The organism is Roseimicrobium gellanilyticum, assembly GCF_003315205.1.
Classification (GTDB): domain Bacteria; phylum Verrucomicrobiota; class Verrucomicrobiia; order Verrucomicrobiales; family Verrucomicrobiaceae; genus Roseimicrobium; species Roseimicrobium gellanilyticum.
This window is the reverse complement of record NZ_QNRR01000003.1, coordinates 57,672-115,342: the sequence shown is the minus strand read 5'-3', so window position 1 is coordinate 115,342 and position 57,671 is coordinate 57,672. Positions and strand designations below refer to the sequence as shown.

The window sequence follows — 57,671 nt, the reverse complement described above, 5'->3', positions numbered from 1 at the left end:
GTGGCGTTGCTGGCTGCTGCCATATCTATCTTGCTTGCGATGGTGATGGGCCTACCGGGAGCGGTATCTCCCCTGCACGCCGAACCGCCCGCCCGTATCACGGGCAAGAACGGCCACGTCTTCATCGTCGTGCCTGAGGGCTCCTATGAAGTGGGAGCCAAAGGCCATGAGCGCAATCCACTGCGCACCGTCACGCTGAAGAGCTATGCCATCGCTGAAGCAGAGACGACGAATGCGCAATTTGCCGCCTTCGTGGAAGCCACCGGTTATGTGACCGATGCGGAGAAGCGCGGCTCTGGCAAGGTGGCTGTGGAAGGCATGCCCGACTGGGCCTGGGAACAAATCCCCGGCGCGCACTGGCGCAAGCCCTTTGGCGACAACGGCAAGTCGTGGGACGAACTGAAGGATCATCCCGTGACGCAAATCAGCGGTGCTGATGCCGCCGCCTATTGTGCATGGTTGGGTGGTCGTCTTCCAACATTACCTGAGTGGGAAGTCGCCGCCCGTGCCGGGAAGGCGACACGCTATCCCTGGGGGAACAAGTATGATGTGAAGCTGGCGAACACCTGGAATGGCGAGAGCCATATGAAGGACACCAAGGAGGACGGCTACCTCTACACCGCCCCGGTGAAGTCCTTCCCGCCGAATGCCTGGGGTCTGTATGATGTGATAGGAAATGTGTTTGAATATTGCACCGGCCTCCCCGCCGGCGCACGACCCGGTGAGGAGAAGCGCCTGGTGGCCGGACGCGGCGGCTCGTGGTGGTGCTCGGCGAATACCTGCAGCTTCTTCAACCTCGTGGACATCGGCCAGATGGATCGGCATGGGTCGCTGGCGAATCAGGGGATGCGGGTGGTGGTGGAGGTTCCGTAGTATTGGTGGAAGTCAGAACAACTGTTATGAAGCGAATTGAGGAGGGATACATCATTGGATGTCCCAACGGTAGGGCGCTGCTGCGTCGGCGCCCTGATCTCTGTGGGCTGAGGCGGAGTGGAACCGTGTGCTAGCCACTCGCGATATTCTATCACCCCTTTGCTCCGCACCTCCCGAGCCCCACCTAGTTTGGGCGCCGACGCAGCAGCGCCCTACCGATGCATGGGTATGCGATGTGATAGGCCGGAGGTGCGCTGGGATCCTGCGATCGCTTATGAGAGGTTATGTTATCATATCCCTCTAGCCTTCAGCTTCTCCAACATCGGTGCGCTCACGTGGTTTGGTGTGCCGAGAAAAGATTGGCGACTTCGTCGCGGTGGAGCGTGCAGCAGGCTGCACTTGAGGAAAGCGGCAGCAGGGCTGCGCGCAGTCCAGGGCCTTCGGCACAAGTGACCTCAATAGTGAAGGCGCTACCGGAGTGAGCAAGCTTCGCCGCCGAAGCTCGGCGGACTACTTTCCTTTTCCGCCCCCACTCTCCTCAAACAACCTCCGCCAGTGGTCGAGCCGCTCCTTCACTTTTAGCTCCATGCCGTTGTTAGACGGTTCATAGTACCTTCGTCCCTCGGGGAGATAAGCTTGGGGGATGTAGCCGGTTTCGCTGTCGTGGGAGTATTTGTAGTCCATCTCCTCGGCGGTGGCACCGGAGGCGGCGGCGAGTTTCTTCCGGGTCTTGGTACGCAGGTGCTTGGGCACGGCGAGGGTGCGGCCTTCCTGGATGTCCTTCAGCGCGGCATCGAGGGCGACGTAGGCGCGATTGCTCTTGGGCGCGGTGGCGAGGTAGACGGTGGCGTGGGCGAGGGGGATGCGGGCCTCGGGCATGCCGATGAACTCCACGGCTTGCTGCGCGGCCACAGCGACGCGGATGCCATTGCTGTCCGCCATGCCGATGTCCTCGCTCGCGGAGATGACGATGCGTCGTGCGATGAAGCGGATGTCCTCGCCGGCGTGCAGCATCTTCGCGAGCCAGTAGAGCGCGGCATCCGGGTCGCTGCCACGGATGCTCTTGATGAAGGCGCTGATGGTATCGTAGTGCGCATCGCCGTCACCGTCGTACACGATGGTCTTTTGCTGCACGCTCTCCTCCGCCACGGCGAGGTCGATGGTGATGCGCCCCTCCGCATCGGGTGGCGTGGTGAGTGCGGCGAGCTCCAGCGCGCTGAGGGCCTTGCGCGCATCGCCATCGGCAAAGGTGGCGAGGTGTTTGGAGGCCTCAGGCGTGAGCGTGATGGGCATGTCACCCAGGCCGCGGGCTTCATCCTGCAGTGCCTGTTGCAGGAGCCACTCCAGGTCCTCGATGGTCAGCGGCTCCAAGGTGAAGACCTGGGAGCGCGAGACGAGCGGGCTGTTGATGTAGAAGAAAGGATTGTGCGTGGTCGCGCCGATGAAGCGCAGCGTGCCGCGCTCCAGGTGCGGCAGGAGCACGTCCTGCTGTGCTTTGTTGAAGCGGTGGATCTCATCCACGAAGAGCACCGTGGTCTGGTTGTGCAGGCGCTGCAGCTTCTCCGCCGTCTCCGCCACGGCGCGGATGTCCCCCACATTGCTCTCCACGCCGCTCAGTGTGACGAAGCGCGACTGAGTCTCCTGGGAGATGATGGTGGCCAGTGTGGTCTTCCCAATGCCGGGTGGTCCGTAAAAGATGAGGGAGGAAAAGCGGTCTGCCTTGATGGCGCGGCGCAGCAGCTTCCCCTCGCCGAGGATGTGCTTTTGCCCCGCATACTCCTCCAGCGTGCGTGGCCGCATGCGCGCCGCGAGCGGGATGGCCCGGCTCACCTTCCGCGTGCCGCCCGCATCCGTGTCAGCGCCTACACCCCCATTCGCACCCGGGAAACGGGGCGGGGGAGCGGAGGTCGAGCTGTCGCTGGTGAAGAAGTCGTCGTCCATGAGGCGGGCACGTGCGCGTTCTGGGGATACACGCGGGAAGAGCAAGCTACCGCGCCCGGCTGGTATTGGCAAAGGGTGTGTGGATGGAGGGTGGATGACGATGACGATGACGGAATGGGAATGAGACACGAAGCGGGGCGTGAGCCCGCAGGGAGCGGGACTAGCCTAGTCCCCGGGGTCGGGAGCCTGGGTGCGGAGCGTCTTGAGGAAGTCACTCGTGACGTCGCCATGGGAAGAAGCGGAAGGGACGCCTTCGCCCTCTGTCAGCTGCTACGTGCTGCCGGGACTAGGCTAGTCCCGCTCCCTGCGGGCTGCCGCCTTCTGTCACCCGCTATGCGTGTATCGACCACCTCCCTTGGCCACCGCTCAACCACCCCAAACCCCTCTTCCCCCTTGCCCCGTGCCGTTCCCCGTACTAACCAACTGACAATGAAAATCTCCAAGAAGGCGGAATACGCACTGCGCGCGCTGGTGGCCATGAGCCGCAGCAGCGTGGGCACCGTCTTCTCCATCCAGACGCTGGCCACGGAGGAGAGCATCCCGCTGAAGTTCCTGGAGCAAATCCTCCTGGTCCTGCGCAAGGGCGGGCTGCTCACCAGCCGACGCGGCGCGGGTGGGGGCTACCAACTGGCGCGGGCGGCCTCCCGCATCTCCGTGGGCGAAGTCTTGGAACTCATCGATGGCCCCCTGCAACTCCTCCCCGGTGGCGATGGTGCTGGCAATGCCATCTCCCCCGGCCTCGTCTCCGCCTTCCGTGAGCTGAACGAAGACATCCAGCAAAAACTCAGTGCGCTGACCCTGGCGGATGTGCTGCAGCGCGAGCAGGCGCGTGGCGCGGTGAGTTTTGAGATTTGAGGCGCAGGCTGTGCGTGAGTTTGCGGTGCCAGGTGTGGCTCTGGACGCTTGAGAGCAGTTGACGCACTTATATCTCAAAGCGTTGGCTATGGAGTGGAGCATCATCTGCTTCACTCCATGGGTGTTGGTGGCATTCAAAGTCTGCCAACCGCCCTTCTATTATGAAAGGCGTGCGTCTCTGTGGCTGCAGCTTATTTGCTACCTGCTCAAGAGGCTGCTCACTCGCTTCACCAGGCCAGCTCTCAACTGAACGTTGGACTGCCAGGCGGGGACTGCCGTCGTCGTGGTGACTTGAGCGGCTTGCCAGTTCGTGGTCGTGCTCTGTGTTGGCGTATTCTGTCTTGTCTGATTGGCTGCGGGGAGACGGAGCCTTCCCGTCGTCCTACGCAGTAGGTCTTGTTCTTTCATCTGACGGCAAGGTAGCATGAAGGCGGCCAAGCTCCAAATGGTTGGAATTCATTCTTCTCGAAATGATCCGTCACATGAAATTGCTGGCGTCCAACCTCATCCGTGCTACGTTCCCTCTCAGTGACTTTCACATCGGGGGCGTCCTGGTTTCGACGGATGGTCTGAGGTGGAGGCTGCATGCCGCGGACGATGCGTCACCGCGTAACAATCGTGTCAAACCATAACTGCGAACTCTAACGAGCTTGCTCTCGCGGCCTAAGCGCCACGACGTGCCCCCGGTGAAGTCTGTGAACCGGGCGCGCGACTACTTACAGGCTGGCCTGACGGGCGGGCGACCGGCCCCAAGGCGAGACTAACAGGACGCTGGGAGTGGAGGATGCTGTGAGCCGCAGCCGCCACTTCGAGACCAAATGACTCACTACGCATGGAGACGCTTTCATTGATGGCGATTCGGACAGGGGTTCAACTCCCCTCGCCTCCACCATTTTAATTTTCAAGGTTTTACACCGTGGGAAAGTTGTTCTAAGAACAGGTGTGACTACGTACAGCGGCGAGTGAAGAAGTGTGGGCGCCGTTGGTTACCAGACTCGAAGAGGATCGAAAAAAGCTCAGCAATCCGGCGTCTCACGTCTCACATCACCAGGATGGCCAATGCGGATGTCCCTCTCGATGTCAGGAAGGTGCTGTCTGGGCATATCACGGATTCTGCAAATGGCTCGCTACGTCAGCCTTAGAGCTTGATACCCAGAAGCGAGCCGTTGCAAAGCTGCCTTTGTCGGAGGTGTCCAATCTTGTGCCTTCTGGAGCAATTTCTACTGACCTCCCTTGATCTGCAGGCTCCACATGAAGGTTCAGCCTGTCCGGATTTAAAGGAGCCAGAAAATCATCGGCCGTGCTATCAAGCTACTTGCACCGCTCGCAAGTAGCCCAATAACTCTCGTCCTATCAGATCACCGATCTCCGTCGTCTGGTGGCGAGCAAGACAAGGGCACCTACCAGGAGAACTGCCCGTGAAGGCTCTGGCACAGCGGCGATGGAGATGGTGCCATCCGTGTACAGTTTGCTGTAGTCCCAGCGATAATCAGTGCCATCCAAGATGGTGTCCAGTTCCAAGGTGGCAAAGCTCCCTGTAAGGCTCGTAAGACCTGTCCAGTCGAAGAGCTTCCACGTGTCTCCCAGTGCCCAAGCCACCATGTCGTTCACATCCACATCCAGCATGACATTGCTGCCGATGTTCACGGTTCCGGTCACAACCAGCAGGTCTGAAGCGCCTCCGCCAGTCCCTGCTCCATCGATCAGATCCATTTCCAGTGTGCTGTTGTTCGCGAATGCCAGTACGCCACCGGTAGTGGTGATGCTCAGGGTGGTTGCCGTGGGGAGCGCCGCAGAAGAATCGCCCACGGAGAGGATCCCTTGTACATTCACACCGGATGCACCCGTGCTTGTCAATCTGCCTGCTGCATCCAGTCTGGCACCGGATGCCACCGTGATCGATTGGGCGGTGGTGTTGCTGGCTGAGTAGGTCGTACCTCCCGAAAGCGTAAGAGCGCCTGTGAAGGTCTGGGTCCCGGTCATCGCCAGACGTCCTTGTCCAGTCTTCGTCATGCCCTGTCCTGCGGTCGTGCCGCTCAACGTCAAGGATGCCCCTGAGGCCGTATTCACTTCCGCGTTGTCGTCGGCAAGGGTGAGATTCGTGTTCAGGGTCACGGGCCCGGTTCCATTGACTGTAATGGCATTTTCATGGTTCAGAGTGAGTTCGTGTTCTGCATCATTCAGCAGAACTGCGGTACCCATGTTGAACTCAAGCGATCCCACGCTCATGTCTGCACCGAGCGTCATGTCTTCACTGTTGGTGGACGTCGTCGCGGAGAAAATGACCCTGGCATTGGCTCCTGGCACAAGCGGTGTATCCGCACCTGCAAGGTTGGTTGCCCAGTTGCTGGCAGAGGTTCCGTTGGAGATGGCCCACACATTCGCGCCCCCTGCGAATCCACCCTTCCAGTAGGCTTCTGTGAGCGCCGTAGCGGCGGTTACATTGAGCCAGACCGCATTCGCATCAAATTGAATGCCGCTGACGGTGTAGTTTGTCTGGTTGTAGAAATTGCCGAGCTGGTAGCTGGCACCTGCACCATTGAGGCCACCCGTGGCGGTGATCACATCGTAGCGCTGGGTATTGTAGGTGGCCCCGGTGATACCATAGACATCCACGGTGACATTGGCTCCAGTGGTGACAGCCGCAGCTTGTGTCACAATGATGTTCCCAAGTTCCACACCCACGCGTGAGTTGTTCTCCAGAGTGAGTGCCGCGCCACTCTTCAGGGTGAGATTGCTGCCCAGGGTTCCGCTGTTGTAGTTAAAGGTGGCGCCGCTCTTCACGGTGAGTCCGGATGTGCCTTGCAATGCGGTTGAGCTCGCGGCGGTCAGCGTGCCTTCGCTTACGATGGTGGCTCCAGTATAGGCATTGGTACCCGCAAGTACCAGCGTCTTGCCAGCGCCGGTCTTCGTCAGGTCTACAGCCGCACCGCTGGCATTGAGTTGTGCTAGATTGGAAAGGCGACCACTGATGGCATTGAATGTATCCACATTGATCGTGCCATTCGTCATATCGAGAGCAGCACCGTCCAGCGTCACCGTGCTCTTGTTCAGAGCGCCGTTGGCTCCGGCACCTTCGGTGATATTTCCCCCGACAGTCACGCTGCCCCCGGTGAGGTTCACCTCGCCGATGGACTCGCCAGTGCTGGAGGAAGTGTGCGTGGCTACCGTGATGTTGTTCGTCACGTTAGTCACCCCTCCCGAGATATTGAGCTGACCACGGATAAACGAGTTCACCCCACTGCTGGCATCCCTGTTCTCTGCGATGGAGATGTTGCCTGCGGTGAAGTTTCCCCCAGCCACATTCAGGGTGCCGTGGATCTCGTCACCCGGGTTCACGTCAGTGCCTGCGGTGCCGATATCAAAAGCCAGGCCCAGGTAGACGATGGTAGCGTCCACGGTACCTCCGTCAAAGGAGAGGACGCCGATACCGTGGCCAAGTGCATTTGATGCCACGGAGGCCGAAGCGCCGAGCACAACCTCATCCAGCAAGAAGTCCAGGGTGCCCCCTCTGAAATCAACTATGGCGGTGGGGTTGGACGAGCCACCGATGGCGCCTCCCAACTGAGGGGAGTTGTTGCCAAGGATCAGGTCGGCACGCCCCGTGCCGTTTGTAGCACGAATCTTCAATGTGGGAGAATCGACCAGCCCTTCGCGGAATCCCACATCGACAATGCTCCGCCTGGTGGCGAAAGTGATGGAGTTGGAATTCAGCACTGTATCCTGGCCGAAGTGGAAGAAGCTGCCAGAGGGGTGAGGCGAGGCATCTGCCCCACCAATGATCATGCGGTTGGCCGTAATGCGCGTGGAATCCGCCAGGGTGATTTCAAACTTTGGCAGTGAACCGGACGACTGGTTGATGATGTCAAAATTCCTCACCGTGGCTTCGAAGCGGGCCAATCCCGTCATATCAAGACGCATGACTGGATTGCCACCGGAGGTGTGCGTCATGACGAAGTCATTGTTGTTGGCGGCAGCATTGTTGATAATGAAGGAGCCCTCGCCTGTGATGCGCACATTTGTCTGGGCTCCTGAGCCACTCCCTGCGATGGCAAATGCCTGCGTGCCCGAGGGCGTGCCACTGATCGTGAGCGACTCTCCCTCTCCAATGATGACCTCGCTGTAGTCGGCGCTGTTGCTGGTGAATCTGAGGCTGCTCACCTGCTGGCTGTGGTCATTGAGTTCCAGGCGTCCCACCGTAGTGCCCACGCCAATGGTGAGATCTCCATTTGTGGAAAGGGCATTGTCCTGTCCCACGATGATGGTGCCCTGATTGATCGCCGTGCCACCGGTGTAGGTATTGGCGCCGGTGAGTGTTTGCGTGCCGGCACCGGTCTTCACCAGACGGATTTCTGCGCCCGCAGCACCATCCTGGATGATTCCTGAGAAGGTCGCGGATGACTGTCCATTTGCGCCAATGGTGAAGATGGAGGTCGTTCCGACAGCCGTGTTTGTGACCAGGCCCGTGCCCGTGAGGCCATCAATGGCTTCATTCGAGCCATTGAGATTGAGCACGCCACCGCTATTGATGAGCACATCGGACGTGTTGGCAATCTGATCGTGATTCATCAGCCGGACAGTGGCACTGGAGCCTCCGGAGTTTCCGATCTCGAGATCTCCAGTCACGGCCAGAGTGTTGGCGGATTTGGCCAGGTCCACGGTGCCTTCATGCACACGGAGTGTGCCGCTGTAGTCGTTGTCGATATTTCCTGCGAGGGTGACAGTGCCTCCTCCGGCCTTCGTGAAAGCATTCCCCCGGAGCTTGCCTGCGATGACCAGCTCTTCTGACGCTGCCACCTGGATGACGGGCGCGCCATTCGCGAGCATGAGATAGGTATTGAGATTGATGAGCCCCGCACCCGTGTTTACCGTGATAGCAGCGGCCCCGTTAAGCGTAAGCGTGTGCGAGAGGTCCTGAAGGAGCACTTCCGACGCAGTATTGAAGGTGAGCGTGCCGATGCTCATGTTTGCACCGAGCGTCATGGGATTCTCATTCGTGGCACCAGTCGACGAGAAGATCACATTGGTGTTTGCACCCGGTACGAGGGGGGTGTTCGTCCCCGCCTGGTCGCTGGCCCAGTTGCTTTGAGTGGTGCCGTTGGTCACGGCCCACACATTCTCCGCAGTAGCGAATCCGCCCTTCCAGTATGCGGTGGTGAGTTCGGCGGCGGATTGCATATTCAGCCACACGCGTGTCGCATTCCAGTCTACACCGGAGACGGTGGCATTGGTGAGGTTGTAGAATTTGCCGAGGGTATATGCGGTGGCGCCATCGAGACCGCTGGCCGCGGTGATGACGTTGTACTCCTGGCCATTGACGTAGGAGAAGCCCGAGATGCCGAAGACATCCAGTGTGATGGAACCACTCGTGGTCGCCGCACCCGTGACAGCGATCGTGTTTCCGACTTCCACGCCGATTGTGCTTCCGCCATTCAGGGTGATGGCAGCAACATTGAGATTGTTTCCGGCTGCACCACTTTGATATTCAAAGCTGGCTCCGGCGGCAACGGTGAGGCGGGAGGTGTTGCCCAGTGCCTCCTTGTTCGTCGCCCTGAGTTTTCCAGCATTGACGTTTGTGGTTCCGGAATAGGTGCTCGCCCCACTGAGCGTCCATGTACCAGTTCCCAGTTTGAAGAGGTTCACCGTGGCACCTCCAGTGCCGTCAATGTAAGCGCCGGAGATAAGACCGTCGCCCGCACCCATGAGTTGAAGATTGCGGCCTCCTCCGGTGGTGCCGCCACCTGACACCTGGCCGCTGATGGTCAGGAATCCAGTGTTCGACTCGATGTTGTAGTTGCTGCCGCCGGTGGTGAACGTCACGTTTCCAGCCCAGACATTGTTTCCGTCGAAGTTGCTGAGGGCTACGGCATTTGCTGTGGCCCCCTGGCGAGCGCCGATGGTGAGGGCATCACGGATGACGATGTTATTGGAAAGTTCGAGCCGGGCGCCGTTGGCAGAGTCTCCCGAGATGGAGGTGCCGCCGGCAGCGGAGCCAAGGCCGCCATCGGTGGTGACACGCAGAATGCCGCTGGCGCCCCCGACAGTGGTGGTGCCGGTGTATGTGTTGTTTCCATTGAGGATCACGAGGCCCGTGCTGGACTTTGTCAGTCCGACGCTGCCCGCGAGGTTCACATCCACAATGCCGTCCTGCATCTGAAAGGTTGCGGTGCTGGTGAGTGTAGAGCCTTCACCGATGATGCGACCGCCTCCCGCCACGGTGACTGTGCCCACTGAGTCATTGAACCCATGCATGTCCCACACTGCTGTAGAGCCGTTCACGGTGACGCCGCCGCTGGCGATGACGTTATTGGCACCATACTGCAGAGTGCCACCCAAGATGGAGGTCAAGCCTGTATACGTGTTTGCACCACTGAGAATCTGAGTGCCCTCGCCTGTCTTGGTCAGGGCCACGAGCATGGTCGGTGGCGAGGTTGTGTTTCCATTGGAAATGATGCCTGAGAAGGCTCCATCAGATCCACCGGCACCAATCGTCAAGGTGGCAGTGCCCACGACATTGCTGGAGATCGATCCTGAGCCATTGAGGCCATTGATGGTCTCATCGTTGCCGGCGAGTTGCAGCGTATTTCCCGTGTAGATGGTGACATCCATCTCATCCCCAATCTGTTCATCTGCCTGGAGGGTTACAGTGGCGCGGGCTGGGGAGGAGGGGGTTGCTTCGCCGATGAAAAGAGCGTCTCCTGTAAGGGCGACGGCTCCTCCCGTCTTGCCTAGTATCAGATTCCCTTGCTCCACACGGGTGGTGCCCGCCAGTTCATTGGACGCTGTGCCCGAGAGAGTCATGGTGCCTGCGCCGCGTTTCGTGAATCCATTTCCGGAAAGCTTGCCGGAAATGCCAAGTGTACCCTGTCCGAGCGAGGTTCCATCCATCATGCCGACCGTGATCAAGGGATTGTCCGCCTCGAGTTTCACGTTGGTGTTCAAGGCAAGCCCGCCAGTCAGATGACTCACAAAAATGGAGGCAGTGCCAGCTGTGGAGTCCCCGCCCACGATGGTGAGGGTGTAGTCATTGTCATTCACCGCAACGGCGCTCGAGCCAGCAGTGCCGCTGGCATTGCCGTCGACCGAGAGGCTGCGTATGCGCATATCATAGCCCAGCGCGGTATTCTGCATATAAGTTGTGTTCGCATTGTTGGTGGCGAAGATCACGTCCGTGGTCTCGCCGGGCACAATGCTCACCACGAAGTCACCGGCCCGGTCCACCGTCCAGTTGCTCTGCGCATTGGGAGGAGGCAAACCATTGGAGACGGCCCAGATATTTTCGAAGCCTGCATACCCGCCCTTCCAGTACAGGGTGTCGGGAACATCACCGGGGTCGAGCGCCACGAGATTTACAGAGATATTGTTCGCGGTGGTGTTGGAGCCGCCCACCAATGCGTTGGTCAGGCCGTAAAACTGGAACTGATAGTTCGCTCCATTGAGCCCACCATTGGTGGAGGTGACCAGATTGTAGGTGCCACCCGCATTGATATTCGGATTCCCCAGCACCTTCAGAATTACATCGCCGGCAGTAACTGCGGAGAAAGTGGCAATCGTATCCCCCACGCCAATGGCAAGGATGCTTTCATCTTGCAACGTGAGATTGAATGCCGTGCTCAGCGTTTGTGGTGTCGCGGAATTGGTGGCGAAAGTGAACTGCGCACCGGACTCCACCGTGATCTCCGGGAAGGTTCCGAGTGCGAGGCTGTTTCCGGCACGCAGAATGCCATCACTCACGACCACGACAGCGGCGTCCAGTCCACTATTCGCCGACATGATGGACGTGCGACCAGTGCCCGTCTGCCGGATGCCTCCTCCAGAGCCGGTGATGGATTCAGTCACCTGGAATTCATCACTCCGATGAAACGCGATGGCTCCACCCTGGAGCTGAATGCCCCCGGTGCCAATCGTGCCAGTGGTGCCGCCGGAGCCGATCTGAAGGACGCCTCCAGTCACACGCGTGCCACCTGTGTAGGTATTGATGCCATCAAGGACCAGCGTGCCTGCACCGCTCTTTGTCATCTGGCTGAGCCCGCCATTCACTTCACCCACATTCATCAGGGTACCTGATTGGAAATTGAGTGTGTCGATGGCATTCGTGGCGTCGCCAATGGCGTTTCCGCGCATATCCAGCACGCCGGTCCCAATGAGCTCAATGGTGGATGTGGCGGCTCCACCGCCATCGATGATATCTACGTTCGAGACAAACGTGCCGCCCTTGATCTCAAGTTTGCCAGAAGCTGTGCCGGTACCCGATTGCGAGGCGAGGCTGAAGCTGCCACCTGCATTGACCGTGAAAGTGCCGCCGCCAATCGAGAGCAGAGCCGTGGCTTGGCCTGTGCCACTACCCGTCTTGGCTGCCATGCTGATGGTGTTGGCCGTAAAGGTGCCTGCGTCGAAGTAGACATTACCACTCGCTCCACCAGCGCCGGAGCCGTCGCGCTTGCCCAAGGTAAGCACATTTGCTGTGACGGTGGCCACGTGGCCGCGGAGGTCCAGAGTGCCTGTGGGTGTGGCCGAGGTGCCACCGGTGCCATTGGTAGAGCCCGCAGTGATATTCGCAGCGCTGCCTGCCGTCTTTCCACCGATGGTGACGGTGCCCGCACTCCCCGGGGTTTGCGAGGCAAACGACAAGGTGCCAAAGGCCTTGGACAGACCGATATTCAGATTGGTAACGCGCAGGATGTTTTCCCCTGCACCCAGGGTCATGGTGCTGACGCTGGAGGCATTGGCACCATTGCTGTGGCCCAGTTGAATGTTATTGGCTGTGATCGTATTGGACGTGTCGGAGAGCAGCAAGTTTCCCGTGACCAGGGAACCGTAACCGATGCGTAGATCGGCTATGTTGGTGGTGAAGGCGCCGAGAGTGGAGAGATTCAGGGTGGCAGTGTGAGCGCTTCCAGAATTGATGGTGGTGAAGGGAAGGGCGATATCGACTACCGCAGTCGTACCGGTAAGGGCAAGGGTGCCACCACCGGTGAAGGCAACGTTGGTGGTCATGGCTGCGTTGGTGGCCGTGGATCCGAGGTCAATCCCGCCCGCGCCATCAATGGTGAGGGTAGCTCCACTATTGATCTGAACGGTATGGAATTGATTGGCTGCGGTATGATTGAACTGCAATGAACCTACCGAGGTGTTGACATCCACAATGCTGGTGACCGTGCCAGCCGTGGTGCTACTGCCCGTGGCACCGAAGGTAACGGTGGAACCCGCAGCAGGGATGCCGTCTGGGTCCCAGTTTGCGGCATTTCCCCAATTCAGGTTTGTCGCCGCTCCACCTGCATCCCACTGCTGGGCCGGTGCGGTAGTCGCCACCATCATCAACAAGCATGCCTGGAATGCAGCTTTAAGGGACAGATAGGAGGGAGGTTGCATGAGAAGTAGAGTCGGTTTGAGGGATGTCGAAAGTTTGTTCTTAAGCAGCTCCTAGCGCATGAAGCGGCGAACGTTGCGGATGCGCCAGGTGTAGAGGGTATCCAGAGACTTCGCGACACTGAGCGTGCCATTGCGGGCCCTGCCGATGTAGTCGTAGTCGTCGGTTTTCAGCGCAGGGTCGTTCGGGTCGATCGCACGCTCGACGAGAGCGTCTCCCTGGCTTTCTCCGGTGATGCTGTCTCTGTCCTTATCGAAGGTCTGTGGATCGGTGGAGCGGGCCTTGGTGATGGTCTGCACCAGGAAATGCACACGGAACGTGTTCGAGCGAGTGGTGAGACGCGGATAGATATTGGCGTAGGGACGCTCCAGTGTGTTGTCTCCCGTGAGGCGGTGGTCATCCCAATATGTCTTCATCCGGGCCACGATGGCGCTGGCAGATGTCCCTGAGATGCCTTCGTCCTTCGGTACGAGGAATTGCTCACACACCTCTCCCGCATTCATGAAGAACTCTCCGAGGTTGAACTTGGCCTCCCACTGCAGGAGCGTCTTCTCTGCATCGATGTAGTGGCGCCAGTTTTGATTCGAGGAAAGTTTGGTGTAGTCCTTGTAAGTCGTGCCTGCACTCGAGGGTATGGCGAGCATCTCCTCAGACTTCAGCACGGCATGCAGCCCCGTGGCTCTTGTGATGTTCGTGAACGGCACAATGCGGTAGTTCATGTTGATCTTGCCCGCTGTGGAAAACGGTTCGCTGATGGGGTAGGGCTGCACCACGGGCATCCAGAACCAGTCAAGCCACGCATGGTCGGGCGGAGCTCCAGACATGACACCTTTCGTGCTGTGGCCTTTTGTTCCCAGATGCCCGCCTGGGGTGATGTCTGGACGGAACAGGAAGGTAGTCCACTGGAGGCCTGTGGAAGGAGCCGATGAGAGCGACCCAAACATCACTGGTGATGGAATCATCTGATTCGGTGCCGTGGTCTGGTTGACCGGTCTCTTGTTGATATTCACGCCGTCCCAAGGCTTGGCGGAAAAGTAGGGAGGTATGGATCCGACGTAAATCGTGGCGCCATCATCTGGCTTGTTCCAATAGGATCCGTCAGGCGCAATTCCAGTTCCGTTGTCCCAGTCACGTGTCTCCGATGGATTCACGGAATAGGGATAGTTTGAGGGGACATTCGCCCGGAAGGTTGGTGATACGGGATTGACCACAAAATCCGGCCGATAGTCACTGGTGGCACCCTGGTTGTTGTAGTTCACCCCCGCCACTAAGGTCACATCTTCCGAACCATTTCCAAAAGTAGGAGGATACTCGACTCCCGGAATCCACATGCTGCCCGGCTTGCCGGTCTTGTGGGGTTTGCCACCCGCCTTGGTGAAGGCGTGGATCTGGGGCTTCAACTGGGCCGTGACAAGCCCTGTCCCTCCCAGCGTGGTGGGATCCCATGCGGGATGCGGCACAAAGAGCCGCTTATTCGCGTCCACGCCAGCGGCGCCTGCTCCTTCGCGCAACCTTTGATAGGCGAGGCGATAGTCCCCATGCCGCACCACCCAAGTGCGTACCACGTCATTTCCATCAATGATCTCGGGCTTGGCGAATCGATTGCCGGAGAACGTGCGTGCGTTCTTGTAGCGTTTGCTGAAGGTATTGGCCAACTCCAGCGGCTTGCCGGGAATGGGCACGATCATATTGGGAGGCACTTCGGCCAGCAACCTGCGGCTGGAGTAGTCCCCATTTCGCTGGTTGCCCACACGGATTTCAAGGCAGCGGTCTACAAGACTGCCCGCGCGGACGCTGGAGATTGTCATCTGTGTCGCATTCGCTGGAACGAGAAAATAACCACGGCTGTATTGTGCCGGGGAGCTGAGGCTATCCGCGGCAACATCCAGATCCGGAACTGCTGCAGTATCCGCTCCGCCGTTGGCATTGCTGTCTGCGTACATCCAGTATCCACCTGAGCCGCCCCATCCCGTCCACCAGTTGCCGGTGGTGTTTCTGCCGGCCAGCGGAGATTCTTGTGGCTTGATTTCGCAGAGGTACTGCAAGTGGGACACATTATGCAGCAGGGTGCCCCAGCGTACTTCGGGGGCCTGCTCCAACGGCGGTGTCACGATGGCACCGCCCGTATTGCGCGTGCCAAATCCATCCGTCGTAATGCGCAGATGCTCCAGACCTGTCACGTTGAACGAGGTGCTGGGTGCGATCATGGTGTAGCCCTGTGCAGGGGCAAATCCCTCTGCCACCACCCCCACCTGGATGGCACGCTGCCCACGTTGCAGCTTGAGAAGATCCACAAGTGCCGGATTCACCTTGGCCGCGGTCGGATCGGAGGGGTACTCTGCAGCGAGGATGAATACCAGGCCGAACTCAGAAACCGTGAACTCCCGTCCGATGCCGGTGGTCCACACGCGATCATGACCATCATTGTCTTGATTGCGCTTGAGAATCTTGTTGTCGGTGTTGAGCGGTGGACTGTAGTAGCTCATGTCCACGGCCGCCACCTGACCGAGCGTATCTGTGCCAATCCAATTTGCCGATGCCTGTGAGTAGGCATCCACGGGCACTCTGGGGGTGACGTTTTTGGTCGAGTGCGTGCTGTCGTTGGCATTCGTCTGCCGTATGTACTCCAACATGGCCACCACTGCAGAGCCACTGTTATACGGGGTCGAAGCAAAGGATGTGAAACGGCCATCGTATTTCTCCGCGATGGACTTGCCATATCCCTGACGGGGCAGTTTGATGCCTTCGATGAGGTACTGCGCGAGATAGTTATTGTGAATCATCCCCCAGCCAAATTCGTCTGTGCCTTCCGCATTGTAGTAGTTTGAGAAGTCATCCATGTTGGAGGCGGCACCACTGCGCCGAAAGTGGAAGGGGTGCTTGCCGAGAGTGCTCGCGAATGCGGACACGTTGTCGAAGGAGGTGCGTTTGTTGTTGGGCGCCTCTGGCCTGTAGTGCACTGGCCACACAGAGACCCGGGGCATGCCACTGGCCGTCGTTTCGGGAGCGCGGCTTTCCGCCGTGAGGAAGAATCGAAGCCTCTTCAGGCGAGCTTCGTCACCTGCAAACATCTGCTGTACGGCTCTTTTGCTGAAGCTCGTTGCTTCACCGGACTCGTCGCTGGGATCTTCAAGGAGGAATTCATCCACGGAAGCATAGAGGCGATCAGTGTCGAAGGTGACCGGAGCATTGTTGCCCTTCATTAGTCCTGCATCCGCGTTCACACGCGGAGTAACGGCATAGATATTCTCAAGCTTCTTCAGCATTTCTCCAGGCTGGGGGAGTAGCCGCTCACCTGGATAAAAGATGGTGCTCAGGCATGTGGTTGCAGGGTGTCCGCCAAAGCGCTGGACCTCGTTGCGCACGGGAGGCTTTTCAGCGAATTGGACCTCCCTCCCGGTAACGCACCGCGGGGTATCCCAAAAGAGTCCTTCGGAAGCCGTGTTGATATTGACCTTGGCAGACTCATCATCCGTCCAGAATGCCAGGCGCCCTACGATCGGGTTCTCCGCGCTTGCTTGTTTATGCCCCACAAAAGGTGTGAACTTCGGCGACGCACTATCTTCCATCACCCCCATGCTCCCGTCGCGCAGCACGTAAACCCAGCGTACCGGCATGGGCAACCGTTGTGAAGAAGGGTCCACCCCGGCGGGCCTCACCCCTTGGACGCTCTTGGAACTGGCCGCAAGAGTGGTGGAATATCGAAATCCCTCCGGCGTTCTGCTTCCCGGATAGGTCGGATTGGCCATGTCCATCGCGCGCGGGTCAAGAATCGGAAAGACCAGGTCACCCGATGCGTCGAGGGCCGGTTCATTGAGATCCGCGTAAACTGACGGCTTGCTGTTCCAATCCGTGGGTAGATCGTTTTCGAGATTCAGTGCGCTGGCTCCTGTAAGGCTGGCGGCGCTCACCACCATCTCGCCTGCGCTGTATAGCTTATAGATGCGTGATGCGATGCCGTTCGCGAGACCATAGGTGCGAAGTGCTCCCGGCTGCGATATCCACAGGGAGTTCTCTTCCGTCGAGCCTGCGCGCAACTGGCCAATGGCTGAATTCAAAGCCATGTCCTGAAGCGTGCCGACATCATGCGTGGCTACTTCACCTGAAGACGAGCGCATCTGCACCGTTGCCATGCCATAGAAGAGAACAACGATGATCGTGAGCATGCCTGCGATCAGCAGGGTCGGAAGCAGGGCTGTGCCTTTGCCTGCCCGTAGACGTGCAAGGGCATGAGTATGAGCTGGAACGATGGAGGGGGTCATGGTCAGCTTTTTTTATGGGCGATAGATGCGCACGCGTGCCGTTGCGGGATCGAGCTGCATGGTTGCGTAGTTGGGCGGGAGCGATCCTGTCTTCAGGTCGGAGGCCTTCAACAGCGTGAGGGTCCACTTTCTGGACGTAGGAAGATTGCAGCTGCCATCCGGGCTGAATCTAAAGCTGATGTATTCACGCTGAACACCATCGGGTCCTTGTTCAAGGCCCTTCTCAAGCTCCGTCTGCGAGCTGTCCAGTAGTAGGGAATAATTGGGTGAAGGATGGAACGCCAGACCTCCGGGAAGATTTTCCACCGCGCGCACACGCTCGAACTTGGGCTTGTATCCCGGAGCAGAGGGGTTCTCGTATCCCGGCGCATCTGGATCTGTCACGAGCTTCATGACACCAAGCTCGAGGCCTCGCCAGAACTCTTCACCGAATTCATTCCTTGTCTTGTAGATGCGCACAATGACCTCTCGATTTGAGATGATGGCAGCCTGTCTCGCCTGCTCCATGGTGTCGCGCATGGTTGCCATGCCTTCCTTCATTCGGAGGGTGTCGAGCATGCCGCTGGCACCAGTACCTGCGATGGTAAGCAGGAGTAACATGACGGTGATCACGATCAGGATCTCCACGAGGGTGAACCCCGGCGCCCGAAGGCGGCCACAGAGCCCTCGCTGAAGAGCCTTGATGGATCTGGAGAAATGAAAGTGCATATCGACGGTACAGACTGAGCACGCGACCGGACGTGCCGGACTAATAGGTATTGATCCACCTCGCGTTCCTGAGACGGACGGTGGTGCTGAAGACGCGATAGTTGAGCTTCATCTGTTGAAGCCGCGCTTCCAGAGACTGAATGTCTTCATTGTACCTGGTGGCGTCCGCGAACAGCGAGTCGACTCCAAGGTCGGGCTTGTTTTGCCCATTAAGTTCCTCCAGCTTCGTGGCGGAAACCTCATCCAACGCGACGAGCGTGAGTCTCAGCAGAGGTGGCAGGCGGTGTCGCGTGACCTCTGCAACGTTCGTCCTGGCATGCTGGTAGTTTCGAGTGTCGTAGTAATACGTGGGGGCTAATCCATTCTCACCAATGAGCGCGCCATTGGAATTCCTGCTGTCGGCAGGGACAAGCGGCGTGACAACAAATGCGGCGATGTTCTCCGCCACTGTGTGCACGTTTTCAGGAGCCTGCAGGGAATCCCGGAACCATGCGAAGATGTCCTCGCGCGAGCTTCCAGCGTTCAGCTTGGCAGCGTATGTCCGCATCAGCTCCGCTGGAACCTGGAGCTCCTTCAGGCGATAGCGATATCTCTTGGGAACATTCTCGCTGTTCAAGAAGTCAGCCCTGGCGCTCGTATCATCTCCGAATTCCAGGTAATATCCCCAGCTATTCATCAAGGTGCCAAGTCCCTTCCAGTCAGTCTCATTCGTCATGCCGAAGGTACCGTGGAAGAAGATGCCGTGTCCGTTGTGATTTCCTGATATCAGCAGTGGAAATTCACCCGCCATCACGGGGCCGGTGACAAAATGGAGATCCGATTTGAGCTTGTACCCGATGGGCACGGAATTCATGTCTTCGTTCTTGTACTCGTAGTCATAAAAAGGATTGATCTCACAGCCTGCGAGGCGAAGGCGCATCGTGTCGAATGCAGCCTGTACCTCCCTGAATTGGCCGAACCGCGCCTCCGAGATTCGAAGCTGCCCTAATGAGGCGTTCAGAAGGGACATGGTGATAAGCATCACCACCGAAAGGATGGTGATGCTGAGCAGGAGTTCGATGAGAGTGAATCCTGTGTCAGGTGCTGTTGTCGCCCGCGTCTTTGAGCGTGCATTTCCTCCCGTGCGCATGGTTCTCCTAGAGGGCTTTTTCGAGGTTTACGAGTAGTGTGCGACTGATGCGGACGTCCCTGGGAAGGGGTTTGCCCGCATCCAGTGCAGCCTGTGCTTGATCAAGCAGTTCCTTCGCCTGTAGCGGACTACCTGACGCGACCAATACAACGACTCTCCTCTGGGATGGATTTGCTCCGGCAGGATTATTCGTGCCAAGGACAACGCCGGTTTGCGGTCCTAGTTGCACACGGGCTGCATAGACGGCATTGGCCTGTTCCCCAACATCCTTCAACTCCTGCCCTTGGTAGTCCAGGAAGACCTCGCGATTGCTCCAGTTCTGAATACTCGACCAGTCCCCTTGCTGGACCTCACCAACAAGACGGGATGCAATTCTTGCTGAGATCGTCATCGACGCTGCCTTGCCGCTGGTATCGACGGCAGACGAGAGGAGTCCCAGTACGGGGACCATCATCGTCACCAAGATGCCAACTGTGACGACAAGTTCCACCAGTGTGGCGCCACCATCAGTCTTGAAGTTAGCTTTGGGAGTGATCATCGGTTCGGGGGAGTGACCCCTCCACCTTGTCATGTCATTGCGTGGTAATTACATAGGTATTCAGCTTAAGGGGTACTCGGCCTTTTAGCTGTCACCGGTGATTCCTTATGTGTGTCTAGGTCTATTTTCGAAGCAATCATTGGTGGTCGCTTGTAGTTTTTGGTAGTACTGGGAAGAGGTGCGTGGGTACCCGTTCTTCACGCTCCTTGCCGCTCTCGGAGTCGACTTGGCTGTGCTCAGAGGGCTGCTGCAAAACCCCACGGGCCAGCATGAAAATCGTTGGCCACAGGGAGCGCAAGATTAACGGCGCAAGTTCGGTTTCTCGGTCATCCACTACCTCGTCGGTGAGGCCATGCTCGACATTACCGAGGGCTGGTTGCCACTGTAGTGAATCCAAAGTTCGGATGTCGTGGTTCCAACGAACTCGGTTCAGGTTCGGTCAGCAAAAGCGTCGAGTTTGGTGTAACCTGATCCCGGTGTTCAATTGCGAGTCGCAGACGCTTGTGAGCTTCCTCGAGGTGTTGCTTGCGTAGTTCCGAGGCAAGCGCTTCAAAGCGTCATTGGGTTGACGGAGTTCCATGAGCATAGGCGAGAACTTGCATCGGCGTGCGGCGACGTGTAGGTGCTGCTGATTGCTGGAGCCGAAGTTGACCTGAAACAGGCTTCGTTCCGTCATCTCTACATTCCCAGGATGATCTATGTCAATGTGACGATCGACGTCTGCGCCGGTACCAAAACTTATGTTTAGCAGTCCACGTCCCAATCTCTATAAGAGTACAGAAGGCTTCTCTGTGGAGGTGCTCGGCAGAACGGGCATTCTTTATTCCGAAGCAGGAAGAACACTCCGCATCGATTCCGAAGTGCTTTCCGGGGCAAGCGGCATGGTTGTTTACAAGGACTCCATCAATCACTGGCAAGCCCCCCACCACATCAAACCTTTTAGTCTGGCAGATCGAGAGCGAGTAATTGAGAACGTGAGAGCGGCATTCAAGTTTCAGGGATATGACATAGTGATTACCTGGCCAAGGTGTCCATGTTCCTCCCCTGACCTGTGGAATTGAATGGAGCGGGCCGAAGACGAGCGCCCTCCATGCGGAGGGCATCAGCTGCCAGGCTGTTCTGGAGCGCCTACGACAGCGGAAGGATGTGGTGGTGACGATTGAGGGTGGCCGAGATTCATGTGGTATTGAGATAAGGCGCAACGACGCATATCGATATCGTATGGTCATCCTCTGAGGATGCCTTGGGCTAAAAAGGTGCGGAAAAGCGCAGCCGACTCTAGCGCTTCTTCGCATCGAGGATGGCAAAGCGACCGTCGCGTACCACGAACACTTCCAGGGCGGATTGATCCAGGCCTGCGTGATCGTCGGGAGTGAAACGGAAGTTGCCGGTGACGCCGGTAAACGTGCCGAGTGATTCAAGGGCCGCGAGAATCTGGTCTCTGGAAACGGGTGAGCTGCTGGCCTCTATGGCAAGCAAAGCGGAATACAGTGCATCCCTGGCATGCCCGGCGAAATGCGAGGGCGGAGAATCGAATCGCAGGGCCCAAAACCTCTGGAAGACATGAATGGCCTTGTCCCTTTCGGTGCTGCCATCCTTGCTGGCGTCGAGAGGCAACAGCACGCGTGAGCCCATCAGGATGACTCCTTCTCCCGCCGGTCCCACCGCCTTGAGGAATGCAGGTGATGCATTTCCATGACTGAGATAGATGGGGATATTCGGCTTTGTTTTGCGCATGGCCGCCACCAGTAGGGCCGGTCCCGGGGTGGTGCCCCATAGCACCACGGCAGAGGCTTCACTCGGAATGGCGTTGATGACAGCCTCTGGATGGGGCAGGTCAGGAGGATAGCTCGCATGGTGAGCCACCTGGATGGCGGATGCGCGCTTCGCCACCTCCTGGAAAACTTCTGCACCACTCTTTCCGGCTCCGTCCTCAACCTGGATGGCGGATGCGCGCTTCGCTGCCTCCTGGAATACTTCTGCGCCACTTTTTCCAAATCCGTCCTCGGAATAGAGGAACGCTATCTTCTGTGTGCTCCCTGATTGAGACGCCAGCGTCGTCACCAGCTTTTGCGCTGCCAGTGCATCGTTTTGGGCAAATTGGAAGACCCAGGGATTGGTTCGTGAAGGGTCTTCGGGATGTTGCGTGATCTTCTTGCTGGCAGCCAGTGCGAGCAGGGGAAGCTGATACTCTGCGGCCTTGCGTGCCAATGGTATGGCCTCGCCGGAGGTGCTGGGGCCGATGACGGCGAGAACTTTTGGGTCCTTGCTGAATTGCTCCAGGTATTCCAGGGCTCTCTCAGGCTTACCTTCAGAGTCCCGGTACTCCAACGTGACCCTGCCAGCGCCAGATTGGAGTTCTCCATAGGACATCAGTGCCCTGAGTATCTTCTCTTCCGGCTGACCAATTTCGCTGGCCGGACCGGATGTCGCGAGAATCACGCCAATCTTATATCCACCTGCAGACTGCCCGGGTGAAATGCAGATGACGAAGAGGAAGGTTATCGCGACCTTGCATATGATAATGGGCCTGAGAGGCGTGGAGTTCATGGGAGATGGATCTCACCGTTGTATCTGTTGGTCCTTCCGCTCACCGTCTCTGGAAGGTGACCTCACACTTAGGCGTGTCGAGCAAAGGCAAGAATTGGTGTTTGGCTTGATGGAGTCAAGGCAAATGGACGGACATGGAGCGCTGGAAGCATTCCTTTAGGAAAAGTTTGCCACGCTCCCTCCGGCCCTGCTAGAAAAACCCACAAGATGCTCACCCGCGCCCGTGCTCTCCTGTGTGTGCTCGCCTGGCTTGTCTATCACCACTCTCCGGCTGCAGAGGCTCCGGGACATGCCGGCGGAAAGGAACCCGAGAATGCAGAGCTCGAGTCGGAGCTTTACATCGGCAGGCATGGCTACTGGCATGGTGGCCTAGGGGCCGTGGTGGCGCTGGGGGAGGAGTTGCACCTCGGTCTGGGAGCCCACGCCCAGCGTGAGGAACTGGGCGCCACGGAGGTGTCCTATTTCAATGCAGAGTTGATTTACGAATTCCCCGGTGAACTGGCAGTGGAGGTCTTCGGGTTTGTTTATCCTGAAGTGGAGCGATTGCAGGCGGTGGGGACGGGTCTGCGGGGCACGAAGAAGTTTGCTCTGGGCGAGGAGCGGTCGTTGTCTGTGTTCTTCGGCCCTTCCTATGCGCGGGCGAGGTCTGTGGTGGAAGAGTCGGACGAGTTGGAAACCATGCGCCATCTGATGCTACTCGGCGGGATCACATGGGAAGTTGGCGAGGTGTCCGTGACGCTTCTGGCCAGCCATTCCTTCTACAACAGGAATCCCGAGGGCGTGGAGACACATGTAGGCCTGACGGATATGACACACTTCGCCGCCTATGAGAATAACGACGGCTTTGTCAGGGATACGGTGGCGGTGGAGGTAGCTTGGGAAATCAACGAGTGGCTGGAATTGAACCTTCGTTATGCTGCGATGTGGTTCGAGAAGGAGACTCGCCATGCCATCGCCATCACGCCAGCAGTGAAGCTCAGTGAGCGGGTCGAGCTGGAGACCGGCGTCGAATTCCTGCGCGGCGGCGAGCATGAAAACGACCTCGTTTTCATGGGGTTCTCCGTCATGTTTTGATGACGCTGCTCCCGCGCAACACCCGCCTTCATTGAAAGCCTGGTCTTGATTCCCGGATGAGTCGTGAGAACTCCGGACTGTCTCCCACAGCGCGTGCGGCCTCGTTGATCGCGGCGCTCTTCTTCAGCTCGGGGAAGGGAAGGCCATCCGTGGCGATGGCGTTCTGTTCATACATCATCTCGTCCAGCTTGCCGTTGAAGAGGATGCGCCAGTCCCAGGGAGTGCGGTTCGTCATGGGGCGCTGGGTGCGCACTGTGGTGGTACAGTTCGTGGTTGCGGCATTGTACCAGCGTGGATGCTCCTTGAGCTTGTTCATCGCATTGATGTATTCCATGAAGCGCTCGCGTGCCTTTTCAGGCGTCGTCTTCGTGCGGTAGAGGTACATCGTGTTCTTCGGACTGTGGATGGCGCGGATGCCGAAGAGGTCGCGCTCATCTCCCACCACATAGAGCAGCTCATACTGCCGGTAGAGCCCTCCAATGGCGGAGTAGCCCTCCGGCTTCTCCCGGCGGGTCTCGATGGAAAAGGCCACGGGTAGAGTATCGGAAAACTGAAAGCTCACCACGGGGTGGGCAATCCATTCGGAGCCCCAGTAATCCATGCCAATGTCGATGCCCGTGAGTTTGGCCAGGTTCACCGTGCGGGTCTCCCAGTGGGGTGTGTAGTCCGTGTACGTGCGGTACGCTGTATGGCGGAAGTTGTGCAGGATGATGACGTCGCCATGCACCTCCGCCCAGGGGGCCTGGGACATGTATTCCTGCCAGTCGCGATCATCGCGAGGCTGGAGTGTCAGCCACCATCCCAGCACTGCGGCCATGGCAACCAGCACCACCACGCGTGAAATCATTCTGGGCCGAATCCAGAACCATGCCACCACCGCGCCGAGGAACCAAATGATGGCCAGCGGCTTGCGCAGCGCGGGCCACGGAGAATCATAGAAGAGCGCGCCTGTGACCCACAGGATGGCAACGATGGCGACCAGCGCCAGGAGCACGCGCAGGACCCAGTACAGACCGCGAGACAGGAGCTTCATAAGGTGCAGGGGGCATTACCCCAGAGAGCCCGGCACTGCCATGAGTCTTTGGTCCTACGGAAGGAGGTGGTTCCGGGTCCGCGCCGGAAGTCTGAAGCAGGCCTGAGGCATTGATTGCGCGAAGAATCCAGACCTGCTATCGCTGGCGCCCGCAAATGAACGCCATCTCTGCACCCGCCCCAAACGCCACCGTGCCACCTCGCAAGCCGTGGTACCGGATTCTGTATATCCAGGTGTTGCTTGGAGTGTTCCTGGGGATTCTCACCGGCTATTTCTTCCCGGAATCCGGCAAGGCGCTGAAGCCGCTTGGCGATGGCTTCATCAAGCTGGTGAAGATGATCATCGCACCCATCATCTTCTGCACCGTCGTCCACGGTGTCGCCTCCATGGGAGACCTGAAAAGGCTCGGGCGCATCGGGGTGAAGGCACTCGTCTACTTTGAGGTCGTCTCTACCATCGCTCTCTTGATCGGCCTGCTGGTGGTGAACGTCTGGAAGCCCGGCGCGGGATTCAACATCGATGTGACCAAACTGGACGCGAGTGTCGGCCAGGGCTACGCGGAGAAGGCTTCGCACGCGGCCTCCACCACGGACTTTTTCCTGAACATGATTCCGCGTTCGTACTTTGATGCGTTCGCGAGCGGAGATTTGCTACAGGTGCTGCTGGTTGCCACTCTCACCGCTTTTGCGGTGGCCGCTCTTGGTGAGAAAGGACGGCCCATTCTCCGGGCGCTTGCCCATGGGGAGAAGATTTTCTTCGGCATCATGCACATCATTGTGAAGGTGGCGCCGCTCGCCGCCTTCGGAGCCATGGCCTATACGGTGGGGAGTCACGGCATCGGCTCTCTGCAGAAGCTCTTCTCCCTGATGATGGCTTTTTACACCACGGCCATCGTGTTTGTCATCGTGGTCCTCGGCTCCATCGCATGGTGGTGTGGCTTTTCTATTTTCCGATTCATTGCCTTCATCAAGGAGGAGTTGCTTTTGGTCCTCGGTACCAGCTCATCGGAAACAGCGCTGCCGGGCATGATGGAGAAGATGCGGCGCCTGGGCTGCGCCGAGTCCACGGTTGGTTTTGTGATACCCACTGGGTACAGCTTCAATCTGGATGGGACGAATATCTACATGACCATGGCGGCCATCTTCCTCGCACAGGCCACGAACACCCCGCTGAGCGTTGGCCAGCAAATCAGCCTGTTGCTGGTGGCCATGATTTCCTCCAAGGGTGCCAGCGGTGTCACGGGTGCCGGGTTCATCACACTGGCCGCCACACTCTCCGCAGTGCCCACGGTGCCCATGGCCTCACTCGCATTGCTCGTTGGCATTGACCGCTTCATGAGTGAATGCCGTGCGCTCACGAACCTCGTGGGAAATGGCGTCGCGACCGTCGCCATCAGCCGTTGGGAAAATGAAGTGACGGGTGAACAGCTGAAAGCAGTGCTACTGCACAAGCGCGAGGCCAATGCCGCTCCGCTCGGTGAAAATGGGGATGGGGCAGCGAAGGGGAGCGGATCCTCGACGGAAGGCGTGTAGAGTCTTTAGCTGGTTGGTCCCAGCGCCAGCTCCACTGTGGCGCCTTCTTCGGGATGCGTCTTGCTCAGCGCGTGCAGTTTGAAGACGGCTTTGCCTGGAGTCGTGGTCACTTCGACCCAGCCATTCGGCCGGGCCTTGTCGAACACGTAGGCAACGGGTGGCAGGTTGATGAAGTGCAGGCCTGACTCGCGTCGCTGGTGTGACCAGTTGTGCGTGTGCCCGTAGATGTAGGCCTTCACGTGGCGATGGGATTCGAGCAGGGACACAAAGAGTTCGGTGTCCACGATGCCGGTATGCTTTACCTGGGTGGCCTCTGCATTTTCAGCCTGCGCTGCGGGTGGGAACTGGGGATTGTGATGGCCCACCACGATTGCTGGCTTGTCCGCGTGCGCCTTCAGGGCGGCGTTCAGCCACTGGCGCTGTTCTTCGCCCAGTTCGCCTTCGACCTTGTTGGTGAAGCGGAGTGTGTCCACCAGGAACCAGTTCACGTCACGTCCCTCCACCAGGGCCACGTGCTTGCTTTCGATGGTGGCAGGGCCCCGTGGCTTCACGATGGCACGGAAGTTGGCGCGATCATCGTGGTTGCCCAGGCCGATGTGAAGAGGCGGGGCTCCTTCACCCAGCAGGGGTGAGAGTTGTGTGAGGAGCTGCTCGTAGTCGCCTGGCTGTCCGTCATTCAGTGCCGCGTCTCCGCTCAGGAACACAGCGGCTGCGCGTTTGGGCCTGCCCTTCACCTCAGCCACGACTGCCTTCAGGTTGTCGCAGAGATGGGTTTCACGCAGGACCTTTGCAGGGTCAGCGGAGATGTGGGTGTCTGAGAGGAGCGCGTAGGATTCAGGGTCGCCATCCGCAGCCGCTCCCAAAGAGAAGCGTGTCAACAGGCCGCCGCCCAGCAGGGCGGAGGTGCTCAGGAAATGACGACGGGAGCAGGAGTCAACATGGATGGGCATGGCGTGCGGGGTGTGAATCGGAACCGATTGGGAGAAAATGGGATTGGGATAAGACGTGACTACTGACCGGGACGTTTCAAGGTGTCGTAATCGTAAGTGGATCCTGTCATCGCCCTGAATAAGAAGCGTGCGTAGAGACTCTCCGGCTTGACAAGGAATGTTCTCATCTGCCTTGTGGTGGGAATGATTCGCCTTTCCGCTTTCTCACGCTTCGCGCCAGCCCTCTGTGCGCTGGGCCTGCCGCTGTTCGCCGCCACAGAGTCGGATGTGATTGTCTACGGCTCCACGCCCGGAGGTTTCTGCGCAGCCATCGCTGCAGCACGTGAAGGTTCCTCAGTCATCCTGCTGGAACCCACAGATCATGTCGGTGGAGTGAATACGGGCGGGCTGAGCTTCAGCGATTCCAATCAGACCGTGCGGTCCACGGTGATGGGGTTGTTTGATGAGTGGCATCTGCGTGTGGAAAAGGACTACCAGCAGCGTGGAGTCACACTGCCTTATCAGGTCAGCGTGAAAGATAGCGCGAAGTGGACCTACGAACCTCACGTGGCGGCGAGAGTCACCAAACAAATGCTCGATGAAGCCGGGGTGAAGGTGCTGACGAAACGCGTGCTGAAGAGTGTGACCAAGGACGGAGCCCGCATCAAGCAGCTGGCGACCACGGATGGCGATTTCGCTGCGAAGGTCTACGTGGATGCGACTTATGAAGGCGACCTCATGGCTCAGGCAGGTGTGAGCTGGACGATTGGCCGTGAGGGGCGGAAAGAATACAACGAGTCGTTTGCGGGCAAGCAGTATCCCAAGGCAAAGATGGCCATCTCAGGACTGGATGCCTCAGGTCGCCCGCTGCCGCTCGTCACCACCACGGACGCTGGCGCGGAGGACGAAGGAGACAAGAATGTGATGGTCTACAGCTTCCGGCTCTGCCTGACCAAGGACCCTGCGAACCGCGTGCCATTCCCCAAACCGGCGAACTATGACCCTGCGCGCTTCGAAGTGGTGCGCCGTTATTACCTCCAGGAAAGGAGGCCGCATCTGCTGTGGGATCTGTACCCGCTGCCAGGCAACAAGGTGGATGCGAACAACGGCATCGGGAAGCAATTCTCCATGGGTCTCGTGGGCGCATGCAATGGATGGAGCGAGGCAGATGAGGAAGGGCGGGCAAAAATCTGGGAAGCCCACAAGCAGTACACACTGGAGCTCTATCACTTCCTCACTACGGATGCAGCCGTGCCGGAGCACCTGCGCCGTGAGCTTGCCGAGTATGGATTGAGCAAGGATGAATTCGCAAACTACGGCCACTGGTCCCCCCAGCTCTATGTGCGTGAGGGCAGGCGCATGAAGGGCATGTATGTGGTGAGCCAGAAGGACATCATGGATGAGCCCGCGAAGGAGGACCCCATTGTGGTTTCCTCCTTCCCGATTGATTCCCATGATTGCCAGCGTGTCGCCACGGCGGACGGAGTCGTGAATGAAGGCACCATCTTCCCCGTGCGTATGGCCGGTCGCAGGAATGGATTTCCCTATCACATCCCGTATCGCGCCATCCTGCCAAAAGCGGAGGAGTGCGATAACCTGCTGGTGCCTGTGGCACTGTCCTGCACACACGTCGCCATCTCCTCCATCCGTGTGGAGCCCACGTGGATGATTCTCGGCCAGAGTGCGGGCATCGCTGCGTCAATGAGTGCGAAGCAAGGTGCGCCCGTCCAGCGTCTTGAGTATCCCGCGCTGCGCGAGCGGTTGCTGGCGCAGAAGCAGGTGCTGGCACTGCCAGTGCTCCCACCACTGCCTCCGGAGCCCAAGGGGGCGGTGAGCATCGACCCCAAGAGCCTGCCCGGCATCGTGCTCGATGATGAGAGGGCGGAACTGAAGGGTGAGTGGGGCCGCACCGCCAACTTCAAGCCGCATATCGGCACGGGCTATCTCCATGATGATCGGCGCGCCGATGGCAACTCGGTGGCGATCTTCCGTTTCAAGGCTCCAGAGTCCGGCCGCTATGAAGTGCGCATGGCCTACTCTCCCCATGAAACGAGAGCCGCCAAGGTGCCGGTGACCATCCAGAGCGGAGAGCACAAGGTGGAGATTTTCGTGGATCAGACCAAGCCGCTTCCCTCCGGCGAGGCCTTCCGCAGCGTGGGCTCAGTGCAGCTCGATCGCGATGTGGAAACGGTCATTCAGATCAGCAACAAGGGCACGGAGGGTTTTGTCATCATGGATGCCCTGCAGCTTCTGAAGCAGAAGGAATGATGCGGCACGAGGCCGCACCATCCCGACGAGGGAAGTTCCAATTCAACAGACCGCAACTCCTGTCCGCACGAAATCCCCTCCGTGCGGCAGGGGTCAGGCGCTGAGGAAGTCCATGTTTCCTGAGATGATGTTCGGAATCGTCACAAACCGGCTGAGGTTCGGGAAGATGTCGTCCAGGGCGGAATCACCCACGCCCAGCCAGCGGGCAAGCACGGAGGCATATTGATCCACTGAGATGCTGGGAATCCAGCGGCCACTGCTGCCGGTGGCGTCGATGGTGTTTGGGTCGCCACTATTGCCGAGTTTCAGCACGGGGAATTTACCGTAGACACGGGCTCCTTTCACGGAGCCACCCATCACCAGGGCGTGTCCGCCCCACGCGTGGTCACTCCCCGCGGTGGCGTCCGTCTTGTTTGCGGTAAAGGTGCGTGTGAAGTCGGACGCGGTGAAGGCGGTGACGTTGTCCCACATATTGCCCACCTCTGCTCCCTTGAGCGCATCTGCGAAGCCTTTGAGCGTGCAGTTGAGATTGTTCATCAGGCCGGTGTGACCGGCGGTGTTGCTACCCGAAGGAATTTGGGCGATGTGCGTGTCGTATCCACCTTGCTGAACGAAGAATATCTGCCGGTTGTTCCCCAGCGCGGCACGACCTGCGATGAGCCGTGCCACCAGCTTCATCTGGTTGGTGAAGTCGTTGTTCACATTGTAGCCTGACCCGGCAAAGGCATTGGTGAAATAGGAGTCCAGCGTCGAGGTGGTGGACGTGGAGCCCGCCGTGACCTGCAGGGCAGAGCCCACCATGCCTTCCGTCATGCGTGCATTCATGGCCACGCCATTGTAGGCATTCTCCATGAGGCTCGCGTGGGTCATCTGCAGGATGTTCTCGAACGCCTGCAGGCGACGTCCCTGCTCACCGGTCTTGTAGTTGCTGGCCTGGAAGAGGATGCCGGGATTGGTGACTGCGCTGGCGTAGTTGGTGCCATAGCCGGCGAAGCTGACGACACCGCTGCTGGTCATCACATAGGGCGCAACCACACCGGTGGGGCTCACCTGGAAGCTGTTCACCCCGGCGATGGAGACAGACATGGACGCATTGCCACTGCTGGGATTATGGACAGGATCGAGCAGGTCCGCAATGCGGCCGCCCCATCCGCTCGTGAAGGGACGGTCAGGAATCGAGCTCTGCCACTGCACTTGCTGGTCCGAGTGGGAGTAGAGCTGGGGCGGCTTCGGGGCCGTGGGGTAGGACGCACGAGTAATGCCGGGATAGGTCAGGGTGCCCACCCCCGAGATGAAAGCGGCGTCCCCCGCATCGAATAGCGTCTTGATGTGGGTCAGCTTGGGATGCACTCCAAAGGTGCCCAGATATCCTCCCAGTGGATCGCAGGCGGCGACATTGGTGGCATTGATGGGGAGCACGTTCAGTGCAGCATTCGCATTGTTCGTGGGAATGGTGAGCATACCACGGCCATTCTGGTAGTCCGTACGCGCGGTGCCGCTGTAGGGAATGAGCATGTTGTTGGAGTCATTGCCTCCATTCAGGAACACGCATACCAGCGCACGGTAGCCACTACCCGGACTCTGGGCATTCAGCGCGCCCTGCATCAGCTTGAGATGCGCCAGGGTATTCACCATGCTGGTGATACCCATCGCGGAGCAGCCGGTTTGCACAAGGAACTGACGGCGGCTGGGACCGTTCTTACGACGAAAGACGAGGTTCATACGAAGAAGAGGTGAGGGGTGCGGAGTGATGGTTATTTGAGGACGAGGGCCTGCGGGGTGGTAACCACCAGGTAGAGGGCGTTCCGGCACCGGGTTCGCGCATCATTGGTGAAGTTCGTCGCATCAGAGGTGTGACGATTGTTGGCGGCGATGAGGTTCAGCCCATCGATGATGGCCTTCCGCGGATTGGCCGACGCGCTGCTGCCGAATTTTGCCTTCAGATAGCCCGAGGACAGGAGGGCGTCACATTGGTCCACAATGACCTTCACCGCTTCCGCGTGAGCGGCCTGCTTCTGGGTGGTGCCGGGGGTGGCAGGCACCGGATTTGGCGCGTACTGTGCAGTGAGCGTGGTCGTGTAGGTCGTGGTGTAGAGCGCGATCCATTCGTCCCACTTGGGAATGAGGTTGTCCTTCTGGTTGTTGATATCATTGGGCTGGCCGGTCGCCGTGTTGAATTGCGTGGCCGAGAAGTAACCCTTGTCCACGCCGTATTGCGGCACCGCCAGCTGCACCCCGGCTCCCGTCTGGTATTGCGAGATATTCACATAGTCATCCAGGCCTCGGCCGGACTTCGCCGTGGGTGGATAGGAGGCGAAGATGATATTGTAGTGCGCGTTGATCACGTTCACCACATTGGATTCGGTGGCCACCTGCAGCTCCGGCGCTACCAGTCCGGCTGCCGCCAGCGGACCCGGGACCACATAATCCGGCAGGAACCAGTTGAAGACACTCGGTGGACGTTGCGGTGACTGCATGACGGATGACTGCGTGTCGAAGAACCTGAACCGTACGGAATTCGCCGGGAACTTGCTGTACTCCGCCATCTCATAGGGAGTGGTTATCGGGGATTGGGTGGTCGTGAAAGTGACGGGCATGGTCGTCAGATTCACGAGCGGCGTTCCGGTGTAGCACTTCAGGGCGCGCATCATCGCTGCGAAGTGAAGGATGGGCTCCTTGCCCTTGCCGGCGGTGACAGTATTCTCCGCAATGGAAAGAGTCCGGGCCTCATAGTCCAGCAAGATGCTCTTGATGACTTCACCGAGATTTCCCTTCGTATCTTTGTACTTGGTGGCGACGCGATGGAGGTAGCCCGAGCTGGGATTCGACGTGGTGAATCGCTGAATCAACAGGCGCGCGATGAACACCGGCGTATTGGGGTGGCCGTCATACGAGCTCGCCGAAGGATTGCCTGCCAGTGCGTTCAGCGCATCCGTCACGTCTGCATTGCCTTCAGATTCCGGAGTGGTGTTGTTGGTGCGTGCCGGGATGTTCTTCTGGCCAATCTTTCCGTTGAACAGCACCTTGGCGTTGAAGTCGTGGTACGCGTCAAACATCTTCATGCGGTTCATCCACTGTCCCTGCCAGAAGCGGACCCCGTTTCCCTGGAAGAAGCTGGTATTATCCCCGAGAGTCCCAATCTGCTGGGTGGAGGGGTTGGGGTAGGTGGGCGTGCCGGTGACGCTCGCGTGACGCTGGCCAAAGCTCAGGCCGGTCATCACCCGGGCCAGCTCAGTGATGTCTGTCTGGTCATAGGTGGAGACGGGCAGTCCATTGGTGCCAAGCTTGAGGCTTCCATCAAGGTGGCGTTGCACCAGGCCGATGGAGAAGAGCTGCATGATTTCACGCGCATAGTTCTCATCCGGGCTGATGGTGCCTGTGGCCTTCTGATTCTTCAGGTGGCTCAGATAGATGCCCATGATGGGGTGGTAGGTCACCTCCTCAAGAATGGTGCGGTAGTTGCCAAAGGCATTTTGGGCGAGCATGTCCCAGTATTGGGAGAGGCCGTAGTGATAGTTGCGTACCGTGCCGTCGTTCTCGGAGACCACCACGATTTCACTGAGGGCAAGGGCCATGCGCTGGCGGAGCTGGTCCTGGCTCTGGAGCACCAGTGTCCACCACTCGCGGCGCCGGTTGTTCTGCACGGGGTAGTTGTTGTTGTGGATCGTGCTGGCCACCCAGGTGCGGCTCGTGCCATTCCACGAGAAGGATGAACCTCCGAACTGCGGATCATTGCCCGCATTGATGGGCTTGTTATTGCGCAGGATGAATTCCTCAATATCGGCAGCCTGCACCAGCTTTGTCAGCGAGGGTGACGGGGTCTGCGTCAGGTTCATCTGCCGGTTGATCCAGGCGGTGTAGCCTGAGATGGCGTTGTTTCCATTGGCTGCGATAAGGCTCTTCACCTCCTGGATGCTTTCCGGTGTGGCGCCGAACGTCGCCTGGCTCAAGAAGCGCACAATGTCCCGATCCAACTCCGCACCCGCAAGGGCTGGCCACTGTGGGCTTCCGTAGGTCGGCGGAGCAGGCGGTGTGGGCGGCTCCGTGGAACCGGAACTCAAGGTGAGGTTCCCGCGGATCTCACCGCTGCCGTAGTTGGAGGTGTGGACGTTGATATAGATATAGCCGCTGAATAACGCGTTGAGTGCCGCCTGGTCGGTTGCCCATGAGGCCACCGCTTCCGCCTGCACGTCATAGAGGTGGCTTGTGACCTGGCCCAGAGGCAGGCTTTCCACAATCGGGCCACTCGCCTGTGAATCCGTGGCTGGTGCGGCATGCAGGTGTGAGGCACTCTGGGCGGAGGTCAGGTTGCTGAAGGTGGAGTTCACCTCACCCACGGTGTTGTCTCCATTGAGCAGCAGCGTGGCCAGACCGGTGGCAGTGGTGATGGCGCCTCCTTCACGGCCCAGATAGGCGACGAACAGCCTTCGGTTCGCGGCTGTGTTGGTGGCATCGCGGACGTGAATCGACTGGGTGGCGCCAATTGGTGTAGTCACGCTGCCGGAAATCCGCCGGAAAGTGAAGCGTCGCATTTCGGGTACCTCGTTCAGGCTATCCAATACCGGGACCACCTGCAGATCGAAGGTCGTCGCTCCGCTGGGAACGGTGAAGGTGCTGGAGATCGCCGCTCCAGATCCATTCTTGAAGGTGTAGTCGCTTGGATCGGCGGAGCCTTTTGTAGCCACCGTGTTTCCCGACCCGGTCATGCTCAACGTCAGCGGCATCGTGCCGTAGGTTCTGGTGAGCCGGATGCGGGCATTGATGCTTTCCTTCTCGTACGCGTTGGCGGTGATCACGCTCGTCGTAAAAGACATCATACTGCGGATGACTTCACTGTCGCTGGCAACGCCTCCCGAGGCATTGCTCGGTGAGTTCGCCAGAGAGGGATTGGTTCCCATCAATGCTTCTGCCCAATCAGACACACCATCGCCGTCTGTGTCCTTGTCTGCGGCCCGCACACGGTAGTACTTCGAGCCCGTGCCTGAGGCTACGGTGAACGTCTGTGTGGACCCATTGCCTGTGATTGCACTTCCTTCTGCTGTCCACGTTGGCCCGTTTGGCGCGGCACTGCTCTCCAAGGTGTACAATTTCCCGGTGAGCGTCTTGAGTGACAGCTGGATGTTGGACCCGGAAAGGACTGCGTCGGTGATGTTCAGGCAGTCGAGGGAGTTTCGTGGGTCGGTGCCCGCGACGCTCTCCGCCTGGTTGGTGTATCCGTCACCATCATAGTCGCTGGCAAGAGGGAAACTCGATACCGTGACGGAGAAGCGATGCTGCCAGACGTCGTCGTACCCATCGTTGTTGAAATCCGTGGAGGCTTGCACGGAGGAAACGGCCAGTCCCAAGGCCGTAGTGACACCCAATAAACCGGAGAGTGAGGGGCGAGTCATGACGCTTTTTGTTTTGCTTTGTTTGCTTCAACAGGCGGCGGAGCCAATTTGCGCCGAGGCTGACAACTTTGTGAAAGTCCATCAATCAGCAATCTGCTTAGCGCATTCTAAGTGAAGAATGATGCATGGTTTTGTGATGGACGCGCTGTTGCATAACCCGTTATTCTTCGCGGCAGCTTTATTCTAATATTATGAATAAACTGCACCTCATCGCTTCCGCTGCCCTCGCGTGCGCCACTGTCGCTTCCGGGCAAGTTCCTGCCAATACCAACTCCAGACTGGCAGGCTTTCACTCGGTCACGGCGCGCGCCTGGACGACATCGCTTGTCGGGGTCAACTTTGTCCGGCCCATCCTGGCGTCTGGGAAAATTGATGCTGAGGCTGCGAACTCAATCACGGACAACAACGTGGACTTCCTTGTCGCGCTGGCGGGGCATGGCAATCTCTGGGTGGAGATTATGAGTGGCACCAATCGAGGGGTGGCGAGTCCGATAGCGAGCGTCGCGCAGCGCGTGCTCACAACGGAGGACAATCTGTCAGCCCTCTCCGCAGTGGGGGATACGTACGTGGTGCGTGCGGCGCACAATGCGGCCACGCTCTTTGGCACGGCAAATCAGGCCGGGCTCAAGCCCAGCCCAGCCACCACCTGGACAGGTAATGCGGATCTCGTGTACATTCCCGATGGTGCCGGAAATTATCGGTACGTTTTCTACTCCAGTGCGGTGAGCGGCTGGCGTGAAATCGGAAACACGACAGCCAATGCCGCCACGATTCCCATCTATCACGTCGATGGCATCTGGATCCAGAGGAACCACTTCACTGATCTGAGCATCAAGTTCGCGGGAGCCTTGAGGGCGAGCCCCACGTTCTTTTATGCAGTCAACTCATCGAGCGGGGTGTATACTGATGTGAATACGAATTACCCGGTAGGATCCACGCTCAGCAATAGCGGTCTGCATAACTATGTGCTGCGTGGGTCGGAAACGACGGGTGACGTCCTGTGGCTGCCCAACGGCACGGGAGGGTGGGGGCAATACTACTACACAAATGCCGTCGGTTCGTTCACTGCGGGTTGGAAGCAGGTCGGACAGGGGAACACGGACAAGGGGGCTACTGTGATTCCTTCCGCCTTCTCCCTGGAACGTCGTGGGGCCGCCGGAACCTTGAAAATGGTTCCCTCGACGATCTACAATGGATTGTGAGGAGGCAGGAAGTTCCATGGCGTGCAACACACGCGTCATGGGCCGCGTGCGCACGGTGGTGGTGCAGGTGTATCCTGCTTTCCCGCCGTCCGTTGACTTCTCCCGCATCCTCTGGGAAGGATTCGCCGCGTGTTCACGTTTCCTTTCCCCTCATGTCTTCTCTGAAAGTCTTCACCGCGTTCTCAGTCCTATGTCTTGCCCACAGTGTCTCCTTGCCTGGCCAGGAAGGGCCGAAGGGTGCCGCACCCAACACTGCTGCCCGGCCCAAGCTCGTGGTCGGCATTGCGATTGACCAGATGCGGTGGGACTACCTGCATCGCTTCAGCCATCAGTTCGGTGAGGGCGGATTCAAGCGGATGCTGGGCGAGGGATTTACCTGTGACAGCACCTTCATCAATCATCTGCCTTCCGCCACGGCGGTAGGACATGCGACGGTCTTCACCGGTTCCGTGCCGGCCATTCACGGCATCACAGGGAACGACTGGCGTGATCAAGCAACGGGAAAGAATGTGTACTGCGTGGAAGACGAGACCGTCACCACCATCGGCAGCCAGTCGGATGAGGGGAAGATGTCGCCACGCAATCTGCTGGTCACGACTGTCACGGATGAGCTCCGCCTCGCGACGAATTTCCGCTCGAAAGTCGTGGGCGTCTCGCTCAAGGATCGTGCGGCCATCCTCCCTGCCGGACACTCCGCTACTGCGGCCTATTGGTTTGACGATCTCTCTGGCGGCTTCGTCTCAAGCACCTACTACATGAAGGAGGCTCCGCAGTGGCTCACGGATTTTAATGGTCGCAACGTCGGCGCCGAGTTGGTGAAGGGTGACTGGCATCTGGCGCAGCCGCTAGACAAATACACCCAGAGCTCGCCAGATGATGTGCCGTGGGAAGGCAAGAGTGGCAAAGAAACCGCGCCTGTGTTTCCCCATGAAATCGCGGCGGCGTACCGGCTGAAGAAGGAGGTCATTCGCACCACGCCCTTCGGCAACACGCTCACGCTGCTTTGCGCGCAGGCGGCCGTGGAGGGACATCAGCTTGGACAGGGAACGGACACCGACTTCCTCACCATCAACTGCGCTTCCACGGACTACGTGGGCCACAAGTATGGTCCGAACTCCCTCGAAATCGAAGATGTGTATTACCGCCTTGATCGCGACTTGGAGAGCTTCTTCGCCTTCCTCGATGGAAAGGTGGGGAAGGGGAACTATCTCGTGTTTCTCACGGCGGACCATGCCGTGGCGCACAACATCGGCTTCATGCAGGAGCACAAGCTGCCGGCGGGGGATTTCAATGTGACCGACGCCGTGAAGCTGGTGAATGAAAAAGTGCAGAAGGCCACCGGCATCGAGAAGGTGATCCTCGGCGTGGATAACTCCACGATCAGCTTTGACATGAAGAAGATCGAAGAGGCGGCTGCGGATTTCGAGCGTATCAAAACCATCGCTGCTGATGTTCTGCGCCAGTTTCCCGGCGTACTGTTTGTGGTGGACACGTCCCGTGCGGGTGAGGCAACGGTGCCCGAGCCTCTCAAGACGATGATCGTCAATGGATACAATTCGCGTCGCGTCGGCGCGCTCCAGGTCATCCTCAACAGCGGATGGATGCGCACCGGCAAGACGGGCACCACACATGGTGCGTGGAATCCCTATGACACGCACATTCCGCTGCTCTTCATGGGCTGGGGAGTCAAACACGGCTCCTCCGCAAGAGTGGTGCACATGCAGGACATTGCTCCCACCGTGGCAAATCTGCTACGCATCCAGATGCCCAGCGGCTGCGTGGGCGAGTCGATTGTGGAAGTGCTCGAGCGGTAACCTCGGTGCAGCGGCATGCGGTGATCGGTGCGACAGTGAGCACCAGAAGGAGCGGCGATTTCGGTTGCCGCTTTTTCTGTGGAGTGTTCTACCCGCGCCATCGTCACACTTCTGCCTTTGGAACTGGGAGACAATTCAGGCGAACTTTTTACATTAAGGGAAATTTTTATCCTTTGCCTCCTGTTTCCTTCCTGCTTCCATCGCGGCATGCGAGGTTTGGATAAATCCCCATCCCTGTGGTTCGGCTTGCTGCTCGCGATGATCGTTGGTGGAGCGCTGATGGCACCGGCGATGCGCGCCCAGACGCCCGCTCCTGATTTCAGCCAGGGCTTCGAACTTCTTCGTAAGGCGGGCCTGCCCGATGTGAAAGGCTGGAAGTATGTGCGCTTCGAGAGCGAATTTGGCGCCAATGGCGAGGCGAACCTTGATGCTTTGCTGCCAGGGAAGCAGCCCGGCAATGCATGGCTGGAGCCGCAGGCCGCTCCGTCAAAGTTGCAGCGCATCCTCGTGGATGGCAGCCGCCTGACTGTCGTTGCGTCAGACTCCTCCGCGCTGGACTATCGGGCAGGGATGCGAGCGGCCGAAGCCATGGGGCTGCCTTACATCCCTGGGAAAGCCAAAGATCCCGGTGGTGATGCGAAACAAAACAGTGAGGCCGCCGATGCCGTCCAACTCGCGGCGCAGATCACCAAGATGACTGTGGACGGTGAGGGCAAGGACCTGCTTCTGACCTATCCTGGTTTGATCGTGAATGTTTTCTTCATGGCGGCGCACTATCACCGCCGCGGCTACGAAAAGGAGAGCGCACAAATTGTCACTGGCCTCCAGCAGTTGTTGCCACGACCTGAGGCTCTGATAGAGCTTTCGGTGGAGGCGTTGGGAAACCTTCGGCTGGGACAGGGTGTGGCCCGTTTCCGCACGGATCGTGATTGGAAGGCGTTGCAGGCCACACTGGAATCGGTGTTGGCAGATTTCCCCGAGTTGTGGACTTCACGTCCGCTGGCGGAGCGTCTGCTCGGTCAGGTAAAGGCCCGTTCCGCAGGTCAGGTGCCGCCACCGGTGGCATCGAATCTCTTTCCTCTCACCGGTGAGCAGCAGGATTGGTGGAAGCAGGTCACGATCGCGCCTCCCCCGCAGCAGAAGGGTGATGAAGCAGCGATGATGGACATGACGCAGTCCATCGGCCCAGAGCAATGGGCACAGGCCTGGATGGTGAAGAAACTGGAAATACCCGACTCCCTCGGCAGGTACTGGCAGGCGCTGGATAAGGACAGCCTGCTTCCATTTGATGCTTCCAGAGATTGGGATTGGATCGTTGTGATGGCAGCGGCCGTGGGAGACAATGCCATGACCATGTGCGACGGGCTGAGTCGCCAGGGAGGCTTTGATACCAGCTGGATGTCCTTCGATCCTGAAGAGCCTCCGGCCGAGCCTTCCGAGGAGGAGTTGGATCAACGCTGGGAGCAGTTGGGCGCTCCTCTGACCCGCGATGAAATTGCGCGCGGCTTCCTTGGAATTGTATTGCCCCTGTCTGAAGAACACGGGTCTGACGGAGCGAGGCTCATGAGTGTGGAGGACCTGAGGGAAAGCGCGAAGACCTGGAGCGCAAAAACGGCGGGGAAGACCGGCGTGGAGGTCACGCGCTTGTATTTCAAGGAAGGCTCGGATTTTCAGCGTCGCATGGCTGCGTCTGCCCTGGCGCGTACCGGCGATGAAAAGGACATGGCCCTCCTGGAGGAGTCGGCATTGAATGCTCCGAACATGAGCATGGATCTGGCCACGCAGATCCTGCAGAAGCGTAAGGAAGCGGGAAAGCCCTTCCTGGAAAAATTCAAGGCGAAGCTGCTCGAGGAGGTGAAGGAGAACTCACCTTCGGAGGAAATCCCTGACTATATCAAGGGGCAGCTAACCGCGATGGAAGGGCTGGTCTCGGGCAAGGGAATAAAGGAGCTGATCGCAGACTATGCCTCCGGGGCGATGGAGCAGAGTGCCTTCATGCAGTCCTTCCAGTCCATGGAGGCGGATTACGAGTGGAAGCAAGAGGACATCGAAGCTGCCTTCGCCGCCATGGGTAAAATCCCGGCCAGCGAAGGTCGGCGCCGCTACCTGTTGCTGGAGATGACTGCAGGCGCAATGCGATCCATGTTCAAGATTGAGGAAGATGGACAGGTTCCTGCGGATGAGGCTACGGGAAGTGGGGCGGAAGGAAAGCCAGGGGAGTCTCCGCCTCCTGAATGGGTGGTGAAATTGCTCAAGGAGTTCATCGCGCAGAATCGTGAAGTGAAAGTATCCGGCTGGATTGGCAACGATATCCGCCTGAGCCAGTATGGATGCTTCCTTCTGGACTCGCTGTGGAAATCACAGGAGGTGGCAGAGAGCCGGAATCTCTTCCAGCAGCTTCCAGCTGAGGATTCCTGGTCGTATGTTGAGGCACGAGGCATGGCCAGGCTGGAGGGCAAGCAGCCACCGCCCATCCCGGATGCTGTCCGCGTGGCAGACACACGGAAGGCCGAGATCACAGCAGCTGCCCAAAAAATCAAAGAGGGAGGCTGGGCCGATTTTTACACCAGTCTGAATCTTGATGAAAAGATGGCCGCAAACGAAGTCATCGCCGGCATGGAGCCCGATGACTCGTGGAAGAAGGCGCTGCTCACCGTCACTGAAGTGACACTGGACGTGAGCGAGGTCGCGGCCACTGCGGCGAAGCCGGAGTCGTGGATGGCATTGAAAGGAAAGGTACTCGATGGAGCGCTGGCAAAGCAGGTTCTGGAACTGTGCCAGCAGGGCTACAAGGATGGAGGCAAGAATCTCACCGGAGCCATCAATGCGCGCAGCCACCATCGCGGAAAGGTGGTCGCAGTGGGAGTGGCGAAGGAGGAGGAGTCCCGCCAGTCCGATATCGCGACGTGGATCACCACCGTGCAGAGCGAGGACAAGGAATCCGCTCCCACGGCCATCGCGTACGTCCGCTGGCGTGATCGTTCTGGCAGTACGGGGACAATGATGTCTGTTCGTGGAAAGGATGGCGCCTGGAAAATCCATGCCGGAGATGGTGCGCCGCCCGGTTTCGCTGACATGCCCGTCACCCCGGTCCTGGATGCGGAAGCTTTCGAGAAGGCGTTTGCGGACTTCCTCACAGGCCCGCTCCCGAACAAGCAATTGTGGAGTCTCGACTTCGGAGTCTATAAGGTGCCGACAGAGGCTGCGGCAAAGAGTGAATGAGCAATCCCGTTTTTCTGCCATGAATGACTTGAATAAATCCACACAGGACTTCGCCGCTCAATGGGAGCAGGCCCGATTTTCCGTCGAGCGAGTGCGGAAGGAATTGGGCCGTGTGATCGTGGGCCAGACTGAGGCGCAGGAGCAGCTTCTCATCTCGCTGCTTTGCCGCGGCCATTGCCTGATTGTTGGCGTGCCCGGCCTCGCGAAGACGCTTCTCATCTCGACTCTGGCGAAAGTGCTTGGCCTCAAGTTCAACCGCATCCAGTTCACCCCGGATCTCATGCCCACGGACATCGTCGGCAGTGAAATCCTCCAGACGGCAGAAGGTGGATCCACGCGACGCTTCGAGTACACGCACGGTCCCATTTTTGCGAACCTCATCCTCGCAGATGAAATCAACCGCACTCCGCCGAAGACACAGGCCGCACTGCTGGAGGCCATGCAGGAGAAACAGGTCACCGTGGCTGGGGTCACACGCCGACTTGAGGAGCCCTTCCTCGTCTTTGCCACACAGAACCCGGTGGAGCATGAGGGCACCTATCCTCTGCCCGAGGCCCAGCTTGACCGCTTCTTCTTTGAGTTGCGGATGAACTATCCATCCCTGGATGAGGAAGCCCTCGTAGTACGCCAGACCACAGGCCGCAGCGAGCCCTCCGCCAGCGCGGTGCTGGATGCTGCGGGCACCATGCATCTGCAGTCCGTCGCGGTGGAGGTGCCGCTGCCGGAGAATGTGCTCCAGAGCATCCTGCGCCTCACGCATGCCACGCGCCCTTCCTCAGAACTCGCGGATGACTATGTGAAGAAATACGTGGAGTGGGGCTCCGGCCCGCGTGCCTCGCAGAATCTCGCCCGTGCCGCTCGTGCTCTGGCGCTGTTGCGGGGGCAACCCTCGGCGAGCATCGAGGAGGTGCGGGCCGTGGCGCGTCCCGTATTGCGGCATCGCATCATCCCCAACTATCAGGCCACGGGAGATGGCATCACGACGGAGGATATCGTCACGCACCTGCTGAAGAAGCTGGGCTGATGAAATGCTGCTTCACAACGCCCTTCCCACTCCTGTATGAACGCGAAGTACCTTCGCCCTGAGGATGCGCGCCAGCTCCGCGCGATGACCTTCTCACCGCATGTCATGGTGGAAGGCACGCTCTCCGGGCAGCATCGTTCACGACTGCGCGGTGCTTCCACGGAGTTCCACGAATATCGCCCGTATTCGCCGGGCGATCCGCCGGCGCAGGTGGACTGGCGTGTCTTCGCCCGCACGGACCGCTTTTATCTGAAGACCTTCGAGCTGGAGACGCATCTGGAGTGCCACATCTTTTTGGATATCAGCTCCTCGATGGGCTTCAGCGATGGTCCCGAGTCAAAGTACGACTGGGCCGCCCGCTTTGCTGCGGGACTCGCATATCTCGTGACATTGAGACAGGACCGTGTCTCCCTCACAGTCTTCAATGATCGTCCGCGCGGCTATCTGCCACCCGGTGGCACGCAGGGACATCTGAGGCAATTCCTCAATATGCTGGAGGAGCACAAGCCCGGCGATCGCACTGCACTGGCGGAGGCGCTGGAACGTTCGCTTCCGTTGCTCCGGCGCAAGGGCACTGTGATCATCCTCAGCGACTTCCTCGATGAGCCCTCTGCCATTTTCCGTGCCTTGAGCGCCTACATGCATCGCGGGTTCAAGGTGTTTCTCTACCAGGTGCTCACCCCGGAGGAACTCACCCTGCCGGACCAGGCTTTCCGGCGTTATGTGGATGTGGAGTCAAACCAGAACCTGATCGTGCATCCTGAGTCGGTGCGCGAGGCTTACCTCGAAGAGCTGGATGCGCATCAGCGTGGTCTCGCCCAGCTCTCCACACGTCGCGGCATCAGCTTTGTGCCGGCGCGCACGGACCAGCCGTGGATGGAGCACCTCCGCCGTCTCGCCCGCTAGCATCTCCACACCCTCATGCCGCTGAATTTCCAGGACCCTGCATTGCTCTGGCTCTCCGCCGCAGCGGTGGTGCCACTGGCAGCGCATCTGGTATCGCGCACGCGGCCGCCGCAGAAGCTCTTCACCACGGTGGAGTTTCTGCGCCGCGCCATGAAGAAGGTGTGGCGGTGGCGCAAGCCGCAGGACTGGTTGCTCCTGATGCTGCGCACGCTGGCCATTGCCGCACTGGCACTCGCCTTTCCACGACCCGTCTGGCTCGGTGGTGAAGGGCTGGCTGGCGCAGGGGAGGGGAAGAATCTCGTGCTGGTGGTGGACCGCACGGCGTCCATGAGCGCGGTGGAGGGTGGCCAATCACGCTTTGCGCTTGCGAAGGCCCGAGCACTCGAGGCCATCCGCAGCAGTGGACGCCTGGACTCCGTGAATCTGGTATGGCTGGATTCCGTGCCGGATGCGGTGTATCCGAAGATGGGACGTTCAGTGGCACCACTGGAGCTGGCGCTGCAGACCGCCACTGTTACCGGTGAATCGGGGGACGGCGCTGCGGCCTTGCGTGTGGCGGTGGAACGTCTGGGAAATGCGGGCGGCGCGGGGGAGATCATCGTCATCTCGGATTTCCAGGCCTCCACATGGAAGCCACCGCTGCCAGCCATCCCGCCACAGGTGCGCGTCATGCGCGTGCCTGTCTCCGCGCCGGACGCTGGGAATCTTTCCATCGCCGCACTGGAGGTTCAGCCCAGCACTCCCTTCGCCGGAGAACCTCTCACGGTGCACTGCCGGGTGCGCAATCACAGTGCTGAGGCCCGCACGGTGAATGTCGCATTCACACTTGGCGAGCAGCGCCTCACCCGGACCCTGGAAGTGCAGGCCTGGGGCGAGGCGCAGGTCGTGGCGAATCCTCCCGCGCCCGCTGCCGAAGGAGAGTTCATGGTGCAGGCTACTCTGACGGGTGCGGGGGATGCGCTGCGTGGTGACGACACCCGCGGCCTGTCCCTCCGTGTGCGGGATGGGCTGCGTGTCGCGCTTTCGCTTCCGCACACGATCATCCCGGCTGGTGAAATGGACACGTGGCATCGTGTGCTGCGCAGCTTTCCGTGGGTGCGGCTCACGGACGCGACCTCCTCCGCGGTGGATGTGCTGGTGCTCGCGGGCAATGACGCCGCCACGGAGAGCCATGCCGCAGCAGTATTGAGTCGTGGCGCCTCCTTGTTGTTCCGGCCCACCGCTTCTGCGCCCTCGCTGAAGGCGGGATTCGGTTCGCTCACCGGAGCTGGGGCTGGACGCTGGGAGAAGCGCAATGCCAATGACAGTGGCTGGAAGCTGCGTGTGCGCGAGGAGGATGCGCCGCTGTTCCAGTTGTTTTCCACCGGCGAGTATGGTGATCCGGTGAGAGGCCTGCTGCGTGAGCGCTGGACCGGCACACCGGTAGCGGTGTCCACATCACTCCCGCCGGGATGGTCCCTCCTCATGGTGTATGATGATCTGGTGCCAGCGCTCTGGCAGTCCCGCACGCCGCAGGGTGGGACGCTCTGGTGGTGGAATCTGCCGATGGACCGTGCGGCTGGCACGTGGCCCACGCAGCCCGGCTTCCTCGCGATGGTGGGTGAGGCCTTCATGCTGTCGCGTCCCAAGGAAGTAGCGCCTTCGCATGCCAATGTGATGCCGGGCCAAGTAGTGCGCTGGGTGCCCTCCCGCTTCCCGGAAGGTGGCACCATCGTGCTGATGGATGCCGCCGATCAATTCGTGCCCGTGTCCGAGGACGTGAGCAGTGGCACACTGGCCTACCGCACGGTCTCTCCCATGCAGCCCGGTCTCTATCGTTGGGCGCTACTCGAGAATGCGCTGAACCGCACGCATGTGCTCGCGCACACCGCAGTGAATTTTCCGGATTCAGAAATGGACCTGCGTGCCGCTCCTTCCGCAGTGCTGGATGGTTCGGGTAAGGCTTCCGTACTGGCGCAGGAAGCCCCGGATTGGACCACGTTGCGCGATGGTCTCCAGCTCTGGCCGTGGTTCGTGGGCGCGGCCCTGCTTTTCCTGTTGCTCGAAGCCATCGCCATCGTGCTGGGCCGTCGTCGTGTCAGTGCCTCTGTATCTGTGCCCCGCCCCTGACTTTCTTTCCTGCATTCACCTCATGCCTGATTTCAATCCCAGTCTGCCCTGGCCTCTGCTCATCGCGGGAGGGCTTGCCATGGTCTGCTTGGGCGGATGGCTGGCGTGGAGGGGAACGAGTGGCTCGCCCGGGCCGCGCTGGTCGATGTTGCTGATGCGTGTCCTGGCCATCAGCCTCGTGATTCTCCTGTTGTCGAACCCGGGCCGCTGGGTCACCGAGGGTGAGGAGGAGCCGCCCGGATGGGCGCTGCTGGTGGATGGCAGCGGCAGCATGAAGACCGCTGATGTGGAGGGCAAGTCCCGTGGCGAAGGCGCACAGGAGCTCGCACGGCAGCTGTTCAAGTCTTCACGGCATCCGGAGGAAATCACCGCGAGGCTTTTCTCGAAGGAGGTGGAAGATCCGTGGAAGCCTGATGCGCCGGCGGCTGCGAATGGCGAGGGCACACGCCTCGTGCACGCCGGCATGGTCATGCTGGACCAGGTGGCGGAGTCCGGCGCGCGATGGACGGGCCTCCTCATCCTGAGCGACGGACGTGAAACGGAAGTCTCCAGTCCGCGTGAAGCACTCATCGCCCGTGCCCGGGGGCTGGGTGTACCCATTCATGCTGTGGTGTATGGCAATCGGGTACTGCGGAAGGATCTCGCACTGCGCCTTCCGAGCCGGCAGATCGTGACCCTGCCCAATCAGACAGCATCCGTGCCGGTGCAGTTGGAGAACCAGGGCTTCGGTCCGGTGCAACCGGAGATACGCCTCCTGCCACCCGGGGATGGTGCGGATGCCATTGCCACTCTCAAGCTCGCCGTGCAGCCGGGGGAAACGGTGTCAGGTGAATTCGTGCTTCCTGCGGGTGCCGTTGAAGGCAACTACCGCGTGGAGATGCTGCCCCTGCCGGGTGATGAACGTCCCGCGAATGACTCCGGCAAGTTTCACCTCCGTGTGCTGGAGAATCGCACCCGCGTGTTTCTCGCGGAGGGCGCGCCGTATTGGGATACCAAGTTCCTCGCGCAGCTCCTGCGTGAGCAGGGCATGATGGATGTCGAGGCGGTGTACCGCCTGCAACCGGAGCGCTTCTACCGAGTGGTCACCGGAGGCGGTACCAAGCTGGAAGAAACCCAGCGTGTGTTTCCCGAGAACAGTGCCGAGCTGAACCGGCATGATCTCGTGGTGCTCGGCAAAGGCGCGGATGCCTTTCTCACACCGGAGCGGCTCGACATGCTGAAGGCCTTCGTGCGCGATCAAGGCGGTGCTTTGCTGCTTTCACGAGGCAAGCCGTATGCGGGTACCTTTGAAGCTTTGGAAACACTGGAGCCCGGACGATGGGGTGAGGAGACGGGCACGGAATACAAGCTCATCCCCACGCCAGACGGCGAGGAGAGCGGTCTCTTCGGCGAGCGTCTCCCTTCCGCAAAGGCAGATGTCTGGCGTTCGCTGCCAGCACTCACAGATGTGCGGGCCATGGCCGAGTTGCGGCCATTCACGCGAGTGCTTGCCGTGGGAGAACGCGTGGGCGGCGGGTCCAAGGTTCCGCTCTTGGTGGCGCGTCGTTATGGCCGTGGGTTCGTCGCCGCCGTGAATGGTGATGGCCTGTGGAGGTGGGGGTTCAATCCCAACAAGAAGGCCGACGAGGACTGGCATCGTGACTTCTGGCTGCAGCTCCTGCAGTGGGCGGCGACTTATTCGGAGTTCCTGCCGGGGGAGGATTATTCGCTGCATCTCAGCTCAGGTTCGGCGGCGGAAGGTGAGACTGTGCGAGCCCGCATCGGCTATCGTGGCAATGCGAATCCCATTCCGCAGCCGATTCTCGAACTGGTGCAGCCGGACGGGACCATCGAGCGTATTCCGGGCGCGCCTGCAGGCACGGGGGAAGACGGGCACCCACGCTGGGGCGCCATCTTCACACCGAAGGTTTCCGGCACGTGCACGGTCCGCCTCACCGCGGGTGGCAAGCCGGGGCCCTCCGTGCCACTCCAGGTCGTGCCACCGCCACGCGAGGATGATGAGCGTTCTGCAGATCCGAAGCTTCTCACGGAAATCACGGAAGCCTCCGGAGGCAAGATGTGGACCCCGGACCAGTGGAAGGAGCTTCTCGCCACCCTGGAGCCTGCCGTGCATCGGGTGCAGCTGCAGGAGGCCCGTTGGGTACCCCTGTGGAACCAGATCTGGACCTTGGCAGCCATTGCCGTATTATTAGCCGGGGAATGGATCATCCGGCGTAGGAATGGACTCCTGTAGTGAAACCTTGAGCACCGATACTCCATGGCTTCCTCAAACCTGCACTCCGCATTGACCCGCTCTGCTACGACAGTGCGGAAGGGATTGCTTCTTGCCGGTGGGTTGCTTGCGGTGGTGCTCGTGCTGGCTGTGCTGCTCGTCGCCGGGATCACGGACTATTATCTCGGATGGGAGCCATCCTCGCGGAAGATGTGGGTACTCTTCGTGCTCGCCGTGCTGGTGGTGGGAGTTCTGGTGGCCGTGCTGCGGGCGCGATTGCTTCCGCTTCGGGATGTGGCCGCGCGTGCGGATGAGGCCAGTGGTGCGGGACGCAGGGAAATACAAAGCGCGCTCGAGCTCTCGGAAGAGGAGACTGCGGACGGCACGCTGCAGCAGTATCTCACGCAGCAGACCATCAACAGGTCAGTAGGTCATCTCGCCAAGGTTCCTCAAGCACATCTCTGGCCGCGTCGCGAGACCCGGCAGGCGTGGCTCGTGGCCGGTGGTGCACTGCTCCTGATGATTGCACTGGTGGCGTTGCAGCCGCGCGCTTCGAAGATCATTACACATCGTTTTCTGCATCCCGGAACGGAACTGGCCCCTTACAGCCCTCATGAGTTTTCCCTCGGGAAGGGGGGGGCGGAGGTGGTCTATGGCCGTGACATCAGTCTCGCTGTGGATATCACAGGAGCGCCCATCGAAGAGGAAGTTCGTCTGCTGACCCGGCCCGACGGAGGCGGTGAAGTGACCAACCTGCCCACCTTCCGTGAATCTGGCACGCGCTTCACCAGGAAACTCGAGGGTGTGACCCAGCCGTTGGAGTATGCGTTTTCCCTCGGTCGCGGTCGCTCCGTATGGAAGCCGCTGGAGGTGCTCTGGCAGCCGGAGCTGGAGGCTGCACAAGTGGAGGTGCGCCCGCCCGCGTATGCTGGCCTCGCGAATGCGCAGTTCCTTCTCGGCACCGAGGATCTGAGGGGCTTGCGCGGCAGCCAGGTGCGCCTGCGCGCGCTGAGCAATCGTCCACTTTCCGGTGGTACGCTGGAAGCAAGGGCGCCGCAGGGACGCGAGGTCATCGCTCGCGTGGATGGCGTGCCGCTTGAGGCTGGGGGCAAGGAAGTGGAGTTCCGCTGGAACATCGAGGCGGACTGCGTGTGGACGCTCAATCTGCGGGACGTGCGTGGTGGCCAGATGCAGGATCCCGTGCTCATCGCCCAGCGTCTGCTGCCGGATGAAAAGCCGAAGGTGGAGCTGACTTCTCCCGGACCGGTCGCCTTTGCCACACCGCAGAGTGCGGTCACGCTTGCCTGGGAGGTGGAGGAGGACTTTGGCCTGGAGCGTGTGGACCTTGTGCGCGCTGCGGATGGGTTCCGCGATCGCACCCGATCGCTGACGGAAGGTCCCGGAGAAAAGAATCTCAACATCACCCGCGAAGTGAAGTTGCCCACACTGGGTGTGCGCCCCGGCGAGACTCTGGAGTTCATGCTCGAGGCACGCGATCGCAATCCCAGTCTCCTCGGTGTGGGAAGCTCTCCTCCCGCACGCGTGAAGATCATTTCCGAGGAGGAATATGGCGAGCAGGTCCGCCTGCGCACCACGCTGGCGGAGTTTGTGGAGCGCTACCGCGCCCTGCGTGAGAAGCTGGAAGCGGCGCAGAAGTCCCTGGAAAAGGTCGCAGAGGCCGCGAAGGCTGGTGATAAGGACAAGCTGGATGAAGCCCGCAAGGAGGCGGAGAAGGCGCAGCGTGAGGCCGCGGAATGGTTTGAGGCGTTTGCCAAAGAGTTCCCCGCCTTCGCCACGGACAAGGAACTCAGCGAACTCGCTGGTGGCCTGAAGGAAGAGCTGGAGAAGAATGCGGACGAGTTGCAAAATTCCAATGACTGGAGTGATCCCGCGAAGGCACAGGCCCTGGCGAAGAAACTTGGCGAGCGTCTGCAGCAAGGGGCGGAGCAGCTCGCGCAGCAGGAACAGGAAGCGAATGACCTCGCCGCCGTCGGTGGTGTGCTGGAGATGGCTGCGGAACTGCAGGCAGCGCGAGATGAACAGCGGGAGGTGAGCGAAGCTCTTTCACGCCTGGCGGAGGAGGTTGCGCTCGGAAAGGATACCAACCGGCACAAGCTCCCCGGACTGCGCGCGCAACAGGCTGCGAATCACGAGCGCATCAAGCGCGTGCAGGAACAGCTTCCCGGGCGCCTGGAAAAACTTCCGGAAGGATATGAAAACCTGAAGCAAGGTGCCGAACGTGTGCTGGATCAGATCGATCTCCTGCAGGTGCCCAAGCAGATGTCGGATGCCACCAGCAAGGCTGGGCAGGGCAAGCTCACTGGCGCCGCTGCGGATTCCGTGCTGGCCCGCGCGAATCTGGACCAGATTCTCGGCTCCTCGAATGACGACTTCTGCAAGACCTGCCAGGGATCGCAGCCCGGCTTCTGCAATGGTCAGGGCATGGCAGAGCAGGCGATGGCCCAGATGCTCGCTGCGTTACGCGGTCGTGCGCAAGGTGGTCGTCAGGGAAACTCGCCCGGCTCCGGTGGTGCGGGTGGTCTTGGCGCAGTTGGCGGAAGCGGCTCCGCAATGGAAGGCATGCAGCTTGAGGTGCCCATCATCGGTCCTCCACGAGTGAACCTGCGCCAGCCGCCGAGCAGTCGTGGAGGGAAGGGGAACGAAGCCCGCCAGACCCATGCGTCCGATGAAAGTCCGAAGGCTGCGGATCAGAACCATCTGCCCTCTGCCACTTCTACCCAGGCTGGTGGACGCGCCTGGCGACCGGAGGACGTGCCGCCGAAATATCGCGAGGCCGTGAAATCTTATTTCTCAGACGAACCCAAAACCAAGGAGAGCGCCCCATGAAACCGGCATTTCTCATCAGCAGTGCCATGGCGATCGTGGCTGCCCTGGCTCCCGTACCCAGCTCGAGTGCCAAGGAAGGCATTGTCCAGTGCGGCAATCTCATCTATGCCGCGGGAAAGACCTCGACGTGCTTCAGCGATGAATTCCTGAGCACCGCGCAGAAGGAGACCAGCATCGCCACGGATCGCAGATTCAAGGCCGTGAAACTCTCCGGGGAGGAGCTCTTTCTCTTTCCCTTCGCCATCATGACGGGGGAGGGTGACTACACGCTCGCGCCCAAGGAACGTGAGAACATGAAGAAGTATCTCACCAGCGGGGGCTTCCTGCTGGCCTCGGCCGGTTGCTCCAACAAGGAATGGGATCGCGCCTTCCGCCGCGAGATGAAGACCATCTTTGGCGCGGAGGCACTCAAGAAGCTGCCGCTGGATCACGCCATCTTCCGCACCGTGTACAAAGTGAGTGATCTGGGGCTGAAAAAGTCTGAGGGGAATGGCCACCTCGAAGGCATCGAGCACAATGGAAAGCTCGTGGTGGTGTACTCAGCCGATGGGCTCAACAACACCGCGAATGCGCCGGGCTGCTGCTGCTGCGGGGGCAATGAGATCACGAACAGCCTGCAACTCAACGTCAACATCCTCGCCTATGCGCTGCTCCACTGAGGTGAGCAGCAGATACACCTCCAAGGGTGGCGAACGTAGGAGGCTTCTCCAGAAGCCTTGCTCCGCTCCGATGACATCCGCACTGCTGCTGGCGGCCGTGGTCTGTCTTTTCGGAAGCAGCCATGTGCATGCGCAGAGCCCCGCGACTGGTGCTTCTCCCGCCGTGCCGGCAGTGCCTCCGGCAAGCGAAGGGGCAGCACGGGTGAAGCCTGTGGAGGATTCGCTCAAGTACATCGCCGATGGTCAGCTCGCGAATGTGCTGCCGGCGGATTGGGTGGAAGTGGCGCGTGTGATGGGAGACCCCAGCATCCGCAGCGTGGTGATGGAGCAGCTGCGCAAAGCGGAACCCTTCCCTGCGCGTCCGTGGGTGGACATGCTTGCACATCATGATCTCACTGTGCGCCTCGGAGCTTTGGAAGTGCTGGAGGACTACACGGGACACGATCTCGAGTTTGACCCGTGGGAGGCGGATCCTGAGCAGAGAAAGGAATCCCTCGCACGCTGGTCTGCCTGGGCGGACGGCGGTGGCAAGGCACTGCCCGGCACTAGTGGAGCCACGACGCTCTCTACGGAGATGATGCAGGGATATCTGCGCGATATCATGTCGGGGGAGCCGGCGCCAGCGGAGCGCGCCATGGCGAAACTCAAGCCTTTCTCGCATCAGGCCATAGGCTTCATCGAAACTTTTCTCACCACGCAGTCCAGTCTGCTGGAGGGCATGCGCGGCCGCCTGAAAGAGGCGCAATACCGCCTGCTGCTCGATCTCGCAGGCGTGCGTGATGCGAGATTGGTGGCGCGGAATCTGGCCATCGGCACCAGGGATCAACGCGTGGAGGGACTTGATCTCATTTCTTCCGCGCCCAAAACCGTGCTGCCCATGGTGGGGGAATTGCTTCGTGATCCGGATGCTCTGGTGCGTGAGCGCGCCATGGATGTCCTCCTTTCCATCGGCAAGGCGGGCACCATTCCCCTGGCGGAGCAGCATTTGAAAGGGGAAAAGGATGCCAATGTGATTCATGCGGCGATCCGCGCCCTCGGCAAAATCGAAAGTTCCACTTCGGTACGAACGTTGACGCCTTATCTGACCTCGGACGATGAAGACATGGTGGCGACGACCTTGCAGTCGCTCAGTCTTCTCGGCTCCCAGGCACATTCAGCGAAAGTACAAATTGAGGGCTGCCTCCAGCACAGTGCCTGGCGTGTGCGCGCTGCCGCGCTGCAATGCATCACCAAAATCCGACTGGGTGGGCTGGAGAGACAGATCGCCGAATTGATCGATGATGATGACAGCTTCGTGCGCGCTGCCGCGGTGATGGCGCTGGCCTCGGTCGCGGGTGATTCCGGTGGGTACGGTTCCTTTCCGCCGCGTGGCCGTAGCTCCCCTTCAGACGGAGTGGATGTGACCCAGCGCTTGGTGGACGCGTTCGAAAAGCATGATGATTTGAAGGCGATCATCTTCAAAGCTTTCGGGCAAATGAAGAAGGCAGTGCCGCCGGAGTTGCTGGACTCCCTGGGAGATCTGCCACCAGACATTCTGGTTTCGGCGCTTGCCACGCTGGACAATGGCAATGCCGAACAGAAGGTGCTGCTGAAGTTCGCTGCGCATACGGATCTCGATGTTTCTTGCACCGCGTTGCGAACGCTCGCGAAATTCTCCAGTTCATCGAAGGAGGTGAAGCCCGTCCTGGTCATGGCTTTGTTGGGCAAGAACGCGGCCAAACGCGATGCGGTGCTGGACAATGTGCGATGGTCCGCACCGGCAAGCGGCAATCGCGAGTGGGAAGCAGCGCTCAAGAACTTCCAGTTCGAGCAACCACAAGCCCCCGCGCCATCCCCAGTGCCCAAGGTGGACAGTCTGGAGAAGCAGCTCATGCGGGCTTTCATTCCTGGTGGAGAAGCAGCAGCCACAACACCTCCGGTGGCTCCCGCTGCGGGAGATGTCCCTCCAGGCAAGCCGAAGGGGCTGGTTGATTCCCTGGCGAACGCCTTCACTCCGAAGAAGCCTTCAGGCGATGTGGCTGCGACGGCAACGCAGCGACCCAGTGCACCGGTGACTGGAGAACTGATTGAAGACGCTCTGAATCACCTCGCTGGTTCTGCGGATCTCTCAGGTACGGGAGAGGCCTCCCGTGTGGCCCGCCAGGCGGCGCTCACGCTCGTCATCGCTGGCAGCGACTGGGCTGTGAGGCACTATGAGCCGGTGCTTTCGAAACTGGATGTGCAGGATCGCGCAGAACTGGCGGATGCTCTGGATCGCAATCCATCTCCGGCGTACCTCCCCACCTGGCAGGCGTTGTTCAATGATCCGTCGCGCGAGGTGCGGCAGCGCGCCATGCGATCCGCGCTGGAGGACGAGAAGCGCACTGCGGTGATCCGGTTTGGGCTCATGCAGTTGATGCAGCCGAAGACCTTGCTGACTCCCGCAGAGGCTTATGGCTACTCCATCGAGAGCCTGGCTCGCGATGATAATACAAAGAAGCTGATGCTGGAGTCTGCGCGGCAGATGGTTGCTGTGGATAAGAATCCGCCTCTGCAGATCCTGGGACTGATCATCCTGCGACAGTCCGTGACGGTTTCTGATAGGGAACTGGTAGCGAAGCTTGCCAAGTCTCCCTACTACTGGGTGCGTCGTGCGGCGGTGCTCACACTGGGGAGGGTCGATTCCAAGGTGTCCGAGGAAATGTTCCCGGCCATCGCCGCCGATTCCTCCGCGTGGGTGCGTGAAGCAGGCGCAGCCAGCTATGGGAAAGCGCTCAAGGCGTGGAAGCATCACTTCGATGACAATACGGAAGTGAAGGATGAGCTGTATGAGTCCGACTATGACTTCAATCGCAGCTCCGGAAGGTTTGGAAGTTCCGGTGGCTCATCTGCCTTAAAGCCCGAAACCATCGAGCTCCTGCGCATGCTGACACGTGACTCGGAAGAGCGTGTGCAACTCTGTGCGTGGCTCGCGCTCTTGGTAAACCGGCAGGAGGTGGACGTGGAGGCACTGTGCGCCCTGCTGGATCGTTCTCCAGATCGTGAAACATGGTCGCACAGGCTGGCGGACTTTGTGGAAACCAACTACAAATCCCTGGGGCCAGCCCTCCGTCCGTTGCTGGAGCGTGTGGAGTGGAAGTACATTCAGGCGAACAAGGTGCCAGCTATTGAGAAGCATTTCGGCATCGGAGGAAGCGATGGGAAGGACATGGGGATGGATTTCGCGGCGTATGCAGAATCCTCCGGCCCCGCCACGGCGCTCGTGCCTGCGCCACAGTTTGTCACTCCGGCACCGGGTTCGGAGGCGGAGCCGCTCTATGAGATCCCGCTCACAGCGGAGGTGAATGCTGTGTTCTTCTACAATCCTGGCTGTCCGGATTGCGAAACAGTGCGGCGTGATCTGGCGGCCCTGAAGCGACGTTTCACCGGGCTCAAGGTGCAGGAGCACAACATTCGCGACACCCAGGCCGTACTGCTTAATGAGGCCCTGAGCCGGCGCTTTGCCGTGCCGCCGGACAAGCGACAGGTGTCTCCTGCGGTTTTCTTTCAGGAGGGCGTGCTCATCAAGTCGGACTTGAATCGCTTCGCGATGGAGAACCTCATTCAGGACACTCTGCGCGCCGGTGATTCGGCGATGTGGTTCCAGACGCAGAAGGAGGAAATCGCCGCTGCGAAGGAGGTGGTGCAGCAACGGTTTGAAGGCCTGCAACTGATGGGCGTCTTCATGGCCGGACTGCTGGATGGCATCAACCCCTGTGCGTTTGCCACCATCATCTTTTTCCTCAGTTATATGCAGGTCACCCGGCGCAGCCCGCGTGGCATTCTCGCGGTGGGTGTGGCTTTCATCGCGGGCGTTTTTATCTCCTACTTTGTGCTGGGGCTTGGTCTGGTGGAAGTCGTCTCGCGCATCGAGGCCTTCCGCACAGCGGCGATGCTGCTGAATTGGGCGCTGGCCATCGCCTGCCTGGTGATTGCATATCTGAGCATTCGTGATGCACGACTCGCGCGTGAGGGACGGCTGCAGGACATGGCGCTGCAGCTTCCCGGATTCTTGAAGACCGGCATCCGGGGGGTCATTCGCACCGGGGCGAAGAGCAGCCACTTTGTGATCGCCGCCTTCGTTTCGGGCATCATCATCGCTGCGCTGGAACTCGCCTGCACGGGCCAGGTGTATCTGCCCACGATTGTCTATGCCATGAAGACTGGCATCGCGAGCGCAACCGGCTTCCTCCTGCTCTACAACGTGGCGTTCATTGTGCCGCTGGTGGTCATCTTCATCCTCGCATGGAGAGGCATGCGCAGTGAGGCGCTCATCCGCTTCCAAAAGACCCACACCGCCACCGTGAAGTATGCGCTTGGCGCGCTATTCCTCCTGCTCTTCTTCATGATTGTGTGGAGCGGTCGGCTTTAGGGGCCTGGGAAAAAGGTGAAGTACTGGAAGGATGGCGGCAGGGTCTGCATGATCACTTTCACTGACCTGCAGGCTGCAAAAAGGTGCCGCACAGTCGTCGTTACACTCCGGATCCTGCTTTCTCGAGGAAGGGATGCGGCGTGGGATCACCATCAGTGATGTTGGATGACTTGGGCTTTTGGAACGTGCTGCCTTTCGTGGAGGGGACGTGGCGACGGCTCTGGTGCTCACCACCGTCCTCCTCAGCAGTTGTCGTCTGATAGGAGGCTTGCATGTCTGCCTTGTACTCCGCCAGTGCCATGAGTTCAGCGAGGCTGCGTCCAGTGACAGTGGGATTCCAACCGAGCACGGAGCGGGCCTTGGCAATGCCGGCCTGCAGGCAGCTCGGGTCGAAGCTACGATAGAAGCGAGGGTGTACGGTGATGACCGTGCGTCCCGTAAGCACATCGCGAGCGCACTCCTGCAGACCCCTGCCTTCAAAGGCAATCTTCATGCCGAGTGCAGAGAAAACCTCGATGGCAAACTCGCGCACCGACATGGAGGTGCCGGTGCCAAGCACGAAGTCGTCTGGCTTGGCCTGATTCAACATCGTGCGCATGGCACGTACGAACTCCGGTGCGTAACCCCAGTCGCGCGTGGTATCGAGACTGCCGAGCTCCAGCACCTCCTGAGAGCCTGCCGCAATGCGACCCGCGCTGGCGGCGATTTTTTTGGTCACGAAGTTCTCGCCTCTGCGCGGAGACTCGTGATTGAACATGATGCCATTCGAGATGAACAATCCGTAGGAGTCGCGATAGACGCGGCAGAGATTGGCCGCGAATGCCTTGGCACAGCCATATGGAGTCACCGGACGGAAGGGGGAGTTTTCATCATGCTCGGTCGTCTTCGAGGAGGAGCCGAAGACTTCTGAAGATGCGGCGTGGAAGATGCGCGGGGGATTGTCCATGTCCCGGCAAATCTCCAGGATGGTGAGCATGGCCATGCCAGCCTCCTCGCAAGTGGACTCCGGAATTTCAAAGCTCAAGCCCACGTGGCTCTGGCCCGCGAGATGATAAAACTCGCGGGGTTGGACCTTTTTGAAGATGCGTCTGAGTGAGGTGCCATCGGTGAGGTCCGAGTAATGGAGGAAGAGCAGCCGATCGTAGACGTCCGGGTTGGTCCTCAGATGCTCAATGCGTGAGCGGTTGAAGGAACTCGCCCTCCGCACGATGCCATGCACTTCATACCCTTCCGCAAGCAGATGCTCGAGCAGGTAGGATCCATCCTGACCGGTGATACCGCTGATCAATGCTTTTTTCATGGCGGGATTGGTGGGGGATGTCTTGAAGTGAATCACCGGCTACCATGCATCATCCAGAATGGGCCATCGTGCCGCAAGGATTTCGTTTCTCGCAGAGAGCATCGCTGTCAGGGGCATGTGCAGGTGCATGTGCAGGGAGCGAGCAGCCTGCCCGCGCCGCAGCATGCGACAGCGTGGTTCCCTGATGCAATGGGGATCACTGGTGGAGAAGTGGCTCGAGCCGGGTCTCCTATTATGGCCTCACACATATGCTATTGCATCGGAAAAATGGGACCCTCGAGTTCCTTGCATGTGGATGGGGGTTACGGAACGCCCATGCGGATGCATTCTAAAACCGAGGCTCAGGCTTGGTGGATCAGCTCAACAAAGCACCACGGGGAAGCGACGGCCGGACCGCGCATGGCCCATTTGACGTCCCATTATTTGATGGATTTGATGGCATTCTTTTCCCTAAGTTAGGGTGAAGAATGGAGGAAATATGCACTTTTATTGCAACTGATTTGCCCTTTTGGCGCGGTCGGAGGAAGTTTTCATGACGTCTTAATGGGGCCGTTTAGAATTGCCATAACCGCGATTATAGTGGGTATTCAGTACCTCTCCCTAGGATTTGTTGTATAACGTAATTACAGAAATCTAGGGGATAATCTTAAGCGAGAAAATTTGTGGAGTGGCTCCGTTCTGCGGGGGCGTCTTGGCGTCGAATGGATTTATAGTGAGTATGTTATGGTTCGGGTCGGGTGGAATTGGTATCGAGAAAGAACCGCAATTCTACCGGCAAAACTTGAATGCTCAGATGCTTGCATTCGTGCAAACAGCATACATGCAAAGTACTTACCGTTGTCTAAGCAATTTGCTTGGACAGAAACCAAGATTCTGCTGAAATTGGTGTTTGTAGCATCCGCACTGAATCCTTTGCTCCCATTTCTCCCATGCTGAGGCGGCCACTGAGGCCTGCCGCTTGCACAGCGCGCCCGATTCGGGCGCGCTTTTCTCGCTCTGCGAGTTTTTTTCACGCACACACCTGCCCGTCCATTTCCCGTATGAACCACTCCAGCCGGTCATTTTTCGCATTAGGCCTCCTGATTGCCTTGGCGACATTCCTGCAGTTGGCACCACCGTCGGAGGCCGCTACCGGCACCTGGACACCCACTGCCAGCGGCACCTACTACTGGTATGACACCAACTATGGTGACGCCAATTTCCCGCGCATTCCCGTTTGGGGTGTGACAGGTCTTGGGACGGACGCCAGCCCATTCATTTTGAACTCCATCCCGAATGCTTCGGGAGACACAGCCAACATCAACATCGATATTCTGGGCAACCAAGTCATTCTGCTGAACGCGCCTACCACGCTAGGCATCCTGAATCTGGGCGATGTGGATGGCAGCCATGGCATCACCATTGCTGGCGGCGAGGGCGGTTCCCTCATCTTCAACAACGGCGGCGTGGCCGCGCAGTTGAACAAGGCTCTGACTTCGGTTTCCACGGACACGATCAGCGCCAACATCACCCTTGCGGACTCCTTGGGGCTCTC

At 59.5% G+C, this 57,671-nt stretch carries 28 protein-coding genes, 1 other RNA gene and 1 pseudogene (2 of these 30 cut by a window edge); 18 read left to right on the top strand and 12 right to left on the bottom strand.

Annotation, left to right across the window (positions count from 1 at the left end):
* A protein-coding gene (locus DES53_RS10450) for a formylglycine-generating enzyme family protein (RefSeq protein ID WP_211325513.1) crosses the window boundary here: on the top strand, positions 1-873 show its 3' portion. 30 nt of this gene lie to the left of the window's left edge; 873 of the gene's 903 nt are visible here — the last part of the coding sequence; the start codon falls outside the window, past its left edge; the stop codon is at positions 871-873.
* Positions 874-1,383: 510 nt separating this feature from the next.
* Here the strand turns inward: DES53_RS10450 and DES53_RS10445 are convergent.
* Positions 1,384-2,814 carry a replication-associated recombination protein A gene (locus DES53_RS10445; protein WP_113958213.1) on the bottom strand — a complete coding sequence of 477 codons (1,431 nt, stop codon included), beginning with the start codon at positions 2,812-2,814 and terminating at the stop codon, positions 1,384-1,386.
* Positions 2,815-3,243: 429 nt separating this feature from the next.
* Between DES53_RS10445 and DES53_RS32915 the strand changes: the two genes are divergently transcribed.
* Positions 3,244-3,669 (top strand): RrF2 family transcriptional regulator, encoded by a 426-nt coding sequence (locus DES53_RS32915; protein ID WP_170157004.1) that lies wholly within the window; start codon positions 3,244-3,246, stop codon positions 3,667-3,669.
* Positions 3,670-4,211: 542 nt separating this feature from the next.
* Positions 4,212-4,561, top strand: a transfer-messenger RNA (tmRNA) gene (ssrA, locus tag DES53_RS10435).
* Between the two features lie 461 nt (positions 4,562-5,022).
* On the opposite strand, the gene DES53_RS10430 is transcribed toward ssrA, so the two are convergent.
* The 5 genes and pseudogenes from DES53_RS10430 to vccB all read right to left on the bottom strand — a co-directional run bounded on the left by DES53_RS10430 (position 5,023) and on the right by vccB (position 19,676).
* Entirely contained in the window at positions 5,023-13,041 is an 8,019-nt protein-coding gene (locus DES53_RS10430) for a beta strand repeat-containing protein (protein ID WP_113958211.1), read from the bottom strand.
* Between the two features lie 51 nt (positions 13,042-13,092).
* Positions 13,093-17,301: a Verru_Chthon cassette protein A gene (gene vccA / locus DES53_RS10425; RefSeq protein ID WP_113958210.1), complete on the bottom strand. Its 4,209-nt coding sequence runs from the start codon at positions 17,299-17,301 to the stop codon at positions 13,093-13,095.
* Positions 17,302-17,313: 12 nt separating this feature from the next.
* Complete coding sequence (gene vccD, locus DES53_RS10420) at positions 17,314-18,009, bottom strand: Verru_Chthon cassette protein D (RefSeq protein WP_113958209.1); 696 nt, start codon at positions 18,007-18,009, stop codon at positions 17,314-17,316.
* Positions 18,010-18,049: 40 nt separating this feature from the next.
* Positions 18,050-19,078 (bottom strand): annotated as a pseudogene (gene vccC, locus DES53_RS10415) (Verru_Chthon cassette protein C); the annotation flags it as partial.
* Positions 19,079-19,145: 67 nt separating this feature from the next.
* Complete coding sequence (gene vccB, locus DES53_RS10410; RefSeq protein ID WP_170157002.1) at positions 19,146-19,676, bottom strand: Verru_Chthon cassette protein B; 531 nt, start codon at positions 19,674-19,676, stop codon at positions 19,146-19,148.
* A 740-nt stretch (positions 19,677-20,416) separates the two neighbouring features.
* Here vccB and DES53_RS34040 point away from each other — a divergent pair.
* Positions 20,417-20,737 carry an Imm74 family immunity protein gene (locus DES53_RS34040; RefSeq protein ID WP_113958206.1) on the top strand — a complete coding sequence of 107 codons (321 nt, stop codon included), beginning with the start codon at positions 20,417-20,419 and terminating at the stop codon, positions 20,735-20,737.
* Positions 20,738-20,954: 217 nt separating this feature from the next.
* Here DES53_RS34040 and DES53_RS10400 read toward each other — a convergent pair whose 3' ends face one another.
* Complete coding sequence (locus DES53_RS10400; RefSeq protein WP_113958205.1) at positions 20,955-22,226, bottom strand: ABC transporter substrate-binding protein; 1,272 nt, start codon at positions 22,224-22,226, stop codon at positions 20,955-20,957.
* 207 nt (positions 22,227-22,433) lie between these two features.
* On the opposite strand from DES53_RS10400, the gene DES53_RS10395 reads away from it, so the two are divergent.
* Positions 22,434-23,300: a hypothetical protein gene (locus DES53_RS10395; RefSeq protein WP_113958204.1), complete on the top strand. Its 867-nt coding sequence runs from the start codon at positions 22,434-22,436 to the stop codon at positions 23,298-23,300.
* 28 nt (positions 23,301-23,328) lie between these two features.
* Here DES53_RS10395 and DES53_RS10390 read toward each other — a convergent pair whose 3' ends face one another.
* A complete protein-coding gene (locus DES53_RS10390; RefSeq protein ID WP_113958203.1) occupies positions 23,329-24,333 on the bottom strand; it encodes a lipoprotein N-acyltransferase Lnb domain-containing protein in 1,005 nt (334 codons plus the stop codon).
* Positions 24,334-24,488: 155 nt separating this feature from the next.
* On the opposite strand from DES53_RS10390, the gene DES53_RS10385 reads away from it, so the two are divergent.
* The gene (locus DES53_RS10385; protein ID WP_113958202.1) at positions 24,489-25,865 is read left to right on the top strand and encodes a dicarboxylate/amino acid:cation symporter; all 1,377 of its coding nucleotides are present in this window, start codon (positions 24,489-24,491) and stop codon (positions 25,863-25,865) included.
* A gap of 5 nt (positions 25,866-25,870) precedes the next feature.
* Here DES53_RS10385 and DES53_RS10380 read toward each other — a convergent pair whose 3' ends face one another.
* Entirely contained in the window at positions 25,871-26,815 is a 945-nt protein-coding gene (locus DES53_RS10380) for a metallophosphoesterase (protein ID WP_113958201.1), read from the bottom strand.
* 183 nt (positions 26,816-26,998) lie between these two features.
* On the opposite strand from DES53_RS10380, the gene DES53_RS10375 reads away from it, so the two are divergent.
* Entirely contained in the window at positions 26,999-29,062 is a 2,064-nt protein-coding gene (locus DES53_RS10375) for an FAD-dependent oxidoreductase (RefSeq protein ID WP_113958200.1), read from the top strand.
* Positions 29,063-29,155: 93 nt separating this feature from the next.
* Here the strand turns inward: DES53_RS10375 and DES53_RS10370 are convergent, their stop codons facing one another.
* The gene (locus DES53_RS10370) at positions 29,156-30,784 is read right to left on the bottom strand and encodes a DUF1501 domain-containing protein (protein ID WP_113958199.1); all 1,629 of its coding nucleotides are present in this window, start codon (positions 30,782-30,784) and stop codon (positions 29,156-29,158) included.
* A gap of 32 nt (positions 30,785-30,816) precedes the next feature.
* Positions 30,817-34,452 (bottom strand): DUF1800 family protein, encoded by a 3,636-nt coding sequence (locus DES53_RS10365; protein ID WP_113958198.1) that lies wholly within the window; start codon positions 34,450-34,452, stop codon positions 30,817-30,819.
* A gap of 191 nt (positions 34,453-34,643) precedes the next feature.
* Here DES53_RS10365 and DES53_RS10360 point away from each other — a divergent pair, with 191 nt between their 5' ends.
* The 10 genes from DES53_RS10360 (at position 34,644) to DES53_RS10315 (ending at position 54,837) form a co-directional block, all read left to right on the top strand.
* Positions 34,644-35,654: a hypothetical protein gene (locus tag DES53_RS10360; RefSeq protein ID WP_113958197.1), complete on the top strand. Its 1,011-nt coding sequence runs from the start codon at positions 34,644-34,646 to the stop codon at positions 35,652-35,654.
* A 152-nt stretch (positions 35,655-35,806) separates the two neighbouring features.
* Positions 35,807-37,468 carry an alkaline phosphatase PafA gene (gene pafA / locus DES53_RS10355; RefSeq protein WP_113958196.1) on the top strand — a complete coding sequence of 554 codons (1,662 nt, stop codon included), beginning with the start codon at positions 35,807-35,809 and terminating at the stop codon, positions 37,466-37,468.
* Between the two features lie 216 nt (positions 37,469-37,684).
* Entirely contained in the window at positions 37,685-40,690 is a 3,006-nt protein-coding gene (locus tag DES53_RS10350; RefSeq protein ID WP_147263327.1) for a hypothetical protein, read from the top strand.
* A 19-nt stretch (positions 40,691-40,709) separates the two neighbouring features.
* Entirely contained in the window at positions 40,710-41,714 is a 1,005-nt protein-coding gene (locus DES53_RS10345) for an AAA family ATPase (RefSeq protein ID WP_113958194.1), read from the top strand.
* A 36-nt stretch (positions 41,715-41,750) separates the two neighbouring features.
* Positions 41,751-42,620, top strand: a complete 870-nt coding sequence (locus DES53_RS10340) for a DUF58 domain-containing protein (RefSeq protein ID WP_113958193.1) — start codon at positions 41,751-41,753, stop codon at positions 42,618-42,620.
* Between the two features lie 15 nt (positions 42,621-42,635).
* Positions 42,636-44,729 (top strand): BatA domain-containing protein, encoded by a 2,094-nt coding sequence (locus DES53_RS10335; protein ID WP_113958192.1) that lies wholly within the window; start codon positions 42,636-42,638, stop codon positions 44,727-44,729.
* A gap of 22 nt (positions 44,730-44,751) precedes the next feature.
* On the top strand, positions 44,752-46,962 hold the full coding sequence (locus DES53_RS10330) for a hypothetical protein (protein WP_113958191.1): 2,211 nt from the start codon (positions 44,752-44,754) through the stop codon (positions 46,960-46,962).
* Between the two features lie 24 nt (positions 46,963-46,986).
* On the top strand, positions 46,987-49,788 hold the full coding sequence (locus tag DES53_RS10325) for a coiled-coil domain-containing protein (RefSeq protein ID WP_113958190.1): 2,802 nt from the start codon (positions 46,987-46,989) through the stop codon (positions 49,786-49,788).
* On the top strand, positions 49,785-50,447 hold the full coding sequence (locus tag DES53_RS10320) for a DUF4159 domain-containing protein (RefSeq protein ID WP_113958189.1): 663 nt from the start codon (positions 49,785-49,787) through the stop codon (positions 50,445-50,447). The genes DES53_RS10325 and DES53_RS10320 overlap by 4 nt, the downstream gene beginning before the upstream one ends.
* A 70-nt stretch (positions 50,448-50,517) precedes the next feature.
* Positions 50,518-54,837 (top strand): HEAT repeat domain-containing protein, encoded by a 4,320-nt coding sequence (locus tag DES53_RS10315; RefSeq protein WP_170157001.1) that lies wholly within the window; start codon positions 50,518-50,520, stop codon positions 54,835-54,837.
* Between the two features lie 100 nt (positions 54,838-54,937).
* Here DES53_RS10315 and DES53_RS10310 read toward each other — a convergent pair whose 3' ends face one another.
* On the bottom strand, positions 54,938-56,137 hold the full coding sequence (locus DES53_RS10310; protein WP_113958584.1) for a GDP-mannose 4,6-dehydratase: 1,200 nt from the start codon (positions 56,135-56,137) through the stop codon (positions 54,938-54,940).
* 1,088 nt (positions 56,138-57,225) lie between these two features.
* Between DES53_RS10310 and DES53_RS10305 the strand changes: the two genes are divergently transcribed.
* Positions 57,226-57,671, top strand: the 5' portion of a protein-coding gene (locus tag DES53_RS10305) for a beta strand repeat-containing protein (protein WP_170157000.1). It continues 14,044 nt past the right edge of the window; the window shows 446 of its 14,490 coding nt (coding positions 1-446); it begins with the start codon at positions 57,226-57,228; its stop codon lies beyond the right edge, outside the window.

Coding starts and splice junctions, on each gene's coding strand:
- DES53_RS10315 (WP_170157001.1), top strand. CDS start 50,518: ATGACATCCGCACTGCTGCTGGCGGCCGTGGTCTGTCTTTTCGGAAGC.
- DES53_RS10395 (WP_113958204.1), top strand. CDS start 22,434: ATGCTCACCCGCGCCCGTGCTCTCCTGTGTGTGCTCGCCTGGCTTGTC.
- DES53_RS10380 (WP_113958201.1), bottom strand. CDS start 26,815: ATGCCCATCCATGTTGACTCCTGCTCCCGTCGTCATTTCCTGAGCACC.
- DES53_RS10360 (WP_113958197.1), top strand. CDS start 34,644: ATGAATAAACTGCACCTCATCGCTTCCGCTGCCCTCGCGTGCGCCACT.
- DES53_RS10340 (WP_113958193.1), top strand. CDS start 41,751: ATGAACGCGAAGTACCTTCGCCCTGAGGATGCGCGCCAGCTCCGCGCG.
- vccA (WP_113958210.1), bottom strand. CDS start 17,301: ATGACCCCCTCCATCGTTCCAGCTCATACTCATGCCCTTGCACGTCTA.
- DES53_RS10320 (WP_113958189.1), top strand. CDS start 49,785: ATGAAACCGGCATTTCTCATCAGCAGTGCCATGGCGATCGTGGCTGCC.
- pafA (WP_113958196.1), top strand. CDS start 35,807: ATGTCTTCTCTGAAAGTCTTCACCGCGTTCTCAGTCCTATGTCTTGCC.
- DES53_RS10375 (WP_113958200.1), top strand. CDS start 26,999: ATGATTCGCCTTTCCGCTTTCTCACGCTTCGCGCCAGCCCTCTGTGCG.
- DES53_RS10310 (WP_113958584.1), bottom strand. CDS start 56,137: ATGAAAAAAGCATTGATCAGCGGTATCACCGGTCAGGATGGATCCTAC.
- DES53_RS10365 (WP_113958198.1), bottom strand. CDS start 34,452: ATGACTCGCCCCTCACTCTCCGGTTTATTGGGTGTCACTACGGCCTTG.
- DES53_RS10335 (WP_113958192.1), top strand. CDS start 42,636: ATGCCGCTGAATTTCCAGGACCCTGCATTGCTCTGGCTCTCCGCCGCA.
- vccD (WP_113958209.1), bottom strand. CDS start 18,009: ATGCACTTTCATTTCTCCAGATCCATCAAGGCTCTTCAGCGAGGGCTC.
- DES53_RS10445 (WP_113958213.1), bottom strand. CDS start 2,814: ATGGACGACGACTTCTTCACCAGCGACAGCTCGACCTCCGCTCCCCCG.
- vccB (WP_170157002.1), bottom strand. CDS start 19,676: ATGATCACTCCCAAAGCTAACTTCAAGACTGATGGTGGCGCCACACTG.
- DES53_RS10400 (WP_113958205.1), bottom strand. CDS start 22,226: ATGAACTCCACGCCTCTCAGGCCCATTATCATATGCAAGGTCGCGATA.
- DES53_RS10345 (WP_113958194.1), top strand. CDS start 40,710: ATGAATGACTTGAATAAATCCACACAGGACTTCGCCGCTCAATGGGAG.
- DES53_RS10390 (WP_113958203.1), bottom strand. CDS start 24,333: ATGAAGCTCCTGTCTCGCGGTCTGTACTGGGTCCTGCGCGTGCTCCTG.
- DES53_RS10430 (WP_113958211.1), bottom strand. CDS start 13,041: ATGCAACCTCCCTCCTATCTGTCCCTTAAAGCTGCATTCCAGGCATGC.
- DES53_RS10330 (WP_113958191.1), top strand. CDS start 44,752: ATGCCTGATTTCAATCCCAGTCTGCCCTGGCCTCTGCTCATCGCGGGA.
- DES53_RS10325 (WP_113958190.1), top strand. CDS start 46,987: ATGGCTTCCTCAAACCTGCACTCCGCATTGACCCGCTCTGCTACGACA.
- DES53_RS32915 (WP_170157004.1), top strand. CDS start 3,244: ATGAAAATCTCCAAGAAGGCGGAATACGCACTGCGCGCGCTGGTGGCC.
- DES53_RS34040 (WP_113958206.1), top strand. CDS start 20,417: ATGTTTAGCAGTCCACGTCCCAATCTCTATAAGAGTACAGAAGGCTTC.
- DES53_RS10385 (WP_113958202.1), top strand. CDS start 24,489: ATGAACGCCATCTCTGCACCCGCCCCAAACGCCACCGTGCCACCTCGC.
- DES53_RS10370 (WP_113958199.1), bottom strand. CDS start 30,784: ATGAACCTCGTCTTTCGTCGTAAGAACGGTCCCAGCCGCCGTCAGTTC.